The sequence below is a fragment of the Asanoa iriomotensis genome, assembly GCF_016862515.1.
GTDB lineage: Bacteria > Actinomycetota > Actinomycetes > Mycobacteriales > Micromonosporaceae > Asanoa > Asanoa iriomotensis.
The window spans coordinates 55,662-97,777 of sequence record NZ_BONC01000033.1 but is presented as its reverse complement, the minus strand read 5'-3'; the positions used below and the strand labels follow the sequence as shown (position 1 = coordinate 97,777).

The window sequence follows — 42,116 nt, the reverse complement described above, 5'->3', positions numbered from 1 at the left end:
CTTCGGCGCCCGCCCGCCGCGTCCTACGGCGGGGTCACCGGCGCGGTGTTGGCGCCGCGCACGGAGTCCAGCACCGCGTGGCCCTGCTGGTCGACCAGGCGCGTGAACAACTGCTGCGCGTAGCCGAAGACCAGTGCCCAGGCGAGGATCTGCGCCGACGTGTCCAGGGCGCTCAGGCCCGGCACGAACTGGCCGCGCATGAGCAGCAGGCCGAGGAACGCGGTCAGCGCGCCGGTCGGCAGCTTGAGGAGGGCGAGCGCGACCGGCACGCCGTAGCGCTCGGACGAGCCACGGATGCCGCGCACCGCAGCCGCCGCTGCCACCGCCGCCGCGATCAGGCCGATGACCAGGATCAGCAGCGCGTCGTACGGCCGTACCGTGCCGGCGGTTGCCAGGTCGATGTTCTGCGCCAGGCTGGCGTCGGCCGACCGGGCCGCGGCCGGGAACGGAGCGGACTGCCGGGTCGGGCAGACGACGATCGCCTGGCCGCCGTCCTCGGGTGCGAAGCAGAGCGGGACCATCTCGGGCCGCACGAACCCCGCGACCGCCACGGCGACCACGAGCGTCGCCAGCACGACCGTGGTGGCCACGACCACGTTGCGGAAGCTGCGCAGGCGCACCAGCTCGCGATGCGCCGCCGAACTGGCCGCCCGCAGCACGGCCGCGATCGAGCCGCGCTCGCGGGCCACGATGACCAGCCGTTCCTCGGACGTCACCCGCTGCTGCGAGTTGGTGATGCCGAGGGCCTGCGCGACCCGCTCGATCTGCCGGCGGCGCGGGTCCGTCGGGATCAGGTGCCGCTGGGCGTGGCCGAGCACGCTGGGGATGGTGCCGAGCAGGTACCAGGGCGGCGCGATGTCGAGCAGCAGGGCCTCGGCCGCGTCCAGGTTGGTGCGGGCCCGCTCGATCGGCGCGCCGCCGCGCCCCCGGCGCAGCGCGGCACCGCGCGCGGCGGCCAGGTGGGCCCGGATCGCGTCGAGCAGCACCTCGCAGCCCGGCGGACGCTCGGTCGCGCCGGCCCGGATCCACTCGGCGAGCGACTCGATCTCCTTGGCCCGCGTCAGCGTCGCCTCCCGCCAACCGGAGCGGGCCGGGCCACCGACGGGCGTCGCGACAGGTTCGGCGGCCGGCGGCGTAAGTGCCATCGGCGGCTCGGTGCGGACAGGAAGGGTGCTGGTCATGGGGTCACCGCCACCAGGTCGGAGGGACGCTGGTCGACACTAGGAGCACGCCACGCTGCCGGAAATACCTGTCGCTGGTCCGAGGGACAGGTGGTGAACCCGATCGTGTGGCGCGGCTAGGTCGTGTCTCGTGGATCAGGGTGGTCCGCCTGGGCCCGGCGGCGCGGCGCCCTGATCCACGAGACACGACCTAATGCAGCAGGTCGACGAGGATCTTCGCGTGGCTGATGTCGGCCTCTTTGGTCGCGGTGAGCACGGTGACGGTGCCGCTCTTCTCGAGCTTCCGGAGCTGCGCCAGCGCCCGCGACTGGGCGGGTAGCTTCAGCTCGGCCAGGTAGCGGCGGCGGAACTCGGTGAACTTGGTCGGGTCGTGGCCGTACCAGTCGCGCAGTTCCGTCGAGGGCGCCACGTCCTTGAGCCATTCGTCGAAGCTGCCCCTGCGTACGCCGCGCGGCCAGATCCGGTCGACCAGCACGCGGGTGCCGTCGTCGGGCCCCGTCTCGTCGTACACCCGTCGCAGCCGCATGTCTCCCAACCTAGGCGGGCCCGGCGCAGCCCGCCTCGAACTCGGCCTCGCTGATCCGGTTCATCGCGAACTGGAGTGGCTGGTCGGGCTGGTGATCCGAACGGGCCGCCCCGTCGGCGTCGATGACCAGAAACCGACGCCGCACTCCTGCGGATGCCGCTATTCGCAGCAGCGGGGCCGGCGGATTGGTCGGTGACGGCAACCCGACTCCGACCAGTCCGACGCCCTGGGCCGCACCGAAGTCCTCGCGCAGGAACCCCCTGACGGGAGGACAGAGATGACCAGGAAGACCCGCGCGATCCTCGCGGCGCTCGCCGTGAGCGGCATCGCGCTCGCGACCTTCGGGCCGCAGACGTCGGTGGCGTCCAGCCACCGCGAGGCGCCGCTGATCGCCAGCGATCCGGCCGCCGACAACACCGACCTGTACGCGTTCGTCAGCCCGGAGCGGCCGGACTACGTGACGTTCGTGGCCAACTGGATCCCGTTCGAGGAGCCCAACGGCGGTCCGAACTTCTACCCGTTCGCGACGGACGCGGCCTACAACATCAACATCGACAACGACGGCGATGCCAAGGCCGACGCGGTGTTCCGGTGGACGTTCAAGAACGTCGACAAGCGCGGCGGCTCGACGTTCCTCTACAACAACGGGCCCGTCGACTCGTTCGACGATCCCAACCTTCTGTTCAAGCAGACCTACACGCTCGAGTCGTCGTTCAACGGCGGGCCGTTCAAGACCCGGATCAGCAACGCGCCGGTCGCGCCGTCCCGCATCGGCAACGCCTCGATGCCGGACTACCAGAAGCTCCGTGACGAGGCCACCATCCAGCTCGACGGTGGCTGGAAGCTGTTCGCCGGCCAGGCAGACGACCCGTTCTTCCTCGACCTGCGGGTCTTCGACCTGCTGTACGGCGGCGACCTGAGCGAGACCGGTCAGGACACGCTGGCCGGCTACAACGTCAACACCATCGCGCTGCAGGTGCCCTTCAAGGACGTCGCCCTGCGCGGCGACGCCAACCGCAACCCGGTCGTCGGCATCTGGACCACCACCGACCGCGCCAAGGTGCGGGTCACCGGCCAGAGCACCAACGGCATCCGCGGCGAGCGGGTGCAGGTCTCGCGGCTCGGCAACCCGCTGGTCAACGAGGTCGTCGTGCCGGCGAACCTGAAGGACGCGTTCAACTCGATCTCCCCGGACAAGGACGCCGGCATCCCGGCCGTCGTCAAGCGGGTCACCGACCCCGAGTTGCCGAAGCTGATCGAGCAGATCTACGGCGTGCCCGCGCCGGCGACGCCGCGCAACGACCTGGTCGAGATCTTCCTGACCGGCATCACCACCAAGGCCAACGGTCCGATCAAGGCCGACCTCAACTCGCAGCTGAACAACAAGGACGTGAACCCCAAGCGGTTCCGGCCCTCCGAGATGCTCCGGCTCAACCTGGGCGTCCCGGTCGCCGACCAGCCCAACCGGCTCGGCGTGCTCGGTGGCGACCTGCAGGGCTTCCCGAACGGCCGCCGGCTGACCGACGACGCGGTGGACATCTCCATCCAGGCGGTCGAGGGTGCGGCGCAGACCGGTCAGCTCGTCGACGCGCTCGCCGCCGGCGACAAGGTGGACGGGAACGACAACCAGTTCGGCGACCAGTTCCCGTACGTGGCCCTGCCCAACGTGGGCGCGGTCAACGGTGGTGCCGCAGCCGGGTCGAGCGACCCGAACGCGAACGCCGGCCCGGGCGCGACCGTGCAGCCCGGTGACGACGGTTCGCCGGCACCGGCCCTCTCGCCGGCCGCCGCCGCGGCGTCCGACGACATGGGCATGGGCTCGGTGCTCTCCATCGCCGTGATCGGCACGCTCCTGCTGGCCCTGGTGCTGGTGACCTGGTGGTACCGGCGCCGCCGACCGGAACCCGCTGTCTCGGACGACACCGTAAAGCTCTAGCTGGTGCTCGGGGCGCGTCCCGTCAGGGGCGCGCCCCGCCTTGGAAGGAAGGGACTCCGGCGATGCGTAATCCTCTTCGGACACTCGTGGTGGTGGCGGTGGCCACCGTCACCCTGCTCGGCATCGGTGCGCTGTTCGGCCTGCGCTCGCCGGCACCGGCCACCCGGACCGCCGCCGCGCCGGCCGCCGCGGCACCCGCCGACCGGCTGGCTTCGACCATCGCCCGGGCCCAGGACCGGCTGCGGGACCTGCCGCGCGACCACGAGACCTGGGCGGCGCTCGGGCTCGCGTACGTCGAGCAGGCCCGGGTGACCGCCGACCCGAGCCTCTATCCCAAGGCCGAAGGGGCGTTGCGGCGGTCGCTGGACGTGCGGCCCGAGGAGAACGCGACCGCGCTGGTCGGCCTCGGTGCGCTCGCCAACGCGCGGCACGAGTTCGCGGCGGCCCGCCAGCACGCCACCGACGCGCTGCGCGCCAACCCATACAACGCCGACGCGTACGGGGTGCTGGCCGACGCGCAGACCCAGCTCGGCGCGCCGGCCGCGGCGACGGCGGCGATCCAGAAGATGCTCGACCTGCGGCCCGGGCTCGCCGCGTACGCCCGCGCCTCCTACGACCTCGAACAGCGCGGGTCGGTGACCGAGGCCACCGAGCTGATGCGGCGGGCACTGGACGCCGCCGCCGATCCGGCCGACATCGCCTTCTGCCGCAACCAACTCGGCGACCTCGCCTGGTCCACCGGAGATCTGGCCAGCGCCGAGCGGGAGTACGCGGCCGGCGTGGCCGCGGACCCGTCCTATCTCGCCCTGCGGCGCGGGCAGGCCCGGGTGGCCGCCGCCCGCGGTGACCTGGCCACCGCGGTCGCCGACGCCGGTGCGGTCGCGTCCCGGACGCCGACACCCGACACCCTGCTCGAGTACGCGACGCTGCTGCGGCTGGCCGGCGACGCCACCGCGGCCGCGCGGCAGCTGACCCTGGCGGACGCGGCGCACAAGCTGTTCGTCGCCAACGGCGGGCAGGACGACCTGACCGGTGCCCAGATCGCACTGGCCCGCGACGATGCCGCCGGTGCCGTGCGGCTCGCGGCGGCGGAGTGGCAGCGGCGGCCGTTCGCCGACGTGGCCGACGTCTACGGCTGGTCGCTGCACCGCGCCGGCCGGGACGCCGAGGCGCTGCCCTTGCTGCGGCAGGCGGTCGCGGCGTCGTCACGGAACGCCGGGTACGCGTACCACCTGGGCGTGACGCTGTTGTCGAGCGGTGACCAGGCCGGGGCGCTCGCGGCGCTGCGGCAGGTGCGCGCGATCAATCCTTACTTCTCGCCCGTCGACGGGCCTACGGCCGCTCGGGCACTGTCCGCATTGGAGGCGCGGCCGTGAGGCGCTGGCTGGTTCTCGGTGTTCTGATGTTCGTCGGGTTTCTGGCGCTGCCGTCCGCTCCGGCGGCCGCGCACCCGCTGGGCAACTTCTCGGTCAACCGGTATGCCGGGTTGACGTTCCATCCGGACCGGGTCGACGCCGTCGTCGTGGCCGACGTGGCGGAGCTGCCGACGTTGCAGGACCCGTCGCCGACGTGCACCGAGGCGGCTGACGCGCTGGCCGTGACCGTTGCCGACGAGCGTCTGACGTGGATGGTCGAGGGGTCGTCGCTGACGATGGCCGACGGGGCCGGCGGGTTGCAGACCACGCGGCTGGAATGCCGGCTGAGCGCGCCGGTCGGGCTGCCGGCCGAGGCGGTCGCGGTGACCGTCGACAACGGGTTCCGCGCCGATCGGATCGGGTGGCGGGAGCTGACCGCGACCGGTGCGGGTGTGCGGCTGGACGGGTCGTCCGTGCCGAGCGCCACGATCAGTGCCGAGTTGCGGCGCTATCCGGATGATCTGCTCTCGTCGCCGCCGGACGTGCGTACCGCCGCGTTCTCGGTGGTGTTGGACGGATCCGCCGCGGCCGCGGGTGCGGCGCCGGCGCGCGGCGGGTCCGGGGCCGCGCCGCTCGGGCTGAGCGGGCCGCTGGCCGGTGCCGAGCGGTGGCTGGACTCCGTCGTGGGTGGCGCGCGGCTGACGCCGCTGGTCGGGTTGCTGGCCGTGCTGTTGGCGCTCGTGCTCGGTGCGGCGCACGCGGCCCTGCCGGGGCACGGCAAGACGGTGATGGCGGCATATCTGGCGGGACGGGCGGGTCGGACGCGCGACGCGGTGGCGGTCGGTGCGACGGTGACGCTGACCCATACCGGTGGGGTGATCGCGCTCGGACTGCTGCTGACCACGTTCGCCGGGATCGCCGGGGAGTCGGTGCTGGGTTGGCTGGGTGTCGCGAGCGGAGCGCTGGTGGCGGCGATCGGGGTCGGCGCGCTGGTCTCGGGACTGCGCCGCCGCGGCCAGGCGCACGACCACGGCCACGGCCACGACCATGGCCACGACCACGACCACGACCACGACCATGGGCACGAACACGGGCACAGCCACCACCACGGGCACAGCCACCAGCACGGGCCGGGCAAGTGGGGGATCGCCGGGATCGGTGTCGCCGGCGGGCTTGTGCCCAGTCCGTCCGCGCTCATCGTGCTGCTCGGCGCGATCGCGCTCGGCCGCACCGCGTTCGGCATCCTGCTGGTCTTCGCGTACGGCCTGGGCATGGCGGCGACATTGACCGCCGCGGGCCTGCTGTTGATCCGGGTCCGTGACCGGTTCGCCGGGCGCCTGCGCGGGCTGCGGCGGTGGCAGCGGGCGGCGCCGTCGGCCACCGCCGCCCTCATCGTCGTGGTCGGGCTCGGCCTGGCCGGGCGCGCGTTTTCCACAATCGTCTGAGTGGGGTGGCGACCATGACGACCGGAGCGGAATCATTCCCCATCAGAGCGCGAAACCGGCACCGGCGAGGAGTCTTCATGCGCGAGCAGAGCCACGGCGATCCGCCGCGCGACCACCTGGCCGCGGTGCCGGCACCGGTCGACGACCGATCGGTTGCCGACCGGCTGCTGGTCGCCGTCGGGCGCGGTGACGAGGCCGCCTTCCGCCAGTTCTACGAGCTGGTCGCCGCCCGGGTCTACGGTCTGGCCCGGCAGGTGCTGCGCGACCCGGCTCAGGCCGAAGAGGTCGCCCAGGAGGTGCTGGTCGAGGTCTGGCGCACGGCGGCCCGGTTCGAGCCGGCCCGCGGCTCGGCCACGGCGTGGGTGTTCACGATCGCCCACCGGCGGTCGGTCGACCGGGTGCGCAGCGAGCAGGCGGCCGCCGACCGCGTGCAGAAGGCGGGCGCCTGGGCGGCACAGACGCCCTACGACGAGGTTTCGGGCGAGGTCGAGGAGCGGCTCGAGCGGCAACAGGTGCGGCGCTGCCTCGACGACCTCACCTCGCTGCAGCGCGAGTCCATCACGCTGGCCTACTACGGCGGCCGCAGCTACCGCGAGGTGGCGCAGCTGCTCGACGTGAGCCTGCCCACCATCAAGACCCGCATGCGCGACGGCCTGATCCGCCTACGCGACTGCCTGGGCGTGGAGGTGCCGGCATGAGCGAGCGCAGCGGGCGCAGCGGGCGCAGCAGGCCGACCGAAGGGAGGCGGCATGAGTGACGTGCACGCCCTGTCCGGGGCTTACGTGCTCGACGCGCTGACCGACATCGAGCGCGCCGCGTTCAAGCGGCACCTGGCGAGTTGCGCGACCTGTGCGATCGAGGTCGCCGAGCTGCGGGAGACGGCGGCCCGGCTGGCCGACGGCGCCTGGTCGGTGCCACCACCCGCGCTCCGCGACAAGGTCTTCGCCGAGGTGTCCCGGACCCGCCAGGACGCACCCGTCGCGGCCAAGCCGATCCGCCCGCAACGCAACCGCCGCCTGTTCACGGTGGCCGCGGCCGTGGTCCTGGCCGCCGCGGCGGCGACGGGCACGTTCGCGGTCCAGGAACGCCGGCTCGACGACCAGCGCACGGTCGCACAGGCCGAGGCCGCCCGGGTCACGGCGGTCCTGTCCGCCCCGGACGCCGCGCTCCGCTCGGCGACGTCGGCCAGCGGCGTCCGCCTGACGGTGGTGACGTCGCAGTCCCGCAACGAGGCGGTCCTGACGATGTCCGCCGACCGCCCGGCGGGTGCCGACCGCACCTATCAGCTCTGGATGCTCGACGGCAGCACGGCCGTCAACGCGGGCGTCCTGCCTGTCGGCACGACCTCGGCCACCCGCCTGCTCTCGGGCGCGGCCGCCGCGGACGCGTTCGCGGTGACCATCGAGCCGCCGAGCGGCTCGGCGACGCCGACGCTGCCGACGGTCGGCGAGGTGTCGGTGGCGTGACCGAATAGCACTCGACGGCCGCCACCACCCGGGGCGACCATGCTCGGCATGCGCAACACAGGGTCCGCGGGCGGCCGGCAACGGGCGGTGCTGGTCGACGTCGACGGCACGCTGGCCATCCGCGGGAGACGGTCGCCCTACGACTGGAGCCGGGTGGGCGAGGACCGGCCCAACCCCGCGGTGGTCGAGCTCGTCCAGACCATCGCGGCCGCCGGGCGGCACCGCATCGTCGTGATGTCCGGGCGCAAGGAGCAGGCCCGCCGCCAGACTGAGATGTGGCTCGATGCGCAAGGCGTCGACTTCGCCGACCTGTTCCTGCGCGCGGACCACGACGACCGCCCGGACCACCGGACCAAGGCCGACCTCTACCGCCGCCTCGTCGCGCCGCGCTACGAGGTCGCCTTCGTCATCGACGACCGCGACAGCGTCGTGCGGATGTGGCGCAACACCTTCAAACTCACGGTCTGCCAGGTCGCCGACGGCGACTTCTGAGGTGCCGGTCAGTAGCGGGCGGAGATGTCCCAGCGCTCGACGGCCAGGTCGCCGCGCACCGCGTACAGGTGGCTCCACATGTTGGTGGTGGTGCAGGCGTGGTTCGGGACGAGCCGCACCAGGTCGCCGACCGCCAACGGGACGGGACCGTCGTCGAGCAGGAAGCCGTGCTCCTCGTTGGCGTCCGCGAACGTGACGCCCGGCCGGTCGAGCACCAGGCCGAACGAGCCGGCGAGGGCGATCGCGTCGGAGCTCATCGCCTTGCTGCCCGCGTCGATGATCGGCCGCCCGGCCCGCTGCACCGACGCCACCCGGGCGAGCACGGTTTGGGCGCACTGCTCGAGCGTGCAGCTGCCGACCCGGGTCTGGTTGGCGTCGAAGTACACGTAGGTGCCCGCTCGCGATTCCGTCACCCCGGGCACGAACGGCGTCGACGTGGCGCCGGGCGTCGAGCCGACCGAGACCACCTCGACCTCGTGCCCCGCCGCGCGCAGGTCGGCGGCGACCGAGACGAGCAGCGTGCCCGCGGCGGTGCCGGCCCGCTCCAGCGAAGGGCGGTCCGGTGCGGCGGAAACGTGCCCCTCGTGGGTCAGCACGCCGCGCAGCCGCAAGCCTGGCAGGGCCGCGAGCGCACCGGCCGTGGCGACCGCGGTGGCTGGCTCGACGCCGAGCCGGGCGTGGCCGGTGTTGACTTCGAGCACGAACGGCACGGTCACCCCGGCGGCCGCCGCGGCAGCCGATAGCGGTCGCGCCGCCTCCACCGAGTCCAGCGACACGGTCAACCCGCCGCCGTGCTGCGCGACGGCGTCCACGACGAACGAAACCTTGCGGTGCCCGATCGGGATGTGCGCCCAGAGCAGGTCGGCGACGCCGTGGCTCTGCAGCCAGGCGACCTCGGCCGCGGTCGAGCACGTGAAGCCGATCGCGCCGGCGTCGAGTTGGCGGCGGGCGACCTCCCAGCACTTGGAGGTCTTCACGTGGGGGCGCAGCGCCACGCCGGCGGCGCGCATCGCGCCCGCCATCGCGAGAATGTTGCGCTCCAGCCGGTCGAGGTCGACGAGCAGTGCCGGCGTCGGCAGCGCGGAGAGGGGAATCATGCCAACCCTAACGTGGCGCGCGCGTCAGCGTCGAGCGGCGCGGGCGCGGTCAGGGCAGGTCGCCGATCCGGTCGACGATCGCGGTGCGCAGGCGTGCGGTGCTGACGTTGAGCACGTCCGAGTCTCCGCGGGCCAGCAGGTCCCGGACGCCCAGGAAGGTCAAGGTTTCCCGGTCGAAGACGAGGTCGATCGAGCCGCCGATCACGCCGGGCGCGCGAAGGCCGACGCCGCTGCGGCCGGCCGCGTCCTCGACGTGGCCGGGCGCTACGGTCACGCCCGGCACCTGCGCCATCGCCTCGAAGAGGGCCGCACGGGACGCGGGCGGGAGGTAGCCCTCCAACCACCAACTGGCGGTGGTGAACACCATCGACGGATCGGCGTACACGGCCGCCTCGTCGGCGCCGGCGGGCAGCTCGAGATCCAGCGGGTGCGCGCGCAGGTAACCGAGCATGCCGTCGGCGTCGGTCGGCAGTCCGGCGAGGTAACCGGCCGGACGGGGGCCGTCCGGCAGCGCGGCAGGCGCCTGCCACTGGCTTCCCGGGGTCTCGTCCCGGAAGCGCTGCTGCCACTGGTCGCCGGCACCGGCGGTCACCCAGCGCTGGATCCGGCGCGTGGAGTAACGGTCGACTGCGGGATCCGGTCGCAGCTTGACGAGCTGCTCGGTGAAGACCCACTGATCCGGCCGCGCGGTCAACGGCGGTTCCCGTAGCGCCGCACGGGCCGCGCCCTGCAGGATGAGCGCCGCACTCGCGGGTGCCGGCCGCTCGCCGACCAGCGGCACCGCGACCGCGCCGCCGGTCAGCGTGACGGCCGCCGCGGTCAGCACCACTCGCCGCCGCGACCACAACGGAGCGGGGACGGGCCGGGTGGCGACGTGTGCCCGGAGCTCGGCGAGCAGGCGCTCCTCGAAGCCGGAAAGCATCTCGGTCTCCTCAGCTGGGGTGGGCGATCGAAAGGCGGACGGCCCGGCGGGCACGGTGCAACCGCACCCGGGCCGCGACCGCGGTGATGCCCAGCACCTGGGCGGCCTCGGCCGTGCTGAGCCCGTCGACCGCGACCAGTTCGAGCAACGCCCGCGTGTCTTCGGGAAGCGCGCGGATGGCCTCGTACGTCCGGCGGGCGATCGCCTCGGCGTCGATCCGCTCCTCGATCCGGGTGAGGTCGTCCGCGTCGAGCACACGGCGGCCGGCGACCTCCGCGGCCGCCTGCCGACGCCGATGCCAGCGCCGCTGCTCGGCGGCGATCACGTTGCGCGCGACGCCGAAGAGCCAGCCGACCTCGCTGCCCCGATCGAGGCGATAACCGCGCGCCGACTCGATCGCCGCGAGGAACACCTCGGCTGTCAGGTCGGCGACGGCATGTGGATCGTCCACCCGCCGGGCCACGAACCGGCCCACCACCTCGACGTGCGAGCGGTAGAACTGCTCGAACGCGTCGGGGTCGTGCCCGATGGTGGTCACGTCGTACGGCGACATCGGCCCTCCCGCCTTTACCCCTTTCTTGGTCCGGGACGCCACGAGCGTTACACGAAGCCGCCCGGGTCCACGTTGGACCCGGGCGGCTCGGTTGGCGAACGGTCAGTCGCAGGCGGCGCCGTTCAGGCGGAAGTTGCCCGGGCGGCCCGTGCCGCTGCCGCTGGCCAGGAAGCCGAAGTTGGCGCTGGCGCCGGTGGTCAGGCCGCCGTTCCAGACCTCGTTGCGAGCCGTGACCTGGCGACCGGACTGACTGACCCGGGCACCCCAGGCGCTGCTGATCCGCTGGTTGCCGCCGAAGGTCCAGGTCAGCGTCCACGAACCGACCGACGCGCCCTCGTTGGTCACCCGGACGTTGCCGAGCAGCAGGCCGGGCAGGCCGGTCGCGCCATAGCTGACGGAGCACTCGGCATCCGGTTCCGCGGGCGGCTCGGTCGTCGGCGGATCAGTCGGCGGATCGGTCGTGGGCGGGTCGGTCGGTGGGTCGGTCGGTGGGTCGGTCGTCGGGTCGACCGTCGGCGAGCCCGACGAAGACGGCGACGATGACGGCGAAGGCGTCGGGCTGGTCACCGTGAACCTGAAGATGCGGTCGTCGCTCGCGGTCGGGTTGCCGCGCCCGTCCCGGTTGCTGGTCGCCACCCAGAGCGAGCCGTCCGGCCCCTTCTCCGCCGTCCGCAGCCGGCCGAACCGGCTGTTGAGCGCCGCCGTCGGCGCACCAGCGCCGCCGTTGCCGTCGAGTGGCACCACCCAGAGCCGGTTGCCGCGCAGGGCCGCCACGAACAGGGTGTCGTCGATGACGGTCGCGCCGCTCGGCGAGGCCTGGTCCGGGGTCCAGGTGACGATCGGGTTGCGGTACGCCGGGTTCGTGCCCGTGCCCTCGACGACCGGCCAGCCGTAGTTGCCACCCGGCACGATCCGGTTGACCTCGTCGAACCGGTCCTGGCCGAACTCGGTCGCGTACAGCCGGCCGGCGGAGTCCCAGGCCAGGCCCTGCACGTTGCGGTGGCCGGAGCTGTAGATCAGCGAGCCGACGGTCGGGTTGTCGCCCGGCACGCTGCCGTCCGGACGCATCCGCAGGATCTTGCCGTTGGGGCTCGCCGGGTTCTGCGCGCTGTCGCGGTCGCCGGCGTCACCGACGCCGGCGTAGAGCATGCCGTCGGGGCCGAACGCGATCCGGCCGCCGTTGTGCGTGTCGCCCTTCGCGATCCCGGTGATGATCGGCGTCTGGTCCGCCATGTCGGCCAGCTTGAAGCGGACGATCCTGTTGTCGGTGGCCGACGTGTAGTACGCGTAGACCAGGCCGTCGGTGGCGTACGAGGGCGAGACGACCAGGCCGAGCAGCCCGCCCTCGCCGGCCGGCACGACGCCCGGCACCGGCCCGACGATCAGGGTCGGCATCCCGGGGCGGACCCGCAGGATCTGCGCGCGGTCCCGTTCCGCCACCAGCGCGCTGCCGTCCGGCAGGAAAGTCAACCCCCACGGCACCCGCAGGTTGCTCGCGGCCGTGGTCGGGTTGGTGTAGTCGACGCTCGGCGCGGCGGCCAGGACGGTCCGGTCCGTCGGCCGGTCCACCGCGACGGCTATCCCGGCGACGCTCAACGCGACGCCGGCCACCGCGGCGGCGGCGGCGATGGCGGGTTTGTGCATGGGCATCTCCCGAAGCGAAGGGGGCTTGCCTTCGCCACGGTGCCAGCCGACATGAATCGGTTACGCCCAGATTGGACAATTAACGCAAAATGGTGAATCCATCTAAATGGCCCACTGGCCAAACCCGGATGGGCTAAACGCCGAGGTACGAGCCGTCCACCCAGTCCGTGACGATCCCGGCGTAGCTGGCCGGCTGTTCCTCCCAGGCGGCGTGTCCACAGTCCAGCACGTCGAGGCGGCAGGCCGGCAGCTTCTCGTTGAGCACCTCGGCGTCGCGGGCGAGGCCATAGGGGTCGTCGCGGCCGGCGATGATCTGCACCGGCGTCCGGACCGTCGCCAGCAGCGGGTCGAGGGCGGCCAGATCGCTCGGGTACGACCGCAGATAGGCCAACGATCCAGCGAACCGGTCACCGGCGTACGAGGCTTCGTAGTCGTCGCGGATCTGCCGGGGCAGCCCGTCACCCACGAAGCTGTCCACCACCCGCCGCCCGTCGGGCTGCCCGACGTCCTCGGTGACCAGCGTGCGCAACTCCCCCGCGAGGGTCAGCGGGTGGGTCGCCGCCCCGCCGCCGACCACGACGCTGCGGAACAGGTCCGGTTGCGCGGCCGCGGCGAACAGCAGCGCGGCGGTGCCGACGTCGGGGCCCACCGCGTGTGGCTGTTCGAGGCCGAAGTGGTCGACGAGGTGCGTGACGAACTCGCCCATCACGCGTGGCGACATCAACTCCGCGCGCCCCTCGGACCGCCCGAAGCCCGGCAGGTCGACGGCGATGACCGGGCGCTCCGCGGCGAGCGCGGCCCAGATCGGCGCGTACGCGTAAAGGCTTTCCGGCCACGGGCTCAGCAACAGCAGGGTGTCCGCCTCCCGGTCGTCGCGGCCCACCGGGCTGGCGACGTACCGGATACCCAGGTCGTCGATGACGTCGAACCGCTCCTCGTCCATCCAGCCAGCAGAACGCGTCGGCCCATCCCCCGAATCACCTGAATACGTGAGCGCCGCTCGCTAAGTTGTGGAAGGTGGCACGGGTGGTTCTGCGTGGACGCTCGGCGGCGATGTCGGCGGCGATGCCGACCCTGCGCCGGGCGGCCCGACACGGTCAGAGCGGCATGCTGGTGGTGACCGGCGAGGCGGGAATCGGAAAGACCGCCGTACTCGACGCGATCGGCGCACAGGCCACCGGGATGGGCTTCCACACCGGGGCCGCCAAGGCCGACGAGATCGGCCGCATCTCACCGGGCGCACCGGTGCTGCTGGCCATGCGCAGCGGCGCCAAGCCGCTGCTGGACAGCACCGCGATCGCCGAGTTCGACGGCCTCGTCGACCATCCGCTGGTCCTGCTCGACCGGGTCGGTGCGCGGCTGGAGCGGGTGGCCAGTGTGGCACCGGTGCTCATCGTGGTCGACGACGTGCAGTGGGCCGACCAGCTCAGCCGGCTCGCGCTGCGGGTGCTGCCCGAGCGGCTGGCCGGCGACCCGGTGGTGTGGCTGTTCGCCGCCCGCGACCCGGCCGACGAGCTGACCACCCCGCCCGCGCCGAGCGTCCGGCTGGAGACGATCCCGCTCGGTCCGCTCGGCGCGGCCGACGTCGCCGCCATCGCCCGCGACCGCTTGGGCAAGCCCGCCAGCGCGGCGACGCAGCGGATGCTCGACGGCGTCGGCGGCAACCCGTTCCTGGTCACCCAGATCCTCGACGGCCTGGCCCGCGGCGACCCGGACGGCGTGCCGCCGGCCGGCTTCGTCCGCGCGGTGGAGGCCGCGCTCGACCGGCTGCCGGACCGCACCGTCGTGCTGCTCGCCGCGGTGCTCGGCCGGGCGTTCGCGATCGACGAGGCGCAGCGGATCGTCCCGTCGGTGTCCAGCGCGGACGTGCATCGGGCCGTGGCGGCAGGGCTGCTCACCCGCGACGGCCATCGCATCCGGTTCCGGCACGACCTGGTCCGCGAGACCGTCTACTCCGGACTGTCCGACGACGTGCGCCAGGACCTGCACCGGCGCTGCGCCCGCTACCTGCTGGCCTCCGGGCACGACGCGCTGGCCGCGGCGCCGCACGCCCGGGCCGCCGCGACGCCCGGCGACGAGGAGAGCGCGGCGATCCTCTGCGAGGCGGGCCACCAGGCGGCCGGCCCGTTGCCCGAGACCGCCGGCGATCTGGTGCTCGAGGCGTTCGAGCTGATCCGGCCCGCGCAGGAGTCGTGGGAACCGACGGGTGAGCGGTGCGTCGACGTGCTGCACCGGGTGCAGCGCTGCACCGACGCGGTGCGGATCGCGGACGCCGTGCTGGCCCGGGCGCACGACGCCGAGACCTCCGCGCGGATCCAGGTGCTCGCGGCAAATGCGCTCTGGCGGATCGGTCGCCCGGCGGAGTCCGTGGCCCGGATCGACGAGGCGCTGTCCGCACCCGGGGTGTCGGCCGCGCTGCGGGCGCGGCTCGGCTCCGCGCGGGCTCTCGCGCTGACCCGGATGGCGCCCGCCTGGCGGTCGCGCCAGGCGGTCGAACCCGCATTGGGGGACGCCCGGGCGGCCGGCGACCACGACGCGACCATGCTCGCGCTGCAGGCGATGGGCGAGCTGGCGCGCAACAGCGGCCACCACGCCGAGTCGCTCGCCTACTTCCGTGAGCTGCGTTCGGTCACCGGCACCAGCTACCTGGCCGAGGAGATCCTCGAGCTGCAGTTGCTCGACCGGTACGTCGACGCCGGCACACTCCTCGAGGCCGCGCACCGGGACGACCACGGGGGCATCGAGGCGACCCTGCCGTCGGTGACCGCCGCGCAGATGTGGCAGGACTTCAACCTCGGCCGGCTCGACGACGCCGAGGCCGGGGCCCGCACACTGGTCACCATCGGCCGCGAGCTCGGCGACCACGGGCACGAGCTGGACGCCGTGCTGGTGTTGAGCGCCGTCGCGCTGCTCCGGGGCGAGCTCGCCGAGGCCGCCGACCGGCTGACGCCCACCACGGCCGGCGGCAACGCGGACGAGTCGGTGCGGCTGCCCGGCCTGACGCTGATGGAGGGCTGGCTGGCCGCCAGCGACGGCCGGAACGCCGAGGCCCGCACGATCCTGCGCCCGCTGCTGTTCAACGCCCGCGACTCGAGCGCGGACTGGCCGTGGTGGCCCGGCTGGATGCGGATCTTCGTCCGGGTCGGCCGGGCCACCGGCGACCAGCGGTTCAGCGGCGAGGCGGCGGCGATCGCCGCCGAGGGCGCGGCGCGCAACCCGGGTGTGGCGAGCTTCGAGGGGGTGGCGCTGGCGACGCGCGGCCTGGTGCAGCTCGACCTGGACGCGTTGACCGCGGCGAACGCGGTGCTCGACCGCAGCCCGCGGCCGATGCTGCGGGCCAACGCCGCCGAGGACCGGGGCCGGCTCCTGCTCGGCTACGGCAAGCGCGCGGAGGGGCTCGCGGAGCTGGACCGGGCGTGGTCCATCTACCGCGGCATCGGCGCGCGGTCGGCGATGGTCGACGTGCAACGGGTGATGCGCCGGGCCGGCGCCCGCCGGGCCAAGTGGGAGACCGACGCGGCCCGCCCGCGGCAGGGCTGGGCGGCGCTGACCGACGCCGAGGTCAAGGTGGCGGAGCTGATCAGCGCGGGCAACACCAACAAGGCGGCCGCCCGGATGCTCAACCTCTCACCCAACACGGTGAGCACCCACCTGCGGTCGATCTTCACGAAGCTGGACGTGCAGTCGCGGGTGCAGCTCACCAACGCGGTGCACGCGATGCGCCCGCCGGCTGGTTAGGAACGGTCCGTTCCAATCGGAAAGCGATTGGAACGGACCGTTCCTTACGCCCATGGCTCAGGCGCCGATGTTCTTGTTCCACACGCTCCAGGTGACCGCGATGCCAGGCTTGGCGAAGTCGCCGTCAGGCCAGTTGGAGGCCGGGCTCGCCACCGAGGCGCCGGAGATCTCGCCCGGGTGCTGCACGGCGACGAACACGCTCTTGTTGTCGTCGGTGATCCACGGGCCGCAGGTCTCGGCGCCGAACGGGACGCTCAGGAACTGCTTGAGGTGGCCCTTCTCGGGGCCCTCCAGCGGCACCGCGAACAGGCCGTCGTTGCTCTGCAGCGCGTTGCCGTCGGTGGAGATCCAGAGGTTGCCGGCGCCGTCGAACGCGACGTTGTCGGGGCACGAGATCGGCGAGACCTTGGTCTTGTCGTACCCCATGAAGTAGGTCGCGGGGTCCGTCGGGTCGCCGCAGACGATCGGGATCTGCCACGTGAACGTCGTGCCGGTGTGGTCGTCGTTGTCCTCGGTGATCTCGAGGATGTGCCCGTGCTTGTTGGCGTTGCGCGGGTTGGCCTCGTCCGCCGCCGGGTTGGTGCCGACGCCGCGGTTGGTGTTGTTGGTCAGCGCGACGTAGATCTTGCGGTTGACCGGGTTCGGCTCGACGTCCTCGGGCCGGTCCATCTTGGTGGCGCCGACCTTGTCACCGGCGAGCCGGGTGAACACGAGCACCTCTTCGACGGTCATGCCCTCGACCATCGACTTGCCGCCCTTGACCAGCGGGATCCACGTGCCGGTGCCGTTGAAGGCGCCGTCGGTGGGCAGCTTGCCGGTGCCGTCGATCTCGGTCGCCGAGGTGAAGCCGAGCTTGGCGACGTAGAGCGTGCCGGACTCCAGCACGGTCAGGTTGTGCTTGCGGGCCTCGGGCGTGTTGCGGCCGTCGACCTTCTTGTCGGAGACGAACTTGTAGAGGTAGTCGAACCGCTCGTCGTCACCCATGTACGCGACGGCCTTGGCGTCCCGCGACTTGATGATGTTGGCACCCTCGTGCTTCACGCGGCCCATCGCCGTGTGCTTGCGCGGGGTGGAGCCCGGGGTGAACGGGTCGAACTCGACGATCCAGCCGAAGCGGTTGGCCTCGTTGGGGTTCTTCGTCAGGTCGAAGCGCTCGTCGGCCCGGTCCCACTTGCGGCTGCCCGACGGGTAGTGGTTGACGGTGTCGATGCCGTACCGGTTGAACCGGGCCTTGGCGTCGCCGGTCGAGGTCTCCGCACCGACGAAGTACTGGTTGAAGTTCTCCTCGCCGGACAGGATCGTGCCCCACGGCGTGACGCCACCGGCGCAGTTGTTCAGGGTGCCGATCACGTCGGTGCCGGTCGGGTCGGCGGCGGTCTTCAGCAGGTCGCTGCCCGCGGCCGGGCCGGTCATCTTGAAGTGCGTGGTCAGGGCGGTGACACGCCGGTTGTACGGCCGCGAGCCGCTCTTGACCAGCACGTACTCGCCGGTCTTGCCGACCCGCTCGATCTCGACGACCGACATGCCGTGCGCGGCCATGGCGATCTTGACCTGCTCGAGGCTCAGCGCGTCCTGGCTGACGAAGTTCGGGAACATCAGGTCTTCGTTGGTGTACTCGTGGTTGCACACCAGCAGGGCCCGGGTGGCGTTCTTGTCCAGCGGCAGCACGGCGACGAAGTCGTTGTTGTAGCCGAACTGCTTGAGCTGGGCGTCCAGCGTCTGGCCGTGGACGTTGAACTTCGGCGCGCCGGGGACCACGGTGTCGCCCCAGCGGATGACCACCGAGTGGTCGTAGCCGTTGGGCACGACCAGGGCGTCGACCCGGTTGGGTGCGACGGCCTTGAACGTGAGGTTGGTGGTCTGCTCGGTCATGGTGGTGAAGTCGCCGACCGGCGGCACGGCCGGTGCCGGCTCGGTGGCGAACGCCGGGCTGGCGCTGAGCACGCCCGCGCCGCCGAGGCCGAGGGCGACCGCGCCGGCCGCACCCGCCCGCATGACTCCGCGCCGGGTCACCTCGCTCTTCACCATGTCGCCGAAGTAGTCGTTATCGGAAACATTCGGCACCGGGTGGTCACACGCGTTTCCGCAGCGGTACAGGCAGGTCATGCGGTCACGACCGTGCGAAACCTTCGCCACGCCGACGATTGGCAACTGGCGGCGGATCTGGTCCGTCATTCGGGCTCTCCTCGAACCTTCGACAAATCTCTCCGTCAGGACAGGCGCACGCTAATCAGAGCAGGTAAACATGGAAAAGCCGCAATGTGAACCGCAGACGTAAAACCCCTGGTAAGGGTGTCCTTACTGGACGGCCGCGGCACGCGGACATGATGATCCGGCCATGCTCAAAACCACCCTCATCCACCCAGGCATCAACTCCGCGCTCGGGCGGGCCGGACACGGATCGACCATCCTCATTTCAGACGGAAACTACCCCCATTCAACGGGTACGAGGCCCGGCGCGGACCTCGTATTCCTGAATCTGCGCCCGGGGCTGGTGGCGGTCGACGACATCCTGGCGGCCGTGCTGACGGCAGTGCCGGTCGAGTCGGCGTTCGTGATGCGGCCGGCGGCGGGTCCGGAACCCGACATCTTCCCGGTGTTCCGCACGCACTTGGGGCCGGTCGAGCTGAGCCCGCTCGACCGGTTCGCCTTCTACGACAAGGCCCGCGAGCCCGACCTGGCGCTCGCGATCGCCAGCGGTGACACAAGGCTCTACGCGAACATCATCCTGACGGTGGGCGTGGTGAGCTGAGAAACTCACTTATCACGCCGACGGCGTGGTCACCCGCGGACAGCACACCGCAGAAGTTGAGGAACGCGTGCGGGGTGTCCGCGTACTCGACGTAGTCGGCGTCGTCGAGCCGGCCCGCGTAGGCCTCGGCCTGGTCACGCAGCGCGTCGCGGCCGGCCGCGACCACCAGCGTGGGCGGCAGCCCGGCCAGCGACCCGGCCCGCAGCGGCGCCGCGTAGACCGGGGGCCGGCCCGGCAGGTACTGCCGCTCCGCCCAGGTCGGCTCGGCCGCCACGTCGACCACCGGGTAGCAGAGCACCTGCCGGTCCAGCCTCGGCCCACCCTCGTCGCGGGCGCGCAGCACCGCGCCCGCGACCAGCGCACCGCCCGCGCTCTGCCCGCCGGCCGCGAGCCGCCCGTCGCCGCCGAGCACCCGCCCGTGTTCCGCGAGCCAGCACAGCGCGTCGTACGTGTCGTCGAGCGCCGCCGGATAGGGATGCTCGGGTGCCAGCCGGTACTCCAGCGAGACGACCGTGCGGCCGGAGGACCGGGCGAGCCGCGAGCAGGGATGGTCGAGGTCGACCACCGACCCGCCGACGAACCCGCCACCGTGCAGCCAGAGCAGCAGCGGGCGCGGTCCGGCCTCCGCCTGGTAGACGCGCACCAGGGTCGGCCCGCCGCCGAGCGGCAGGAACAGGTCGGCCGCGTGCACGGCCGGGTCGAGGCGGCCGGCGAGCGCGGTGTCGACCGGCTCCTGTCGGCCGGCCAGCAGCGTGGCGAGGTCGTCCAACTCGTCGGCCGCGCCGACGACCGTGAACCCGTCGGCCTCGGCGGTGAACCGCGGCTGCGCGACGACCCGGCGGTTCACGCCGGCACCGCCTGCAGGTGCAGGGCCGCGTGCCAGAACGAGGGCCGGCCGGGCACGGTGAACACGCGCGTCGAGAGTGGACCGACGCGCTGGCGCCAGTCGTCGTCGGTGTAGCCGGCGAGCTGGTCGAGGAGGGCGCCGTGGGTGCTCTCGAGGCGCTCCAGCAGCAGGTCGGCGGCGAGCTCGCGGCCGGCGGCCACGCCGGCGCGGTTCAGCGCGCGGCCGACCTCCGCCGTCTCGAACCGCGGCGCGAGGCTCCAGTGGTCGCGGCCGCGGTCGGCCTCGGTGAGCACGGCCAGGTTGATCTCGTCCCACATGAGCACGTGTGCGACCAGGTCGTGCAGCGACGCGCAGAAGTCGCCGAGCGGGCCGGCGGCGGTGGCGTAGTCGGCGGCGAGCTCCGGGGCGGAGAGCCCGTCGACCGCGGCGAGCAGGAGGGCGTGGTCCGCGCGCAGGCGCTCGGCCGCCGCACCCGCGGACAGGGGTTCGGTCATGCCGGCAACGCAACCACCCGGCCCGCGCGGCGCCGAGCGGGCTGACAGATCTGGTCAGCTCACCGCAGCAGCAGGGCGAGCACGTCGCCACCGAGTGCGTCGACCGCGGCCGCGTCCAGCTCGTACTGGACGTAGCGGCCCCGCCGGGTGGCCCGCGCGAGCCCGGCCGCGGCCAGCTCCCGCAGGTGCCGGTTGACCAGCGTCGGGTCGACGTGCCAGCGGGCGGCGATCTCACCGGCGGTACGCGGCTCGGTGGCGATCGCCCGCGCCACCTCCAGCCGCCCCGGGTTGGCCAGCGCGGCCAACCGGCGCAGCAGGTCCCGCGCGGCGGGCACCGGCGGCCCGGGCGCGGCCGGGTGGATCAGCACCAGCGGCCGTCCGGGCACGTCGGCGACGTACACGTGCGGGTTGATCAATGTGCTCGGCACCACCACCAGCCCGCGCCGGGCGACGTCGTGCCGCCCGTTGCGCACCTTGGCGATCGACACGCCCGCGCCGGCCACGGTGATCGACGGGTCGAGCGTGCCGAGGGCGCCGGCCGGGCCACCGGCGGCGAGGTCGAGCGCGAACCGGCGGGTGCGGGCGGCGAGCACCGGCCGCACCTCCCGCCAGCGCGCGGCGAACCAGGTCTCCCAGCTTTCCGCGAGGAACTCCAGGAACTCCGTCACCGCCGGCCCCGGCCGCTCGACCAGCGCCGCGACCTGGTCGCCGACGCCGCGGGCCCGGGCATAACGGAGTGCCGCCCCGGTGTCGCCGATCGGCCGCAGCAGCTGACCGCCCAGCCGGCGCGGCGGGAGCGCCCGCAGGTGGTCGAGCTGGGTCGCGAACTCCTCGTCGGGCCCCCAGACCGTGACGAACGGGGTGGCCCGGATCGCGCGGGTGGTGAACGCCCAGCGCCGCGCGCGGCGGCGCAGCGCGGCATCCATCGGCGGCAGGTCGACCGGGTGGTGGCCCGGGTCGCCGACCGCGTGCAACGCCGACCCCAGCTCGGACAGCGGGGACACCGCGGCGGAGACCGTGGTCAGACCGACGATCGCGACTGGCATAACGATCACAGATCGTAGCTGGGGCTCTCGGGGCCGTCCCGGGAGTACGTTGGGTCACGAAACGGTCACGCGGGGGGACGGCACTGATCGGATGAGCACGAGCGGGGTCGGCGAGACGCAGCCAGCAGGCACCGTCCAGGGTTCGGGCCTGGCGGAGATCATCGATGCCCTCCGCGTGGGGCCGTTCCGCAGGCTCTTCCTGGTGCTCAGCCTCTCGGCGCTCGGCGACTGGCTGGGCCTGCTGGCCGGTGCCGCGTTCGCGTCGTCGCAGGTGTCGGGCGCGACGGCCAAGGGCGCGGCGTTCGGCTCCGTGATCGCGGTGCAGCTTCTGCCGGCCTTCATCCTCGGCCCGCTCTCCGGCGTGGTCGCTGACCGGTTCGACCGGCGGCTCACGATGGTCATCTCCGACGTGGCGCGCTTCCTGCTGTTCCTGTCGATCCCGATCGTCGGCTTCCTCGTGAACAGCCCGGTGCGGGTGGTCACCTGGACGGCGATCGCGCTGTTCCTGGCGCAGGTCGCGGCGCAGATCTGGACCCCGGCCAAGGAGGCGGAGGTGCCCAACCTGCTGCCGCGCTCCCGGCTCGAGGCGGCCAACCAGCTCACCCTCGCGACCACCTACGGCATCACGCCGATCATCGCGGCGCTGCTGTTCAGCGCCATGGCCCGGCTGCCACGCCCGGGCGGGGTCGGCCCGGCCGACTACGCCCTGATCTTCGACGCACTGACCTTCCTCGCCTCGGCCTTCGTGGTCCTGTTCTACGTGAAGGAGATGTCCCAGCGGACGTCCAGACCCAGCCAGCCGTCGGACGACGACTCGCCGCACCACGTGCCGGGCCGCCAGGTGATGCGCGACCTGATCGACGGCGGCCGGTTCATCGCGCGCACCCGGTTGGTCCGGGGCATCGTGGTCGGCGTGCTGGGCGCGTTCGCCGGCGCCGGGGTGGTGATCGGCACGGCCAACTTCTACGCCCGGTCGCTGGGCGGCGGCGAGGCCACCTTCGGCATCCTGTTCGCGGCGATCTTCGCGGGCTTCGGCGTCGGCATCGCCGGCGGCCCCGCGCTGGTCGGCACCCTCTCCCGCCGCCGCTGGTTCGCGCTGTCCATCGTGCTGGCCGGCATCGCGGTGATCGGGCTGTCGGTCGCGCCCCGGCTGTCCCTGGCGGTCCTCGGCTGTGTGGTGACCGGAGCCGCCGCCGGCATGGCCTTCCTCTCCGGCCTCACCATGATCGGCGGTGACATCGGCGACGACGTACGCGGCCGGGTGGTCGCGTTCATCCAGACGGCGGTGCGGATCACCCTGCTGCTCGCGATCGCGCTCTCCAGCCTCCTCGTCGGCCTCGGCTCGTCCCGGGAGCTGGGCATCGGCGCGGTCGACATCCACATCTCCACGACCCGGCTGCTGCTGTTCCTGATCGGGGTCGCCGGGATCGCCGTCGGCATCGTGTCGTTCAAGCAGATCGACGACCGGCCGGGCGTGCCCATCTGGAAGGACATCTGGCACGGCGTGCGCCGCCGCCCGCTCTCGGACCCGCCGAAGAAGCGCCCCTGAGCCGTGGCACCTGACCAGGCCGCCCCGACCACCACCCAGAGCCGCTTCTCCGAGTGGTTCCTGCGCGGCGCCGAGCGCCGGGTGCTGCCGCCGCCCGGCCCGTTGCCGCGGCCCCAGCCCGAGGAACGCAAGCACAGCTGGTGGCGGGTGATGTGCCTGACCGGCCTCGACTACTTCTCCACGCTCGGCTACCAGCCGGGCATCGCCGCGCTGGCGGCCGGCGTGCTCGCGCCCCTGGCCACGATCGTGCTGGTGCTGGTCACGCTGCTCGGCGCGCTGCCGGTCTACCGCCGGGTGGCCAAGGAGAGCCCGCACGGCGCCGGCTCGCTCGCGATGCTGTCCAAGCTGCTCTCGTTCTGGCAGGGCAAGTTGGTCGTGCTCGTGCTGCTGGGGTTCGCGGCCACCGACTTCATCATCACGATGACCCTGTCCGCGGCGGACGCCACCGCGCACATCAACGAGAACCCGTTCTGGCCCGACGCCTTACGCGGGCACCAGGTGGTGATCACCCTCGTGCTGCTGGCGCTGCTCGGCGCGGTGTTCCTCAAGGGTTTCGCCGAGGCGATCGGGATCGCCGTGGTGGTGGTCGGCGTCTACCTCGCCCTCAACGTGGTCGTGGTGGTCGACGGCCTCATCCGGGTGGCCGCCCACCCCACGCTGACGAGCGACTGGTGGACGGCGCTGATCACGTCGCACGGCAGTCCACTGGCGCTGATCGGGGTCGCGGTGCTCGTCTTCCCCAAGCTGGCGCTGGGCCTGTCCGGGTTCGAGACCGGCGTCGCGGTGATGCCGCACATCAAGGGCGCCCGCGGCGACACCGAGGAGCGCCCGGTGGGCCGGATCCGCGGCGCGCACAAGCTGCTCACCACCGCCGCGGTCACGATGAGCGTCTTCCTGATCACCAGCAGCATCATCACCACGGTGCTGATCCCGGCCAGCGCGTTCGACCCGGGCGGCCCGGCCAACGGGCGGGCGCTGGCGTTCCTGGCGCACCAGAACCTCGGCGAGATGTTCGGCACCGCGTACGACATCTCGACGATCTTCATCCTCTGGTTCGCCGGCGCGTCCGCGATGGCCGGGCTGCTCAACCTGGTGCCCCGCTACCTGCCGCGGTACGGCATGGCGCCCAACTGGGCCACGGCCGTGCGCCCGCTCGTCGTAGTGTTCACGGCGATCGCGTTCTTCATCACCTGGCTGTTCGACGCCGACGTGACCGCGCAGGGCGGCGCGTACGCGACGGGTGTGCTGGTCCTGATCACCTCGGCGGCGATAGCCGTGACGCTGTCGAGCCGGCGGCGCCGCCAGCACCGGCAGACAATCGCCTTCGGGGTGATCTCGCTGGTGTTCGTCTACACGACGATCGACAACATCATCGAGCGTCCCGACGGCGTGAAGATCGCAGGGAGCTTCATCGGAGCCATGATTCTCGTTTCGATTGTGAGCCGCGTCCGGCGCGCGTTCGAGCTGCGGTTCACCAGCGTCCAGTTCGACGAGGTCGGCCGGCAGTTGCTGGAGGACTGCAAGGGCACGGTGGTACGGATCATCGCCAACCACCCGGACGCCGGCGACGTCGAGGAGTACCGGGCCAAGCTGCGCCGGATCGTCGACGAGGACGTGCTGCCGGACGTGCACGACGTGATGTTCGCCGAGGTCACCATCTCCGACCCGTCCGAGTTCGAGTCGGACCTGCGGGTCCGCGGCGAGATCCGGCACGGCCGCTACCGGGTGTTCGCGATGACCAGCCCGAACGTGGCGACGGCGCTGGCCGGCCTGCTGCTGGAGATCCAGGCGACGACCGGCCATCGACCGCACATCTACTTCGAGTGGACCGAGGGCAACCCGGCCTCGAACTTCCTGCGCTACCTGGCCTTCGGCCAGGGCGAGGTGGCACCGGTGACCCGCGAGATCCTCCGCGAGCACCAGCCGGACCGCGAGAAGCGGCCCCACGTGCACGTCGGTTAGGCGCCCACCTTTTGTTTGGTGTACGCGAGGCAGCGCTTGGTGACGGTCGACCAGGCGGCGCCGAGGATCGGCTGGCTCTCCACCTCCGACGGACGGCCACCGCGCAGCACCACGTCGGCGAAGCGCATCAGCTTCGCGTGCCCGTACTGGTCGGCGATGCACCGCGTCGCGTAGTAGCCGAGGCCGTAGGCGGCGTCGATCTGCCAGTCGGGCGCGTCGTCCGCCGGCACGAGCTTCTCCAGGTTGCCGGTGAACTTCTTCTCCCGCAGCATCCGCCGCGACGACTGCTTCCGGTCGTAGGAGCTGACCGAGCGGCCGTCCCACTCGATGTACTCGGCGATCCCCTCGGTCAGCCACCAGTTCTCACCGTTGGCGTCGTGGTAGTCGCGGCCGGCCAGCGTCGCCACGTGACCCATCTCGTGCTTCATGACCGACTCGGCGTAGCCGCCGGAGATCTCGGCGGCCTTGAGCACGATGTCCGACCGCTGGTCGCTGACCGGGATGGCGTAACCGATCGCCCAGTCCTCGGTGCCGCCGAACCATTTCTTCCACTCGCTCGGTCCGGCGAGGTAGATGACGTAGCGGTCCGGCTTCGGGCCGCCCAGGACGTACCGATCCGCGATCTTCGCCGCGCGCTCGGCGGCCGGCAGGAACGACCGGGCCCGGCTCGCCAGCGCTGTGGGCGCCGCGACGACGGCCCGCGAGCCGATCGCGGCGGTCAGCGTGCTGTATTCCCAGGGCTGGGGCCCGTAGACGTCCTTGACCAGGGAGAACTTGGTGAGCCGGAAGCCCTTCGGCGAGTCCCGCCAGGCGGTGTCGACCAGGAGGTTCTGCGGCTCGCAGGGTGACTGCACGTAACAGTGGTTGATAGCGACGCTGACGCCCCACTCCGCGTACCCGCCGACCATCTTACTGTCGAATGGTCCACTGTCGATGGTCAGCGCGAAGTCGCGGGCCCGCATGGCGCGCAGCGATCGAAACCGCCGCTCCAGTTCGGCACGCATCTTCTTGTCGAACGCCGGCTTGACGAAGGCGGCCAGATCGCCGGCGCGGAACGCCTTGTTCATCGCGCCGAGCGACTCGGTGATGCGCGCCTTGGTCCAGGCGAGCTGGACGTGCGGTGGGTCGCCGGGCTTCGGCGACGGCGCCGGCCCGGTGGGCGACGGCGACCCGCTGGCGCTCGGCGACTGCCCGGCCGCGGTGGCGGGCTCCTGTCCCGAGCCGGAGTTGAGCACGAGGAACGCCGGCACCGCCACCAGGACGAGCACCAGCAGAACTCCGAGGCCGACCAGCAGCCCACGCCTGCGCTTCGGCGGCGCCAGATCCGCGGGGGCCGGCGCCGGCACCTGCGGCGCGGGCGCTTGCGGTGCCGGTGCGTCGGGCGCGGGCGCTTCGGGTCCGGGTGCTTCCGGTGCCGCTGGCGCCGGCGTTGGTGCCGCTTCGGTCGGCGGTTCCGCCGCCGGCGGGTTCTCGGCCGTATCGTCGCCCTTGCTTGGATCGACATCCCCGTATGCCACGACGGGACACGCTACGTCCCGCGCGCACGTAAATGATCATCCGTTCGGCCGGGACCGTGGCGGTGGAGCGACAATGGCCGCATGAACGCCGATCTCGTCCGGGTCAGCAAGCGCCTGTCCGCGGTGCTGCGGCACCGCCCGGCCAGCGTCGGCCTGGCCCTCGACCCGCAGGGCTGGGTCGACGTCGACACGCTGCTCGCCGCGCTGGCCGCGCACAGCAGGCCGGTCTCCAGGGACGACCTCGACGCGGTCGTGTCCGGCAATGACAAGCGGCGCTTCGCGGTCAGCGTCGGCGCGGACGGCCGCGAGCGGATCCGGGCGAGCCAGGGTCACTCGGTGCCGGTCGCGCTCGGTCTCGCCGACCGGCAGCCACCGGCGGTGCTGTTCCACGGCACCTCGGCCGGCGCGGTGCCGTCGATCCTGCGCACAGGGCTGGTCAAGGGTCGCCGGCACGCCGTGCATCTCTCGGCGGACGTGCGCACCGCCCAGGTCGTCGGCGCCCGGCGCAGCGGGCCGGTGGCGTTGCTCGAGGTCGACGCCGCCGCGATGGCCGGCTCCGGGCATCGGTTCCAGCGCAGTGCGAACGGCGTATGGCTGACAGAACACGTTCCACCGACGTTCATCCGAAGGCTCGACGCGCGGCCGCCGGACGCGTGACCGGGCTGGCTACCATCCGGGCGTGTCCACCGACGGCCGGTTTCTGGTGTGGGGCGACAACACCCTGGCCCGCCGGCTCGCGAGCGAGCTGATCAATTCGTACGGCGTGCCGGTCACGGTGATCGTCCGGTCCGCCGACGCCGACCAGGCGCCGGACATCGCCGACCTCGAGCCGGTCACCGGCGACCCCGACCTGCGCCCGGTGCTCGTCGCCGCGGCCCGGCTCACCCCCGACGTGCTCAGCCGCGCCGGTGTCGCCGACGCGGCCGCGGTCGCGCTGGTCGAGCGGGACGACGTGGCCAACGTGGACGCCGCGATGATGGTCCGCGAGCTCAACCCGACCGCCCGGATCGTCGTCCGCGTGTTCAACCCGATCCTCGCCGAGGCCGTGACCGCGATGCTCGGCGACTGCGGCGTGCTGTCCGGTTCGGAGATCGCGGCGCCCGCGTTCGTCGCGGCCGCGCTCGGTGACGACGTGCCGACGTACGTCCGGCTGACCGACGAGTTCCTGGTCACCGCGCACCGCGACGAGCGGCCCGACCCCGACGAGGTGGTCTGCGGGCTGGCCGTGGTCGACGGCCGGACCGAGCCGGAGACCCTGCCCGCCGACGACGCGGACGCCGACCTGCTGCTGGTCCGCCGCTACGGCGAGCCGCCCCGGCCGGCGCCGCGGCCCGGCCGGCAGCCGCTGCGGGTGACCCGGCTGGTGCTCGGGCGGCGCCGGCTGCGCTACGCGCTGGCGGGGGTCGCCGGGCTGCTCGGCATCGCCACCGTGCTGCTGGCCGTCCTGCGCGACCTCAACCCGTGGGAAGCCGGCTACCTCGCCGTGGTCACCGCGCTCGGCGGGATCGAGGGCGAGGTCACCGGCACCGCGCTCGAGCACGTGGTGCTGGCGACGCTGGCCCTGGCCGGGGTCGCGCTGGTCCCGTTCGTCACCGTGCTGATCGTCGAGGCCGTGGTGACGGCCCGGCTCGCGGTCAACTCCGGCGCGCTGACCCGGCCAGTGTCCAACCACGTGGTCATCGTCGGGCTCGGCAACGTCGGCACGCGGGTGCTGCGCGAGTTGCACGGCTTCGGCGTCGACCTGGTCTGCGTCGACCGCTCCCCCGACGCGCGCGGCGTCGCGGTCGCGCGCGAGCTGGGCGTCCCGGTGATCATCGGGAACGGCAACAGCGCCGAGACCCTGCGGGCCGCCTCGGTGGCCACCGCGCGAGCGCTGCTCGTGCTCTCCACCGACGACGTGTCCAACCTGGAGACCGCCCTGCTCGGCCGGGCCCTACACGGCGCGGGGCTGCGGGTGGTGCTGCGCCTCTACGACGAGGGCTTCGCCCGCCGCGTCAAGCGCAGCTTCGACATCACCCTGTCCCGCAGCGTCTCCTACCTGGCCGCACCGGCGTTCGCCGCCGCCCTGTTCGGCCGGGAGGTGATCGACGCGATCCCGGTCGGTCGCCGGGTGCTGCTGGTCGCGGAGCTGCCGGTCGGCGCCGGCTGCACCCTCGAAGGCCGACACTCCCCCGAGGTCAACCGCCCCAACGAGGTGCGCCTCATCGCCATCCGCACCGGCCGGATCGGGCAGACGCTGTGGACGGTGCCGGAACGTCGCCGACTGGTCCGCACCGACCGGCTGATCGTGGTGGCCACCCGGGCCGGGCTCGCGGGCCTGCTCGCCCGCACGCGCCCGAACGCCGACGCCGCACCGCTGCCCGAGCCGGAGCCGCTGCGGTTGCTCACCCATCACCACTGGCCACAACGCGCGACGGAGAGTGACGCTCCGTAGGCTCCAGGGTATGAGCACCGCTGACGACCCGACCCTCCGCGCCGCCCGGCGCCAGCACGGGAACGCGATCCTGACCGCCCTGCGCGAGACGCGGGTGCAGCTGTCGCTGTTCAACCACCAGGTCGGCGCGCACGTCGAGCTCAGGGACATCGACGTCGACTGCTTCGAGCTGGTCACGCGCGAGGGCCCGCTGAGCCCGACCGCGCTCGCCCGGCGGGCCGGCCTGCACCCCGCGACCATGACCGGGGTGCTCGACCGGCTCGAACGCGGCGGCTGGGTGACCAGGGAACGGGACGCCGCCGACCGCCGCGGCGTCGCCGTGCACGCGGTGCGCGGCCGGGCCGCCGAACTGGTCCGGCTCTACGCCGGGCTCGGCCGCGCGGTCGACGACATCTGCGCCGGCTACGGCGAGGCGGAGCTGGCGCTGGTCGCCGACTTCCTGCGCCGCACCTCGCGCGCCGGCCGCCTGGCAACCGACGCGCTGGCGGCGAACCGGGCCGGCGCATGATTGCGAGTCGTACACCTGTTCGATAGCCTGTCGATCGTGGAACTGGTCGGACGATGGTGGAACGGTGACCGCAACAACAGCACCCGGCGCGACATCTGGCTCCATCGCGATCCAGACGCGGGCTGGTTCGTCCGGGCCCGGGCCGGCGACAAGGACCGCGACGTGACCTGGCCGGCGTTCCACGAGGAGTGGGCCGCGCGGGCCTGGGTCGACCGGCTGATGGCCGCGTCCACGGGCGGCCGGAGCATCTGGAGAGACCTGACCAAGGTCGTCCGCAAACCACCCGAGGGCGGCTGGCGCTCAACGGCCTGAGGGCTGTTCGATCCGCGCCGAAGCCTTATGATCGCGCGGTGCGCGCGGCAGCCGAAGTCACGCAGCGCCGCTTCGCGCCCTTCCGATCGCGTGGCAGCGTCTCGTCCTGGTACGCGACCGGCTTCGTGGTGCTGGTCGCGGCCGTCCTCCGGTTCCACGGGCTGGCCCAGCCGCAGGGCAAGCTGTTCGACGAGACCTACTACGCCAGAGACGCGTGGGGGCTGCTCACCAAGGGCGTCGAGTGGAACTACCGCGACAACGCGCCCGCATACGTCGTGCACCCGCCGCTCGGCAAATGGCTGATCGCGATCGGCGAGTGGGCCTTCGGCTACTACGACGTCGACGGTGACCAGCGGCTGACCGGCCACCTCGTCAACGCGGCGCCCGAGTTCGGCTGGCGCTTCTCCGCGGCCGTCGCCGGCACCGTCTCGGTGCTGCTGATGGTGCGGATCGCCCGGCGGCTCTTCGGTTCCACCGTGCTCGGCTGCGCCGCCGGCCTGCTGCTCGCCCTCGACGGCTTCCACCTGGTGCTGTCCCGGGTCGCGATGCTCGACATCTTCCTGCTGCTGTTCGTCCTCGCCACGTTCGGCGCCCTGCTGCTCGACCGCGACAGCCGCCGCGCCGCCCGGCTGCACGCGCTCGAGGCCGGCGACGGCGAGCCGACCGGCATCCCGTGGTGGCGCCTGCTCGCCGCCCTGCTGTTCGGCTGTGCGCTCGCCACCAAGTGGAGCGCGCTGTTCTTCCTGCCGGTGTTCGCCCTGCTGGTGCTCTGGTGGGAGGCGGGCGCCCGTCGGTCCGCGGGCGCCGAGCGGCCGTGGCGTGACGCGCTGCGCCGGGAGACGGGGTGGCTGGCGCTCTGCGGCGTCGTGATCGTCGCGGTCTACCTCGCGTCCTGGTCCGGCTGGCTGCTCACCGACGACGGCTACTTCCGGCACTACCGGGCCGACACCGGCCAGTCCGAGCCGCCGGTGATCGGCGCGCTGCAGAACCTCGTGCACTACCACCGGCAGGCGTTCGGCTTCCACTCCACGCTCGCCGAAAAGCACCCGAGCCAGTCGTGGCCGTGGCAGTGGCTGCTGCTCGGCAAGCCGGTCACGGTGCACCTCGCCTACCCGGGCGCGCCCTGGGGTCAGGCGCCGGTCTCCGAGATCATGCTGCTCGGCACCCCGCTGCTCTGGTGGTCGTTCCTGCCCGCGCTGGCCGCCACCGGCTGGCTCGGCGTGGCCCGCCGGGACTGGCGCGCATGGGCGATCCTGCTGGTCGTGGCGGCCGGTCTGCTGCCGTGGTTCTACTACGCCGTCGACGCGCACCGGGTGATGTTCAACTTCTACACCGCGCCGATCCTGCCGTTCATGGTGCTCGCCGTCGTCTACGTGCTCGGCGTGGCCGTCGGACCGTCCAGTCCGGAGACGGCCGACCGGCGCCTGGTCGGTGCCGTGTCCGCGGGCGCGTACCTGGTGCTGGTCGTGCTCTGCTTCGCCTACTTCTACAAGCTCTTCGTCGGCGAGTTCCTCCCGTACGCCGACTGGGCCCACCGGATGTGGCTCGGGAACCGCTGGCATCCGTGAGGCACTGTCGGATCCACGGCTGAAGAACCTCCGCAACCGGCGCACGGCAGCACGCGTGTAGTCGGCGATCGGCTCTCCACACGGGACGGCCGCGATCGGGGAGGATGCGAGGACGGTGGTTTCCTTGCGAGACGGGGGCGACCTCGACGTGGTGCCCGGGTTCGGGCCGCCAGGTCAGACGAGCTTCGAAGAGTTCTACGCGGCCAACTTCCATTCGTTGACCATCCAGGTGTACGCGTACACGAGGGATCTGGGCGGTGCGCAGGACGTCGTGCAGGAGGCGTTCTGCCGGGCGCTCGCCCGGTGGACGAAGTTGACCGAGTACGACGACCCGTCGGCCTGGGTGCGCCGGGTCGCCTGGAATCTGGCCACGAGCCGGTGGCGCCGGGCGAAAACCGCCGCGCTGTTCCTCAAGCAGCAGCGCCCGGAGCACGTGGCGGAGCCCAGCCCGGACCGGGTCGCCCTGGCCCGCGCGCTCGCCACGCTCAAGCCGGACCACCGCCGCGCGGTGATCCTGCACTACCTGGCCGATCTGCCGGTCGCCGAGATCGCCCGCCAGGAGAACGTTTCCGACAACACAGTCAAATCGTGGCTGCATCGCGGTCGTGCCGCGCTCGCCGCCCAGCTCACCGACAAGGAGGCGGACCGTGCCTGACATCGACGACGCCCGCCTGGCCAACATGTTCACCGAGTTCCGCGACGAGGTGACCCCCTACGTCACCCCGCCGGGCACCGCGGCCGCGCGCCGCTGGGTCCGCCGCCGCCGCAAGGCCGGCGTGGCCGCCATCGCCACCGGCGCCGTGCTGTTCGTCGGCGGTCCGACGGTCGGTTTCGTGGCCGCGAGCCAGGACACCCCGACCCCGCCGCCGATCGGCCCCGTCGAGACGGTTACGCCGACCCCGACGACGCCCGCGCCCACGACCACCCCGTCCCAGGACACCGAGACCAGCACGCCGCCGACCGAGCCGGAACTGCCCAAGGTCGCCGGCAAGGTGTTCTACAAGGGTCTGGACGGCAAGGTCTATCTCAACGGCCGCCAGTACCCGGGCGGGAACCCCGCCAACGTGACCGTCTCGCCGGACGGCAAGCAGGTCGCGTGGATCCTCGACGACGCCACCGGCGACTACGGCAGCGATCTCCTGGTGTCCGACCTGGACGGCGGCAACCGCCGAGTCCTGGCCCGCGAGGCCGAGCCGCTGTGCCAGGAGCCGATCTGGTCCGCGGACTCGAAGCAACTGATGATCGTCGCGTATCCACCGAGCCAGAACGAGAAACCACCCACGCAGCTGAACCTGGTCGAGATCGACGGCTCGATGACCCACCACTACGGCCGGGCGGAGTTGTGCCACTACCGCCTGTCGGCCGACGGCAAGCGGGTGGCGACCTTCAGTCTCGTGGCGGGCCAGGGGAAGATCACGAACTCGGTCATCGTCGAGGACCTCGGTGGCGGAGACCGGGTGACGCTCGGCCGGGACATCATCGGCGAGCGGGTCTACACCGACATGGTCGGGATCTCGGCCGACGGCGACCGGGTCTGCGTCCTGACGTCCCCGGTCGACGGCACCTACGGCGACATCGGGGGCAGCGTCGCGCGGTGTGACACGCTCCTCGACGTCTCGGCTCGGAAGGTCGTCGACCTGCCGATCGACAAGGGCGAGCTGGTCGGCGTGGTGTTCCTGCCCGACGGCGGGATGCTGGCCCGGGTGAAGAGCGGCGGCCAGTCCGAGCTGTTGCGCCTGGACAAGGACGACCGGGTGATCGCCAGGAGCGTCGAGTCGGCGGCCAACGCCGATCGGCAGTTGCTCTCGTACACCCCGTAACACCGTTAGGGCGCGGTCACCACCATGGGGACCGCGCCCAGCAGGGCCCAGTCGTGGCTGATGTCGGCCGCGCACCGGAGCAACCGGGGCAGGTGTTCCTCGGTCAGCCGTTCCACGGTGGTCTCGGCGGCGTGCACGGTCACGTTGATCGCCGCGACCACTTTGCCGTCGCCGTCCCGGACACTCGTCGCGACCGAGCGGATGCCGGGCGCCAGGTCCTGGTCGGCCAGGGCCCAGCCCTTCGCCCGCACCTCCCGCAACGACTTGTCGAGCTCGTCCCGGGACGGCTGCCAGCGCGGCGTGATGCCGGACCGGGACGGCTCGGCCAGCACCGAGGTCAGCGCGTCCGGCGGCAGCGCGGCCAGCAGCACCTTGCCCATCGAGGTCGGTGGCGCCGGGAAGCGGGTGCCGATCGAGACCGCGAGCGTCACGATCTTGGGTACCGCGACCCGGGCGACGTAGACGATGTCAGTGCCGTCGAGCTGGGCCATCGAGCTGGACTCGTTGGTCTGCGCGACCAGTCGTTCCATGTGCGGCCGGGCGACGTCCCACATGCTCAGCGAGTTGACGTACGCCATCCCGAGCTCGAGCACCCGCGGTGTCAGCGCGTAGCCCCGGTCGGCGGCCCGGACGTAGCCCAGCTCCTCGAGGGTCAGCAGGATCCGCCGCACCGTCGGCCGGGCCAGCCCGGTCGCGCCCGCGAGGTCGCTGAGCGTGCGCACGGGCTGGCCGGCCGGGAACGAGCGGAGCACGTCGAGCCCACGGGCCAGCGCTTCGATGAAGTCAGGTCCGGACTCGCGTGCCATTCCTCAATGCTTCCATTGCGCCGAGCCGGCGTCGTAGTCGGTGTAGGTGTAGGGGTTCTCCGACACGCTGGTCTCCGGGACGTCCGGGTTCATGCCCTTGAGCCACGCCTCCTCGCCCATGTCACCGACGAGGTAGTCGATGGTCTCGGTGATCTTCTGGCGGGCGGTGGCCAGGTCGGCGTCGACCAGTGCGCCGTCGCGCTTGACGATCCGGCCGTTGACCACGACCGTGTCGACGTCGGCCCGCTGCGCCTGGAACGCCACATGCCCGTACACGTTGAGCACCGGGAACATCACCGGGGACCGGTCGTTCTTGATCAGCACGACGTCGGCCTTCTTGCCGGGCTCCAGGCTGCCGACCAGCGAGTCCAGCCCGAGCGCCCGGGCGCCACCCATGGTCGCCCAGTCGACGACCTGCTCGGCCCGCAGGTGGCAGTGTGTGACGGTGTCCTGCCGGCCGTGCGCCTCCAGGTGCTCCCGGGACCGGTCGGCGCCGAGCGTGGTGCGCATCGCGGTGAACAGGTCACCGCTCCACCACACGCTCGTGTCCATCGACAGCGACACGGGTATGTCGTGGTGCCGGAGCTGCCAGGTGGGCGGGTAGCCCTGGCCGGCGCTCTGCTCGCTCTCCGTGGAGACGGAGACCGACCCGCCGGTCGCCGCGATCCGGTTGTACGAGTCGCGGGTCAACGTCGCCGCGTGCACGTAGACGGTCTGCGGCGTCATGAAGCCGTTCTCGTGCATCAGCCGGATGCCGTCGTCGTTGGTGGCACCCCAGACGCCGGCGTGGGTGGTCACCGGCGCGCCGAGCTCGCGAGCCACCTCGAAGGCGGCCTTCTCCGGGAACGCCGGGTCGCCGGTCACGTCGAAGGCCATCTGGAAGCCGAGCATGTCGCCCTTGCCGTGCAGGCGGCGATTGACGAAGTCGCGGAACTCCGGCGCCGTCGACCACTGCCAGGGCCCCTGCTGGATGTTGCCGTACGCCAGCACGAACCGGCCGGGGACCGCCTCCAGCGCGTCGACCGCGGCCTCGGCGTGGTCGACGGTCTGCAGGCCGTGCGACCAGTCGACGGTGGTGGTCACGCCGGCGTCGATCGCCTCCAGCGCGCCCAGCAGGTTGCCGGCGTAGATGTCCTGTGGCCGGAACCGCTTGCCGGACTCCAGGTAGTACCAGACGAAGTACTGCGTCAGCGTCCAGTCGGCGCCGTAGCCCCGCATCGCGGTCTGCCACATGTGCCGGTGCGTGTCGATCATGCCGGGCAGCACGATGCCGCCCGACGCGTCGATCACCGTGGTGCCCTCGGGCGCGGTCAGCCCGGTGCCGATTTCGGCGATCTTGTCATCGACCACGAGCACGTCCGCATCCCGCAGGACGGTGTGGTTGTTGTCCATGGTCAGTACGAGGCCGTTGCGAAACAGCACGCTCATCGCCGTCACTCCTATCGGACATGAGTCCGCCTAGCGGCCAGCCGCTCGAACGTGGCGATTGTGAGCCTGGGCACACGTGAACGTCAAGGGTCCAAGCTGTTGCGCGATGAGCCAGATCACGACCAAGATGAAGTCAGCGGACGGTCGTCCGTTGGGCGGACACTCGACAAAGGGGTTGGTGGGGTGGCGGAGAACAACGGGCCGCTCAAGGGCATCCTGGTGGCCGATTTCTCCCGCATCCTCGCCGGGCCGTACGCGACGATGCTCCTCGCGGACCTGGGTGCCGACGTGGTCAAGGTCGAGGGCCCGGGCGGCGACGACACCCGCACCTGGATGCCACCGGTGCGCGACGGGGTGGCGACCTACTACCTGGGCATCAACCGCAACAAGCGGTCGATCGCGCTGGATCTGCGCGACCCCGACGACCTCGCCGCGGCGCAGGAGTTGGCCCGGCGCGCCGACGTGATGATCGAGAACTTCAAGCCGGGCGGGCTCGCCCGGTTCGGGCTCGACTACGACACGGTCGCCGCCGCCAACGCGGGCATCGTCTACGCCTCGATCAGCGGCTTCGGCTCGGGCGAGGGCGCGTCGATCCCCGGCTACGACCTGATGGTGCAGGCGATCTCCGGCCTGATGAGCCTGACCGGCGACCCGGACGGGCCGCCGTACCGCGCGGGCATCTCGGTCTTCGACGTGATGGCCGGGCTGCACGCCAACATCGGCATCCTGGCCGCCCTGCACAGCCGCGGTGCCTCCGGGCGCGGCCAGCACATCGAGGTCAACCTGCTCTCGTCGGCGCTGTCGGGGCTGGTCAACCACAGCAGCGCGGTGGTCGCCGGCGACACCGTGCCGTTCCGGATGGGCAACGCGCACCCGAGCCTGTTCCCGTACGAGCCGCTGCCCACCGCCGACGGCGAGCTGATCGTGATCGCCGGCAACGACGGGCAGTTCCGCAAGCTGTGCCAGGTGCTGGGCACCCCGGAGCTGGTCGACGACCCGCGCTTCACCCGCAACCAGGACCGCACGGCCAACCGGGACGCACTGCGGCCGCTGCTGGTCGAGGCGCTGCAGGCGCGCACCAAGGACGAGTGGTTCCGCGACCTGATCGCGGCCGGCGTGCCGTGCGCGCCGATCAACACGCTCGACGGCGGCGTCGCGTACGCCCGGGATCTCGGTCTGGACCCGGTGGTGGAGGTCGGCGGGGTGCCCGGCGTGCGCCACCCGATCACGTTCTCCGCGACGCCGCCGCGCTACGAGCTGCCGCCGCCGGGGCTCGACGAACACGGACAGGAGATCCGCGCATGGCTGAAGAGCTGAGCTTCGGCACCGCGATCGGCACGTCCGACGCGACCCGCATCTCGCTGCTCGGGCAGGACCTGGCCGCCGACCTGATGGGCAAGGTCGGCTTCGGCGAGCTGGCGTTCTGGTTGGTCACCCAGCGGCGGCCGTCGCCGGGCGAGACCCGGGTGTTCGAGACCGTGCTGGTCGCGCTGGCCGACCACGGCTTCACCCCGACCGCGATCGCCGCCCGCCTGACCTACCTGAGCGCGCCCGAGTCGATCCAGGGCGCGCTCGCGGCCGGGCTGCTCGGCGGCGGCTCCCGGTTCCTCGGCGTGACCGAGGACTGCGGCCGGTTCCTAGCCGCGACGCTCCGCGACGTCTCGCCGGCCACCGACGCGGAGTTCGACGAGCTGGCCCGGGTCGCCCTTGTCGAGGCCCGGGCCGCCAAGCGGTTCGTGCCCGGGCTCGGGCACCCGGTGCACAAGGTCGAGGACCCGCGCACGCCGGTGCTGATCGGCATCGCGCGTGAGGAAGGGCTGGAGGGCCCGCATCTGCGGCTGTTCCAGGCGATCGGCCGGGTCCATCCGGAGATCCTCGGCCGCACGCTCCCGCTGAACGGCGCCGGCGTGGCCGGCGCCGCGCTCGCCGACCTCGGCCTGCCGGTCGACCTGCTGCGCGGCTTCGCGCTGCTGGCCCGCGCCGCCGGCCTGCTGGGCCACCTCGCCGAGGAGCAGCGGTCGCCGATCGGCATGGACGTCTACACCACCGTCGACCGGCACGCGAAGTACGTTCCGCCGACCCAAGACTGAGAGGAGCGGGCATGGCCAACGTCGTCGCGGTCATCGCCTCCACCCATCACCCGTTCTACTACCGCGCGAGCACCGCGACGGGCGATGACCGGCCACCCTTCGCCGACGAGTGGACCCGGAAGATCCTGGCGTTCCGGGAGACGCTGACCCGGGCCAACCCGGACGTGCTGGTGATGGTCGGCTCCGACCACTTCCACCAGCTCTGGCTCGACAACATGCCGCAGTTCCTGGTCGGCAAGGCGCCGTTCTACGACGCGAACTGGCACAACGAGGAGCGGGAGTTCGGCCTGCCGCGGATGCTGCTGCGCGGCCAGGAGGACCTGTCCGGCTACATCCTGCGCGAGGGGCTCGACGCGGGCTTCGACCTGGCGTTCAGCAACGAGCTGCGGATCGACCACAGCATCACCTGCCCGATCATCACGCTGCGGCCCGAGGCCGACCTGCCGATCGTGCCGATCTACACGAACATCTTCGCGCCGCCGCTGCCGCAGCCGAAGCGTTTCGTCCAACTCGGACAGACGATCCGGGAGCTGGTCGAGTCGTGGCCGAGCGACCTGCGGGTGGCCATCGTCGGCACCGGTCACCTCTCGCTGGAGCTGGGCGGCCCGCGGCAGTTCGGCCCGCACGGCCCGGACCCGGCGTTCGACGAGCGTGCCGTCGGCTGGATCGCCAACGGCGACCTGGACGGCGCACTCGCCGAGGTGACGCTGGACAGCCTGCACGCGCCCGGCAACGCGACGCACGGCTTCATGGACTTCATGCTGATGATGGGTGTCGCCGGTGCCGGCGTGAAGGCCGACTACGCCGACTCGCTCGACCTGTTCCACACGATGGAGGCCTACTTCACCTGGTATCCGAACGGAGTGCCGTCCGCATGAGCAAATACTTGCTGGACAAGTTCCTCTACACGGTCGACCGCGATCCGTCGCTTGTGGAGCGTTATCGCGAGGATCCGGTCGGCACGGTCGCCTGGTGGGAATCCTCGGTCGCCAACACGATCCTCAACTCGCACAGCGGCGAGGCGAGCACCTGGCTGCGGCTCGACGACGTGGAGCGGGAGGCGCTGTCCACTCACGACTACGTGAAGCTGTTCGAGCTCGGCGCGCACCCGTTCCTGACGCTGACGCTGTTCATCGCGCTGTTCGAACGCGACCACGCCGAGCCGCTCGCCTTCCAGAAGGAGTACGCGGCCCGGCTGGCACATTTCTCGCTGCCCTATCCCGACATCGCGACATGAGCACGCAGCGAGCCGCCGTCGTCTCGCGGGCCGGCGAGCCGCCGCGGGTGGGCGACCGGGCCGTGCCCGTGGCCGGCGAGGGAGAGCTCCGGGTCGCGGTCACCGCGGCGCCGATCACCCCGCTTGACCTCCTCTGCGCGTCCGGCACCTCCTACTTCGGCGTGCCGGCGTGCCCGTACGTGCCGGGCGTGCAGGGCGTCGGCCTTCTCGAGGACGGCACGCCGGTCTGGTTCCCCACGGACGCCGGCATGAAGCCGGGCGACGGCAGCATGGCCGAGCACGCGGTGGTGCCGGCCGACGGCGTGGCGCCGCTGCCGCCGGACGTCGACCACCGGTTGGTGGCCGCGCTGGGCCTGTCCGCGGTCGCGGCCTGGCACGCGCTGACCGACCGCGGCGGCTTGACGGCCGGTGAGCAGGTGCTGGTGCTCGGCGCGGGCGGCGTGGTCGGCCAGGCGGCGATCCAGGTCGCCAAGCTGCACGGCGCCCGCCGGGTGGTCGCCGCGGCCCGCTCGACCGCCGCGCAGGAACGGGCCCACCGGGCGGGTGCCGACGCGGTGGTGGCGATCCACCCGGACGACGACGTCACCGCGCTGGCCCGGCGGCTCGGCGACGCCTGCGACGGGCCGGTCGACCTGGTGCTCGACCCGGTCTTCGGCATGCCGGTCGCGGCCGCCCTGCGCACGTTGTGTGTCGGCGGCCGGCTGGTCAACCTGGGCAGCGCGGCGGCCGAGACCGCACCCCTCGACTCGGCCACGCTGCGCAGCCGCTCGCTGCGGGTGCTCGGCTACACCAACAACGAGCTGAGCCCGGCGCAGAAGGCGCGCACGCTGAGCGAGATCGCCACGCACGCCGCGGCTGGCCGGCTCCGGGTCGCTTACGAGGAAGTGCCGCTCGAGGCGGCAACCGACGCCTGGCAACGCCAGGCCACAGGCACAGTCCCAGGGCGGATCGTCCTGACGATCTAGCCCGGGGGTACGGCCGGACCGTCTCCCCCGTTCGGCCCGGCCGTACCCCACCTAGCTCTTGAACGGGAAGCCCGCCTCGAAGTAGTCGAGGGCCTGGCCGATCTTCTCCAGCGACAGCAGGTTGTCGCCCAGGGCGCCCATGATGGCGCCCACTACGGAGCCGGCGAACGCGCGGGACTCCAGGTCGCCGCGGGGCCGGCCCATCCGGGCGGCGACGCCGTCGGCCAGCATCTCGATCGTGCGTTGCAGCTCGTCGAGTTGGGCCGCGCGCAGCTCCGGCACCGAGCGGATCAGCCGCTGCCGGGCCATCTCGCGCTCGAGCTGTTCGGGGCTCATCTCGCCGAACACCTGCTCCATCGAGCGGCGCAGCGCGGTCAGCACCGGGACGCCGGGTGGCTGCTCTTGGAACCGTCGGATCATGACCGGGTCGTAGTCGTCGATCAGGACGAGCTGTTCCTTCGACGGGAAGTACCGGAAGAAGGTGCTCGGCGAGATCTCGGCCGCCTCGGCGATCTGCTCGACGGTGGTCTCGCCGTAGCCCTTCTCGGCGAACAGGCGCATGGCCTGTTCGCGGATGGTGGCCCGGGTCCGCAGCTTCTTGCGCTCGCGGAGCCCGAGCCCCATCTCTGGTTCAGCCGGCATGAAGCGATTCTGCCACCGGCGCCGGCTGCGGCCCGGGCTCGACGGGCGCGGCGGGCCGGCGGGGCAGGAGCCAGAAGGCGACCACGGCGGCCAGGGCGCAGAGCGCGGCGCAGACCCAGAGCGTCTGGTTCATCCCGCTGACGAACGCCCTGCGTACGGTGTCCAGCAGCGTCGCGTCCCCGCGCTGCCCCGCCACCGCGACGCCCGCCGCGACGCTGTCGGAGATCGGGCGCACCGCGGCGCTGCCGAGCCCGGACTGGTAGCCGGCGCTGAGCACGGTGCCCAGCACCGCGACGCCGATCGTGCCGCCCGCCTGCCGCAGCGCCTGGATCACGGCCGACCCGGAACCGGCCCGCTCGACCGAGAGCGCGTCCATCGCGGCACCCATGGTCGCCGGCATCGCGAGCCCCATCCCGGCGCCGAGCAGGGCGATCCAGGTCGCGGTCCAGCCGTAGCCGGTGTCGACGGTCGTGCCCGCACCCAGCACGAGCGCGACCGTGAGCACCACGAAGCCCGCGCCGATCAGCGCACCGGGGCCGAGCGTGCGCGCGGCCCGGCCGCCGATCCGGGTGCCGACCAACAGGCCGCCGATCATCGGCAGCAGCCGCAAACCGGTGCCGAGCGAGCTGGCGCCGCCGACCGCCTGGAGGAACTGCGGCACCAGGAAGAGGAGGCCGAACATCGCGAAGTTGATCACCGTGGCCAGCCCGGAGCCGAGGGTGAAGCCGCGGCTGCGGAACAGGCCGAGATCGATCAGCGGGTAGGCGGCGCGGCGCTGCCGGGCGACGAACAGCGCGAGCAGCGCGACGCCGGCGGCGACCAGCGCCCAGTCGCCGGCGTCGGACCAGCCGTCCTCGCCGATCCGGATGAAGCCGTAGGTGAGCCCGAGCAGACCGGCCGAGGAGAGCACGATGCCGGGCAGGTCGATCGGCCGGTCCTGGCTGCCGCGCGACTCGGGCACGAACAGCGCGACCGCCAGCACGCCGATCAGCACGAGCGGCACGTTGATCAGGAAGATCGAGCCCCACCAGAAGTGCTCCAGCAGCCACCCGCCGAGGATCGGGCCGAGCGGCAGGCCGATCGCGGTCGAGGTGACCCAGATGGTGAGGGCGCGGCCGCGCTCGCGGCTGTCCGGGAACAGCACCGGCACGACGGCCATGGACAGCGGCATCATGATCGCGGCGCCGAACCCCAGCGCGGCCCGGGCGGCGATGAGGGTGCCGGCGCTGCCGGCGTAGGCACAGAGCACCGAGGCCGCGCCGAACAGCACCAGGGCGCCGATCAGGAACCGCTTGCGGCCGAACCGGTCACCGAGGGAGCCGGCCGGCAGCAGGGCCGCCGCCAGGACCAGCGTGTACGCCGACGCGAACCACTGGAGTTGCGCGTTGGACGCGTCGAGGTCGACGGCCAGGGTCGGCAGGGCGACGGTGAGGACCGTGGTGTCGAGGCCGATCGTGAGCATCGCGACGGCCAGCGCACCAAGCGCCAGCCATCGGCTGGAACGAGACGTCGGCACAGCCGACCACCCCCGAACGTAGAAGCTAATCTCAAATGAGAGTAGCTCCTACGTTCGAGACTATGTCAACTGGTTGTGTCTCTCAGAATGTTCTCAGGCTGGGTTCACCCGCGGCGTGGTCCACACCGGCATCTGGTCGTCGATCTCCACGATCTCCTTGCCGAGCGGCCAGAACGCGGCCGGCACCAGCTTGAAGTTCGCGATGCCGAACGGGATGCCGATGATCGTCAGGCACAGCGCGATCCCCTGCACGATGTGCGTCAGGGCC

Annotated in this window: 40 protein-coding genes (1 of these 40 only partly in view); 22 read left to right on the top strand and 18 right to left on the bottom strand. The window is 72.3% G+C overall.

What is annotated here, in order from left to right; translation table 11 throughout:
* Positions 1–23: 23 nt before the first annotated feature.
* The 3 genes from Air01nite_RS23025 to Air01nite_RS41625 all read right to left on the bottom strand — a co-directional run bounded on the left by Air01nite_RS23025 (position 24) and on the right by Air01nite_RS41625 (position 1,852).
* Complete coding sequence (locus Air01nite_RS23025; protein WP_239090897.1) at positions 24–1,181, bottom strand: hypothetical protein; 1,158 nt, start codon at positions 1,179–1,181, stop codon at positions 24–26.
* A gap of 190 nt (positions 1,182–1,371) precedes the next feature.
* Positions 1,372–1,707: a DUF488 domain-containing protein gene (locus Air01nite_RS23020; protein ID WP_203705083.1), complete on the bottom strand. Its 336-nt coding sequence runs from the start codon at positions 1,705–1,707 to the stop codon at positions 1,372–1,374.
* 10 nt (positions 1,708–1,717) lie between these two features.
* On the bottom strand, positions 1,718–1,852 hold the full coding sequence (locus Air01nite_RS41625) for a hypothetical protein (RefSeq protein WP_275408301.1): 135 nt from the start codon (positions 1,850–1,852) through the stop codon (positions 1,718–1,720).
* 132 nt (positions 1,853–1,984) lie between these two features.
* Here Air01nite_RS41625 and Air01nite_RS23015 point away from each other — a divergent pair, with 132 nt between their 5' ends.
* The 6 genes from Air01nite_RS23015 (at position 1,985) to Air01nite_RS22990 (ending at position 8,401) form a co-directional block, all read left to right on the top strand.
* Positions 1,985–3,643, top strand: a complete 1,659-nt coding sequence (locus tag Air01nite_RS23015) for a DUF4331 domain-containing protein (RefSeq protein WP_203705082.1) — start codon at positions 1,985–1,987, stop codon at positions 3,641–3,643.
* 62 nt (positions 3,644–3,705) lie between these two features.
* Positions 3,706–5,019, top strand: a complete 1,314-nt coding sequence (locus Air01nite_RS23010) for a tetratricopeptide repeat protein (protein WP_203705081.1) — start codon at positions 3,706–3,708, stop codon at positions 5,017–5,019.
* Between the two features lie 26 nt (positions 5,020–5,045).
* Positions 5,046–6,443, top strand: a complete 1,398-nt coding sequence (locus tag Air01nite_RS23005) for a HoxN/HupN/NixA family nickel/cobalt transporter (RefSeq protein ID WP_203705079.1) — start codon at positions 5,046–5,048, stop codon at positions 6,441–6,443.
* Positions 6,444–6,520: 77 nt separating this feature from the next.
* Positions 6,521–7,141, top strand: coding sequence for an ECF RNA polymerase sigma factor SigK (gene sigK, locus Air01nite_RS23000; RefSeq protein ID WP_203705077.1), 621 nt, complete (start codon positions 6,521–6,523; stop codon positions 7,139–7,141).
* Positions 7,142–7,192: 51 nt separating this feature from the next.
* Entirely contained in the window at positions 7,193–7,909 is a 717-nt protein-coding gene (locus Air01nite_RS22995; RefSeq protein WP_203705076.1) for an anti-sigma factor, read from the top strand.
* A gap of 48 nt (positions 7,910–7,957) precedes the next feature.
* On the top strand, positions 7,958–8,401 hold the full coding sequence (locus Air01nite_RS22990; RefSeq protein WP_203705075.1) for a phosphatase domain-containing protein: 444 nt from the start codon (positions 7,958–7,960) through the stop codon (positions 8,399–8,401).
* Positions 8,402–8,409: 8 nt separating this feature from the next.
* On the opposite strand, the gene Air01nite_RS22985 is transcribed toward Air01nite_RS22990, so the two are convergent.
* From Air01nite_RS22985 to Air01nite_RS22965, 5 genes are all read right to left on the bottom strand, one after another.
* Positions 8,410–9,498: an alanine racemase gene (locus Air01nite_RS22985; RefSeq protein WP_203705074.1), complete on the bottom strand. Its 1,089-nt coding sequence runs from the start codon at positions 9,496–9,498 to the stop codon at positions 8,410–8,412.
* 49 nt (positions 9,499–9,547) lie between these two features.
* Complete coding sequence (locus Air01nite_RS22980; protein ID WP_203705073.1) at positions 9,548–10,420, bottom strand: CU044_5270 family protein; 873 nt, start codon at positions 10,418–10,420, stop codon at positions 9,548–9,550.
* A gap of 10 nt (positions 10,421–10,430) precedes the next feature.
* Positions 10,431–10,973, bottom strand: coding sequence for an RNA polymerase sigma factor (locus Air01nite_RS22975; RefSeq protein ID WP_203705072.1), 543 nt, complete (start codon positions 10,971–10,973; stop codon positions 10,431–10,433).
* 102 nt (positions 10,974–11,075) lie between these two features.
* The gene (locus Air01nite_RS22970; RefSeq protein WP_203705071.1) at positions 11,076–12,617 is read right to left on the bottom strand and encodes a PQQ-dependent sugar dehydrogenase; all 1,542 of its coding nucleotides are present in this window, start codon (positions 12,615–12,617) and stop codon (positions 11,076–11,078) included.
* A 133-nt stretch (positions 12,618–12,750) separates the two neighbouring features.
* Entirely contained in the window at positions 12,751–13,560 is an 810-nt protein-coding gene (locus Air01nite_RS22965) for an alpha/beta fold hydrolase (protein WP_203705070.1), read from the bottom strand.
* A gap of 83 nt (positions 13,561–13,643) precedes the next feature.
* Here Air01nite_RS22965 and Air01nite_RS22960 point away from each other — a divergent pair, with 83 nt between their 5' ends.
* The gene (locus Air01nite_RS22960; protein ID WP_203705068.1) at positions 13,644–16,355 is read left to right on the top strand and encodes a helix-turn-helix transcriptional regulator; all 2,712 of its coding nucleotides are present in this window, start codon (positions 13,644–13,646) and stop codon (positions 16,353–16,355) included.
* 57 nt (positions 16,356–16,412) lie between these two features.
* Here Air01nite_RS22960 and Air01nite_RS22955 read toward each other — a convergent pair whose 3' ends face one another.
* A complete protein-coding gene (locus tag Air01nite_RS22955) occupies positions 16,413–18,530 on the bottom strand; it encodes a PhoX family protein (protein ID WP_203705066.1) in 2,118 nt (705 codons plus the stop codon).
* Between the two features lie 163 nt (positions 18,531–18,693).
* Here Air01nite_RS22955 and Air01nite_RS22950 point away from each other — a divergent pair, with 163 nt between their 5' ends.
* Positions 18,694–19,107, top strand: a complete 414-nt coding sequence (locus Air01nite_RS22950; RefSeq protein WP_203705064.1) for an RbsD/FucU family protein — start codon at positions 18,694–18,696, stop codon at positions 19,105–19,107.
* On the opposite strand, the gene Air01nite_RS22945 is transcribed toward Air01nite_RS22950, so the two are convergent.
* The 3 genes from Air01nite_RS22945 to Air01nite_RS22935 are packed head-to-tail and all read right to left on the bottom strand — an operon-like array spanning position 19,079 to position 21,494.
* On the bottom strand, positions 19,079–19,954 hold the full coding sequence (locus tag Air01nite_RS22945; protein WP_203705061.1) for an alpha/beta hydrolase fold domain-containing protein: 876 nt from the start codon (positions 19,952–19,954) through the stop codon (positions 19,079–19,081). The two genes, Air01nite_RS22950 and Air01nite_RS22945, sit on opposite strands and share 29 nt — an antisense overlap.
* Entirely contained in the window at positions 19,951–20,448 is a 498-nt protein-coding gene (locus Air01nite_RS22940) for a maleylpyruvate isomerase N-terminal domain-containing protein (RefSeq protein WP_203705059.1), read from the bottom strand. The genes Air01nite_RS22945 and Air01nite_RS22940 overlap by 4 nt, the downstream gene beginning before the upstream one ends.
* Before the next feature lie 59 nt (positions 20,449–20,507).
* Positions 20,508–21,494 carry an ArsR/SmtB family transcription factor gene (locus Air01nite_RS22935; RefSeq protein WP_203705058.1) on the bottom strand — a complete coding sequence of 329 codons (987 nt, stop codon included), beginning with the start codon at positions 21,492–21,494 and terminating at the stop codon, positions 20,508–20,510.
* 91 nt (positions 21,495–21,585) lie between these two features.
* Between Air01nite_RS22935 and Air01nite_RS22930 the strand changes: the two genes are divergently transcribed.
* Together Air01nite_RS22930 and Air01nite_RS22925 are read left to right on the top strand one after the other, a co-directional pair.
* Positions 21,586–23,043 (top strand): MFS transporter, encoded by a 1,458-nt coding sequence (locus tag Air01nite_RS22930; protein ID WP_203705057.1) that lies wholly within the window; start codon positions 21,586–21,588, stop codon positions 23,041–23,043.
* Between the two features lie 3 nt (positions 23,044–23,046).
* Positions 23,047–25,005 carry an APC family permease gene (locus Air01nite_RS22925; RefSeq protein ID WP_308439979.1) on the top strand — a complete coding sequence of 653 codons (1,959 nt, stop codon included), beginning with the start codon at positions 23,047–23,049 and terminating at the stop codon, positions 25,003–25,005.
* On the opposite strand, the gene Air01nite_RS22920 is transcribed toward Air01nite_RS22925, so the two are convergent.
* On the bottom strand, positions 25,002–26,522 hold the full coding sequence (locus Air01nite_RS22920; RefSeq protein WP_203705056.1) for a gluzincin family metallopeptidase: 1,521 nt from the start codon (positions 26,520–26,522) through the stop codon (positions 25,002–25,004). The genes Air01nite_RS22925 and Air01nite_RS22920 overlap by 4 nt on opposite strands.
* Before the next feature lie 81 nt (positions 26,523–26,603).
* Between Air01nite_RS22920 and Air01nite_RS22915 the strand changes: the two genes are divergently transcribed.
* The 7 genes from Air01nite_RS22915 (at position 26,604) to Air01nite_RS22885 (ending at position 33,164) form a co-directional block, all read left to right on the top strand.
* Positions 26,604–27,179: an RNA 2'-phosphotransferase gene (locus tag Air01nite_RS22915; RefSeq protein WP_203705055.1), complete on the top strand. Its 576-nt coding sequence runs from the start codon at positions 26,604–26,606 to the stop codon at positions 27,177–27,179.
* A 22-nt stretch (positions 27,180–27,201) separates the two neighbouring features.
* Positions 27,202–28,956, top strand: coding sequence for a potassium channel family protein (locus Air01nite_RS22910; protein WP_203705053.1), 1,755 nt, complete (start codon positions 27,202–27,204; stop codon positions 28,954–28,956).
* 10 nt (positions 28,957–28,966) lie between these two features.
* Entirely contained in the window at positions 28,967–29,464 is a 498-nt protein-coding gene (locus Air01nite_RS22905; protein WP_203705051.1) for a MarR family transcriptional regulator, read from the top strand.
* Between the two features lie 36 nt (positions 29,465–29,500).
* The gene (locus Air01nite_RS22900; RefSeq protein WP_203705049.1) at positions 29,501–29,776 is read left to right on the top strand and encodes a hypothetical protein; all 276 of its coding nucleotides are present in this window, start codon (positions 29,501–29,503) and stop codon (positions 29,774–29,776) included.
* Entirely contained in the window at positions 29,773–31,344 is a 1,572-nt protein-coding gene (locus Air01nite_RS22895; RefSeq protein WP_373310446.1) for a dolichyl-phosphate-mannose--protein mannosyltransferase, read from the top strand. The genes Air01nite_RS22900 and Air01nite_RS22895 overlap by 4 nt, the downstream gene beginning before the upstream one ends.
* Before the next feature lie 124 nt (positions 31,345–31,468).
* Entirely contained in the window at positions 31,469–31,999 is a 531-nt protein-coding gene (locus Air01nite_RS22890; protein ID WP_203705046.1) for an RNA polymerase sigma factor, read from the top strand.
* Positions 31,992–33,164 carry a TolB family protein gene (locus Air01nite_RS22885; RefSeq protein ID WP_203705043.1) on the top strand — a complete coding sequence of 391 codons (1,173 nt, stop codon included), beginning with the start codon at positions 31,992–31,994 and terminating at the stop codon, positions 33,162–33,164. Before Air01nite_RS22890 ends, Air01nite_RS22885 begins: the two co-directional genes overlap by 8 nt.
* Before the next feature lie 5 nt (positions 33,165–33,169).
* Here Air01nite_RS22885 and Air01nite_RS22880 read toward each other — a convergent pair whose 3' ends face one another.
* A complete protein-coding gene (locus Air01nite_RS22880) occupies positions 33,170–33,970 on the bottom strand; it encodes an IclR family transcriptional regulator domain-containing protein (protein ID WP_203705040.1) in 801 nt (266 codons plus the stop codon).
* A 3-nt stretch (positions 33,971–33,973) separates the two neighbouring features.
* On the bottom strand, positions 33,974–35,398 hold the full coding sequence (locus Air01nite_RS22875; protein ID WP_203705038.1) for an amidohydrolase family protein: 1,425 nt from the start codon (positions 35,396–35,398) through the stop codon (positions 33,974–33,976).
* Positions 35,399–35,581: 183 nt separating this feature from the next.
* Here Air01nite_RS22875 and Air01nite_RS22870 point away from each other — a divergent pair, with 183 nt between their 5' ends.
* Genes Air01nite_RS22870 through Air01nite_RS22850 form a run of 5 tightly spaced genes read left to right on the top strand, consistent with a single transcriptional unit; the run spans position 35,582 to position 39,690 of the window.
* Complete coding sequence (locus Air01nite_RS22870) at positions 35,582–36,715, top strand: CaiB/BaiF CoA transferase family protein (protein ID WP_203705036.1); 1,134 nt, start codon at positions 35,582–35,584, stop codon at positions 36,713–36,715.
* Positions 36,700–37,488, top strand: a complete 789-nt coding sequence (locus Air01nite_RS22865) for a citryl-CoA lyase (RefSeq protein WP_203705034.1) — start codon at positions 36,700–36,702, stop codon at positions 37,486–37,488. Before Air01nite_RS22870 ends, Air01nite_RS22865 begins: the two co-directional genes overlap by 16 nt.
* 11 nt (positions 37,489–37,499) lie before the next feature.
* The gene (locus Air01nite_RS22860; protein WP_203705032.1) at positions 37,500–38,366 is read left to right on the top strand and encodes a DODA-type extradiol aromatic ring-opening family dioxygenase; all 867 of its coding nucleotides are present in this window, start codon (positions 37,500–37,502) and stop codon (positions 38,364–38,366) included.
* Positions 38,363–38,725 carry a hypothetical protein gene (locus Air01nite_RS22855; RefSeq protein WP_203705031.1) on the top strand — a complete coding sequence of 121 codons (363 nt, stop codon included), beginning with the start codon at positions 38,363–38,365 and terminating at the stop codon, positions 38,723–38,725. Before Air01nite_RS22860 ends, Air01nite_RS22855 begins: the two co-directional genes overlap by 4 nt.
* On the top strand, positions 38,722–39,690 hold the full coding sequence (locus Air01nite_RS22850) for a quinone oxidoreductase family protein (RefSeq protein WP_203705030.1): 969 nt from the start codon (positions 38,722–38,724) through the stop codon (positions 39,688–39,690). The genes Air01nite_RS22855 and Air01nite_RS22850 overlap by 4 nt, the downstream gene beginning before the upstream one ends.
* Positions 39,691–39,741: 51 nt before the next feature.
* Here the strand turns inward: Air01nite_RS22850 and Air01nite_RS22845 are convergent, their stop codons facing one another.
* The 3 genes from Air01nite_RS22845 to Air01nite_RS22835 form a co-directional block, all read right to left on the bottom strand.
* Entirely contained in the window at positions 39,742–40,332 is a 591-nt protein-coding gene (locus Air01nite_RS22845; RefSeq protein WP_239090895.1) for an acyl-CoA-like ligand-binding transcription factor, read from the bottom strand.
* On the bottom strand, positions 40,322–41,848 hold the full coding sequence (locus tag Air01nite_RS22840; protein WP_203705029.1) for a DHA2 family efflux MFS transporter permease subunit: 1,527 nt from the start codon (positions 41,846–41,848) through the stop codon (positions 40,322–40,324). The genes Air01nite_RS22845 and Air01nite_RS22840 overlap by 11 nt, the downstream gene beginning before the upstream one ends.
* 93 nt (positions 41,849–41,941) lie before the next feature.
* Positions 41,942–42,116, bottom strand: the final stretch of a protein-coding gene (locus Air01nite_RS22835; protein ID WP_203705087.1) for a YccF domain-containing protein. The gene runs 248 nt beyond the window's last position; only the last 175 of its 423 coding nucleotides appear in the window; its start codon lies beyond the right edge, outside the window; the stop codon is at positions 41,942–41,944.

Excerpts from the sequence above, each read along its gene's own strand:
- Air01nite_RS23015 (WP_203705082.1), top strand. The coding sequence starts at position 1,985 with ATGACCAGGAAGACCCGCGCGATCCTCGCGGCGCTCGCCGTGAGCGGC.
- Air01nite_RS22990 (WP_203705075.1), top strand. The coding sequence starts at position 7,958 with ATGCGCAACACAGGGTCCGCGGGCGGCCGGCAACGGGCGGTGCTGGTC.
- sigK (WP_203705077.1), top strand. The coding sequence starts at position 6,521 with ATGCGCGAGCAGAGCCACGGCGATCCGCCGCGCGACCACCTGGCCGCG.
- Air01nite_RS22905 (WP_203705051.1), top strand. The coding sequence starts at position 28,967 with ATGAGCACCGCTGACGACCCGACCCTCCGCGCCGCCCGGCGCCAGCAC.
- Air01nite_RS22865 (WP_203705034.1), top strand. The coding sequence starts at position 36,700 with ATGGCTGAAGAGCTGAGCTTCGGCACCGCGATCGGCACGTCCGACGCG.
- Air01nite_RS22855 (WP_203705031.1), top strand. The coding sequence starts at position 38,363 with ATGAGCAAATACTTGCTGGACAAGTTCCTCTACACGGTCGACCGCGAT.
- Air01nite_RS22880 (WP_203705040.1), bottom strand. The coding sequence starts at position 33,970 with ATGGCACGCGAGTCCGGACCTGACTTCATCGAAGCGCTGGCCCGTGGG.
- Air01nite_RS22955 (WP_203705066.1), bottom strand. The coding sequence starts at position 18,530 with ATGACGGACCAGATCCGCCGCCAGTTGCCAATCGTCGGCGTGGCGAAG.
- Air01nite_RS23010 (WP_203705081.1), top strand. The coding sequence starts at position 3,706 with ATGCGTAATCCTCTTCGGACACTCGTGGTGGTGGCGGTGGCCACCGTC.
- Air01nite_RS22985 (WP_203705074.1), bottom strand. The coding sequence starts at position 9,498 with ATGATTCCCCTCTCCGCGCTGCCGACGCCGGCACTGCTCGTCGACCTC.
- Air01nite_RS23025 (WP_239090897.1), bottom strand. The coding sequence starts at position 1,181 with ATGACCAGCACCCTTCCTGTCCGCACCGAGCCGCCGATGGCACTTACG.
- Air01nite_RS22875 (WP_203705038.1), bottom strand. The coding sequence starts at position 35,398 with ATGAGCGTGCTGTTTCGCAACGGCCTCGTACTGACCATGGACAACAAC.
- Air01nite_RS22850 (WP_203705030.1), top strand. The coding sequence starts at position 38,722 with ATGAGCACGCAGCGAGCCGCCGTCGTCTCGCGGGCCGGCGAGCCGCCG.
- Air01nite_RS22995 (WP_203705076.1), top strand. The coding sequence starts at position 7,193 with ATGAGTGACGTGCACGCCCTGTCCGGGGCTTACGTGCTCGACGCGCTG.
- Air01nite_RS22965 (WP_203705070.1), bottom strand. The coding sequence starts at position 13,560 with ATGGACGAGGAGCGGTTCGACGTCATCGACGACCTGGGTATCCGGTAC.
- Air01nite_RS23005 (WP_203705079.1), top strand. The coding sequence starts at position 5,046 with ATGTTCGTCGGGTTTCTGGCGCTGCCGTCCGCTCCGGCGGCCGCGCAC.
- Air01nite_RS22860 (WP_203705032.1), top strand. The coding sequence starts at position 37,500 with ATGGCCAACGTCGTCGCGGTCATCGCCTCCACCCATCACCCGTTCTAC.
- Air01nite_RS22845 (WP_239090895.1), bottom strand. The coding sequence starts at position 40,332 with ATGCCGGCTGAACCAGAGATGGGGCTCGGGCTCCGCGAGCGCAAGAAG.
- Air01nite_RS23020 (WP_203705083.1), bottom strand. The coding sequence starts at position 1,707 with ATGCGGCTGCGACGGGTGTACGACGAGACGGGGCCCGACGACGGCACC.
- Air01nite_RS22970 (WP_203705071.1), bottom strand. The coding sequence starts at position 12,617 with ATGCACAAACCCGCCATCGCCGCCGCCGCCGCGGTGGCCGGCGTCGCG.
- Air01nite_RS22940 (WP_203705059.1), bottom strand. The coding sequence starts at position 20,448 with ATGACCGAACCCCTGTCCGCGGGTGCGGCGGCCGAGCGCCTGCGCGCG.
- Air01nite_RS22930 (WP_203705057.1), top strand. The coding sequence starts at position 21,586 with ATGAGCACGAGCGGGGTCGGCGAGACGCAGCCAGCAGGCACCGTCCAG.
- Air01nite_RS22915 (WP_203705055.1), top strand. The coding sequence starts at position 26,604 with ATGAACGCCGATCTCGTCCGGGTCAGCAAGCGCCTGTCCGCGGTGCTG.
- Air01nite_RS22950 (WP_203705064.1), top strand. The coding sequence starts at position 18,694 with ATGCTCAAAACCACCCTCATCCACCCAGGCATCAACTCCGCGCTCGGG.
- Air01nite_RS22975 (WP_203705072.1), bottom strand. The coding sequence starts at position 10,973 with ATGTCGCCGTACGACGTGACCACCATCGGGCACGACCCCGACGCGTTC.
- Air01nite_RS22935 (WP_203705058.1), bottom strand. The coding sequence starts at position 21,494 with ATGCCAGTCGCGATCGTCGGTCTGACCACGGTCTCCGCCGCGGTGTCC.
- Air01nite_RS22980 (WP_203705073.1), bottom strand. The coding sequence starts at position 10,420 with ATGCTTTCCGGCTTCGAGGAGCGCCTGCTCGCCGAGCTCCGGGCACAC.